Consider the following 56573-nt stretch of genomic DNA (forward strand, 5'->3'; position numbering starts at 1 on the left):
TCGGCGCGGGCATCCCCGTCTTTTTCCACGAACGACAGGCCATAGCCCGGGCTCGCGGCGTTCTCGTTCATCAGGGTGAAGCCGGGCTGGGTGCCCGGAATGGCCAGGGAGGCGATCACCGGCTCGCCGGTGGCCTCGAATTCGAGCTTGGCTTCGATGGACCAGATCTGGCGCTTTTCACCCGGCGTGAGCGGGACGTCCAGCGCGATGTGATGATAGAAGGTCATCCCCAGGCCGACGATGTAGAGCAGGGCGACCAGCAGATAGAACGGCTTACGGGAAACCATGGATTATTTCACATCCTTGAGCTTGGGTTTGGGTTGGATATATTCGCGGGCCACGTCGACCACGGCGATGTCTTTGAGGAATTCACGGCCCAGCAGCACGGGGAAGGTCATGTCGCTGCGGTCCTTCAGGGTAAATTCGGCCTTCTCGGTCATGTCGCCGATGCGCACGGCGAGGCGAACCACGGGGCGACGGTCGAGATCGTCGGCGGAAGCCTGACGGACCCGCACGTGACGCACCAGGGGCGCTTCAATCTGGATCTTGTCGTCCATCTCCTGGTGGCTCAGGAAGAAGCGCACCCAGTTCTTGCCGTTGCGCTCGAAGATGGTGATCTCCTGGGCGCTGATGGAGGAGGTGGTGGCGCCGGTGTCGACCCGGGCCTGGAAGGCGTCGTTGGCGGCGTCAACCCAGATCCACTCCGCTTCACCCACCAGCAGCTTGCCATCGACGGTGTGGCCCTGGCTCGGCGCCGGGCACTTCTCGGTGGGAATGGGCATGGCCTTGGGCGGCTCGGGAGGCAGGGTAGCCAGCTTGCTGTCGACTTTCTTCACGGACTCTTTCATGTTGGTGACATCGGTGTTGAGCTGAACCAGCAGGTGCTGTTGCTGCACATACTGCTTCTGTTGCTGTTCCATGGATGTTTGCAGACGTTGCTCGCTCAACGAGATCTCGTTGCGCAGCTCGGCCAGCGTCAGGGTCGGGGCCGGGGGGGCTTTTTCCATACTGACACACCCGCCGAGACTGAGCAGGGAGAGCAGGGTCATTCCTTTTAATTTGCTTTTCATGTCATTCATTTAACTGTGCTTCCTGGAATTGGGTCAGTGTAACTTCCACAGCCGCCATCGGCTAGTCTTTGGCCTTTCTGGCGATCAGTACGGCACGTTTGGGTGCCGGGTATCCTTCGACCGTGAGTGCAGGATTGTGTGGATCCAGATAGTCACTCAGGGACTCGTTAATCATCCAGTCGGTACGACGCTGTTCGTCGGTGCTGGTCATATTCTCGTCAACGATGCGCACATCGGTGAACCCGCAGCGCTCGACCCAGCGTGTGAGGGCCGCGCTCGAGGGGAGGAACCAGACGTTGCGCATCTTGCCGTAGCGATCGGAGGGCATCAGCACCTGGTTTTCGTCGCCGTCCACCACCAGGGTCTCGAGCACCAGCTCCCCATCGTCTTTGAGCTGGTTGCGCAACTGCTCGATGTGCTCGATGGGGGACTTGCGATGATAGAGCACTCCCATGGAGAAGACGGTGTCAAAGGCCCGCAGATCCGGCAGCTCCTGGATACCGAGCGGCAGCAGGTGGGCGCGCTGGTCGTTGCCTGCGAAGTGGCGAATGGCTTCGAACTGGCAGAGGAACAGCGGGCTCGGGTCGATGCCGACCGCCAGTTTCGCCCCTTCCCCCACCATGCGCCAGAGGTGGTAGCCGCTGCCGCAGCCCACGTCCAGCACGTAGCGGCCCTGGAGCGGGCTGATGTGGGGCAGCACCCGATCCCACTTCCAGTCGGAGCGCCACTCGGTGTCGATGTGGATGCCGTGCACATGGAAGGGGCCCTTGCGCCAGGGCATGAGCTGGCGCAGCAGGCTCTCGGTCTTCTTGCGCTCACCCTCTCCCAGGCTATCGGGGCCGCCGATGGCGACCCGCTCTTTGAGCTCGATCCGGCCGGGGGCCACGACGGGCAGCTTGGCGAGGGCGCGGTTCCAGCGCGGCAGATCCCCGTGCAGGTTGTCGTGCTGCCAGGCGTGCAGCTGGGCGGGCAGGGTGTGCAGCCAGTGGCTCAACCGGTTCTTGGCGATCAGTTGATAAAAATGGGCGAAATCGATCATGGCTTAGTTGGTGTCGCTGGCTTTGATGGCAATCATGGAGCCGAAGTTGAAGCACTGGAACCAGAGGTCCAGGTGGGTGAAGCCGGCGTCCCGCAGGCGTGCCTGATGGACCGCCAGGGTGTCGGTGCGCATCACGTTCTCAAGGGCGGTGCGCTTCTGGCTGATTTCCAGCTCGCTGTAGCCGTTGGCCCGCTTGAAGTCGAGGTGCAAGTCGATGAGCAGCTCGTTGACCTGCTCGTCATCGAAGCGGAACTTCTCGCTCAGGATGAGGATGCCGCCGGGGCGCAGGCCGTCAAAGATGCGCGCGATGAGGGCGGCCCGCTTCTCGGGGGCGACGAACTGCAGGGTGAAGTTGAGCACCACCACGGAGGCGTTCTCGATGGGGATGTCGCAGATGTCCGCCTCGATGAGCGCCACCGGTACCTCGGACTTGAAGCCCGAGAGGTGGGCGCGGGCCCGCTCGATCATGGGGTGGGAGAGATCCACCGCCGTGATCTGGCAGCCGGGCTGGGTGACGTGGCGGCGCATGGCCTGGGTCGCGGCGCCGAGGGAGCAGCCGAGATCGTAGAGGCGGCTCTGGGGCTGGGCGTAGCGGGCGGCCATCATGCCGATGGCGGAGATGATGTTGCTGTAACCGGGCACCGAGCGCTGGATCATGTCGGGGAAGACGTCGACGACCTGCTCGTCAAAGCAGAAGTCTCCCAGACGGGCGATGGGGGCGGCAAAAATCTGATCGTGCATGCTGACGCAACCTGACAGCCGGTGTGGTGGGCGGCTGTTTTATTCAATTGAATCTTGGGTGGACGGGCATCGAAATGGCGTCGTCACCGGTTGACGAACGGGGTGGCTTGCTCCGGGATCCTTCGGGCTGCCCCTGTTCGCAACGGGCCATGGTCCGGGCCCTCAGGGTGCCGGGCTGGGGTGGGCAACGCATTGCCATGCACCCAGGCCCGGGACCTTACTTGGGGCGCTAGTGTAGAGGAAAGGCGGGCGTTTGTCTTGACGCCAACCCCGGTGGGACCACAAAAAAAGCGGCTTTTTTTGGGGACGGAGAAGGGGCGGGGAGGGGGCCGCTCAAAAGGGCAGCACCCCCTGGCGGGCGCGATCGTTTTCTCCCGGCCAGGGGGCCATCTCCTGGCCGAGCAGGCGGCTGATCTGCCGTGCGAGTTCGGGGGCCCGGGCATTGTCGGCGGTGTGAACAAAGAGGTAGAGATCCTTGCCCTCCTGGAGCCATTGTTTCCAATGTGGCAACCATGGTGGCAAAAATGGGTGATTGTCCTCGATTTGAGGCAAACCAATCAGGCGCACCACCGGGGCACCCCCCGTGGCCAGCAGATGGACCGGCAACCTGGGTTTCTTGCCTTGGGCATCGATCATGGCGGCCGTGGTGGCGGGCACCGAGAAGAGCGGGCGGCTGTCGAGCATGATGCGATTGATGCCCCGCGCCATCAGCATCCGGTTGAGGGCCCGTTCCGCCTCCCCCTTGGCGAAGAAATCGGGGTGGCGCACCTCGAGGGCATAGGTAAAATCCTGGGGCAGCCGCGCGAAGAAGGCATCCAGACGGGCCAGCCCCTCTGGCCCGAAGCGGGCGGGCAGTTGCAGCTTGAGCAGCCCCAGCTTGTCATGCAGGGGGGCCAGCAGGCGGATGAAGGCCGTCACCTGTTTGTCCGCGCTCACCAGATCGCTCTGGTGGCTGATCTCCTTGGGAAACTTGAAGCTGAAGCGAAAGTGGTCGGGGACCGCATCGGCCCAGCGCTGCACCGTCTCCGGGGTCGGCGAGGCGTAGAAGGTGGTGTTGCCCTCCACGGAGTTGAACACCCGGGCATAGTCGGCGAGGTGCTCGGCGGGCCTGGCATTCATCCCCAGCAACTGGCCGGGCCAGGCCGGGTGTGACCACTGGGGCAGGCCCAAATAGAGGCTCATGATGGTTCCTGTCGGCAGGTTGGCGCACTTTTGCCCTCCTTTTTGCGCCAGAACAACAAAAAACAGGGTAAAGGGGGCTGCGGGCCATTTTACCCAAATGGAGGTTTTCCTCTATAATGCCAACCCTTTTGTTTGCCACATTGTCGTAATGCGCGCGACCGAGCCCCCGGGTGACGATGATCGCGGCCCGGCAGTGGCCAGACAACGACGCCAGCCGATACCCCGGCGCCCACTCGTCATCCCGGTCGGGAGCGGGGGCCTGCCTGGGGCGGCGGCAAGAATCCGGCTCGGGGAGCCGGATGACCCGAGACAGATTTCAAACCGGGCAAGAAGCAGGATCTGGCCAGCTGTGAGACAGACGGTGCTTGCCAGTCGTGCCCGGCGACCCAGGATGAACCGTCTCTCTACCATTTCGAAGGAAGAAGTCCATGCGCTCTATCTATTGCGGACAGGTCAATGAGGCCCATGCCGGGCAGACCATTACATTGTGCGGTTGGGTCCATCGTCGTCGTGATCTCGGCGGCCTCATCTTTATCGACATGCGCGACCGCGAGGGCATCGTGCAGGTGTTCTTCGATCCGGACAAGCCGGACGCCTTTGCCCTGGCCTCCGAGCTGCGCGGCGAGTTCTGCATCCAGGTGACCGGTGTGGTGCGTACCCGCCCCGACTCCCAGCGCAACAGCGACATGGCCACCGGTGCCATCGAGGTGTTCGCCCACGAGCTGACCATCATCAACCGTGCCGAGCCGCTGCCCCTTGACTTCAACCAGGTCAACAGCGAAGAGGTGAGCCTCAAGTACCGCTACCTGGATCTGCGTCGCCCCGAGATGGCCAAGTATCTGAAGACCCGTGCCAAGGCCAGTGCCTTCGTGCGCCGCTTCATGGACGAGCACGGCTTCCTCGACATCGAGACCCCGATGCTGACCAAGGCGACCCCGGAAGGGGCCCGTGACTACCTGGTGCCGAGCCGCGTGCACAAGGGCAAGTTCTACGCCCTGCCGCAGTCCCCCCAGCTGTTCAAGCAGTTGCTGATGATGTCCGGCTTCGACCGCTACTACCAGATCGTCAAGTGCTTCCGCGACGAAGACCTGCGTGCCGACCGCCAGCCGGAATTCACCCAGATCGACGTCGAGACCTCCTTCATGACCGCACCCCAGGTGCGTGAAATCATGGAAGAGATGATCCGCAAGCTCTGGCTGCACATCCTGAACGTGGACCTGGGTGACTTCCCCATCATGACCTTCGACGAAGCCATGCGCCGCTTCGGCTCCGACAAGCCGGACCTGCGCCTGCCCATGGAGCTGGTCGATGTGGCAGATCTCTTGACCGAGGTGGAGTTCGCCGTGTTCGCCGGCCCCGCCAAGGATCCGAAAGGCCGTGTGGCGGCCCTGAAGGTACCGGGCGGCGCGGAACTGTCTCGCAAGCAGATCGACGAGTACACCAAGTTCGTCGGCATCTACGGTGCCAAGGGCCTGGCCTGGATGAAGGTCAACGAAGCCGGGAGCGGCCTCGAAGGGGTGCAGTCCCCGGTGGCCAAGTTCCTCTCTGACGCCATCGTGCGCGAGATCCTGGCCCGCACCGGCGCGATGGATGGCGACATCATCTTCTTCGGCGCCGACTCCAAGAAAGTGGTGTGCGATGCCATGGGCGCCCTGCGCCTGAAGGTGGGCCGCGATCTGGGCCTGGTGGAGAACGTCTGGAAGCCCCTGTGGGTCATCGACTTCCCCATGTTCGAAGAAGATGGCGAAGGCGGCCTGGCGGCCATGCACCACCCCTTCACCGCGCCGAGCGGCCTGACCCCGGAGCAGCTGAAAGCCAACCCGGTGGGCGCTTACGCCAACGCCTACGACATGGTGATCAACGGTTACGAAGTGGGTGGCGGCTCTGTGCGTATCCACAACAGCGAGATGCAGTCCACCGTGTTCGACATCCTGGGGATCACCCCGGACGAGCAGCGCCTGAAGTTCGGCTTCCTGCTGGATGCCCTGAAATACGGCACCCCGCCCCACGCCGGCCTGGCCTTCGGTCTGGACCGCCTCAGCATGCTGCTGACCGGCACCGACAACATCCGGGATGTCATCGCCTTCCCGAAAACCACGGCGGCCGCCTGTCTGATGACAGACGCCCCGAGCTTTGCCAACCCGGCCCAACTGGGCGAGCTGGCGATTGCGACCACCGTCAAGGGTGACGAATAAGCCGTTATCGGCAACAAAGGCCGCAGCGATGCGGCCTTTCCCGTTTCCCTCTGGGCGCAACCAGTGTTACTGAAATTTCCAACTATAACGGAGAGTCCCTATGGCAGGTCACAGTAAATGGGCCAACATCAAACACCGCAAGGCGGCGCAAGACGCCAAGCGCGGCAAGATCTTCACCAAGCTGATCCGCGAAATCACCACCTCCGCGCGTCTGGGTGATGCCGATCCTGCCAACAACCCCCGCCTGCGTGCGGCGGTGGCGGCAGCCCTGACCAGCAACATGACCCGCGACACCATCAACCGCGCCATCGCCCGTGGGGCCGGCGGCGGTGACGGCGAGCAGCTCGAGACCATCGTGTACGAAGGGTACGGCCCGGCCGGTTCCGCCGTCATGGTGGAGTGCCTGACCGACAACCGCAACCGTACCGTGGCCGAAGTGCGTCACGCCTTCAGCAAGTGCGGCGGCAACCTGGGGACCGACGGCTCCGTGGCCTATCTGTTCACCAAGAAGGGGGTGCTGACCTTCGTGGGCGCCGATGAAGACGCTCTGATGGACGCCGCGCTGGAAGCCGGTGCCGACGACGTGGTGACCGAAGAAGATGGCACCATCGAGGTCTACACCACCCCGAACGACTTCGGCACCGTGCTGGACGGTCTGGAAGCCGCCGGCTTCAAGCCCGAGAGCGCCGAAGTGACCATGATCCCCTCCACCGAGGCGGAACTGGATGCCGAGACCGCGCCCAAGCTGATGCGCCTCATCGACATGCTGGAAGATCTGGACGACGTGCAGGAGGTGTACCACAACGGCTCCATCTCCGACGAGATCGCCGCGACCCTGTAATTGCCTCTCGGGAGCGCTGTGATCCCCCAGGGCAAGGGGAGGGCGACCACAACGGTCCTCTCCCCCGGCTCCGACGAGATCGCCGCGACCCTGTGATCCCCCAGGGCAAGGGGAGGGCGACCACAACGGTCCTCTTCCCCGGCTCCGACGAGATTGCCGCGACCCTGTAATTGCCTCTCGGGAACGCTGTGAGACCCAGGGCAGGGGGGAGGGCGACCACAACGGTCCTCTCCTCCGGCTCCGACGAGATTGCCGCGACCCTGTTCAGGTTCGCGAACACACAGGTGCGACACCTTGTTCACCTTCGCAAAAACGGCAGCCCGGGCTGCCGTTTTTTTATGTGCCAGACCGCGCACCTCCCCTTGTGGTTCGATTTCCTCTCTTAATGTTCGCTTAAGTTTGCCGTCCTAGGATGACCCCGTATCTGGACCTCCCTGGCTCTTGTCCTGTTTTTCAGGGCCGAGTGTCGGGATGGTCACCACGAAGCCTGCTGGCAGGTTGTTAGTTCCACTGGTTTGTCGGAGTCTCTCTATGCGTCTCACTCTGGGAGTGATGAAGGTCAATCTGTTGCTGGTGCTGCTGTTTGCACTGGTCTTCAACTGGCCCATTTTCCTGCACTTTTATCGCATTCTCAGCGCCCTTGAACACGTCAAGGCGGGGTTTGTCCTCTCCATTCCCCTGGTACTGGTGGCGGCCCTCAACGCGGTGTTCCTGCCCTTTACCTTCCGTTATCTGCTCAAGCCCTTTTTCGCCTTGCTCATCCTGACCGGCTCCCTGGTCAGCTACGCCATGCTCAAGTACGGGGTGATCTTCGACATGGGCATGATGCAGAACATCATCGAGACCAACAGCGGGGAGGCGGGCTCCTACCTCAATGGTTCCGTGGTGCTCTGGTTCCTGCTGACCGGCCTGTTGCCGGTGCTGGTCCTGCTGTGGGTGAAGATTGAGTATCTTCGTCCCTGGTACAAGGGGTTGGGTCTGCGCCTCGGTTCCATCGCCCTCTCCTTGCTGTTTCTGATGGGGGCTGCCGCCCTCTATTACCAGGATTACGCCTCGGTCGGGCGCAACAACAAGTCCCTCGGCAAGGAGATAGTGCCCGCCAACTATGTGCACGGGCTCTACAAGTACGCCAGGGATGTGGTCTTCGCCACTCCCATTCCCTACCAGCAGATCGGCACCGATGCCAGGGTGATCGGCCAGCATGAGAAGCCGACCCTGATGTTCCTGGTGGTGGGGGAGACGGCCCGCAGCCAGAACTACTCCCTCAACGGCTACAAGAAGGAGACCAACGGCTTCACCGAGAAGGAGGCCAATGTGGTCTCGTTCAGGAACGTGCGCTCCTGCGGCACCGCCACAGCGCTCTCCGTGCCCTGCATGTTCTCGAACATGACCCGGCGCGGCTATGACGAGGCCAGGGCCCAGTCCCAGGATGGCTTGCTGGACGTGCTGCAACATGCCGGGATCTCGGTGCTCTGGAAGGAGAACGACGGCGGCTGCAAGGGGGTGTGCAAAAACGTCCCCACCATCGAGATTGAGCCCAAGGCATTCCCCGCATACTGCTCCGGCAATGCCTGTCATGACGAGGTGCTGTTGCAGGGGCTGGATCAGCAGATCGCCGACATGCAGGGCAAGCAGGGCAGCAAGCTGGTGGCCTTCCACCTGATGGGCAGCCACGGTCCGACCTACTATCGCCGCTACCCGGCCGCCGATCGTGTCTTCCTGCCGGACTGCCCGCGCAGCGACATCGAGAACTGCAGCAACGAAGAGCTGGTGAACACCTATGACAACACCATCCGCTACACCGACAAGGTGCTGGCCCAGCTCATCGACAAGCTCAAGAGCCTGGAGAGCCAGTACAACGTGGGGCTGGTCTATCTGTCGGATCACGGCGAATCCCTCGGCGCCATGGGGCTCTATCTGCACGGCACCCCCTACAAGTTCGCACCGGACGATCAGACTCGGGTGCCGCTCCTGACCTGGTTCTCTCCCCAGTTGCAGGCGGACCGTCAGCTCAATCTGGATTGCCTGCAACAGGAGGCAGCCAGCAAGCGTTTCTCCCACGACAACCTGTTTCACTCCATGCTCGGTATCATGGACGTGCAGACCCAGGTCTATGACGGCAAGCTGGATCTGTTCAAGCCGTGCCGGGCAGGGTGAATGGGCCAGAACGGTTGAGCGGCACGACAACCTGTTACCCCGCACCATGCTCGGTATCATGGACGTGCAGACCCTGGTCTATGACGGCAAGCTGGATCTCTTCAAGCCGTGCCGGGCGGGGTGAACCGGCGAAAACAGACCATAAAAAAACGGCAGCCACTGGCTGCCGTTTTCGTATCCGAAGGGGTAGGCCTTACTTTTGCTCCATGATGATCTGCAGCAGATCCCCTTCCAGCAGGGAGCGCTTGACCAGGGCGAAGCCGCCGATGGTGGGCTGGTTCTGGAAGCGCGCCTTCACGATGGGCAGGCCGCGATGGAAACTTGGCAGAGACTGGTGCTCGACGCAGCGGCGGATGGCCGGGATCAGGATCTCTTCGGCGGCGGTGATTTCACCGGCGATGAGCACCTTCTGGGGGTTGAACAGGTTGACCGTGATGGCGATGGCGCGCCCCAGGTGCTCCCCCACGTTCTCGATCACGCTGCGGGCCAGCTCGTCACCGGCCACCGCCGCCTTGCACACCTCCTGGATGGTGATGTGCTTCTCCTGCAGCGAACTCAGGTGACCGCGGCTGATGAGCTCCTTCACCTTGTCGACGATGGCCTCGTTGGAGGCGATGGTCTCGAGGCAGCCGAAGTTGCCGCAGTGGCAGCGCTTGCCAAGAGGTTCGACCTGGATGTGGCCTATTTCGCCGACGTTGCGGTTCTGGCCGAGAAACACCTTGCCCTTGGTGATGATGCCCGAGCCCGTCCCCTGGTGGACACTCACCAGGATGGAGTCCATGCAGTCGCGGGACTCGCCGAAGAAGTGTTCGGCCAGCGCCAGCGAACGGGTGTCGTTGCCCACGTAGCAGGGGAGGTTGAAGTGGTGCTCCAGGAGCTTGGCGAGCCCCAGGTTGCGGATCTGGTAGGTGGGGGTGTAGATGACCATGCCGGATTCCGGGTTGACCAGACCCGGCATGGTCAGCGCGATGCTGATGAGGTTGCGGCTGCGATCCTGATTGGTGTCGATGAAGGCGCCAATCTCCCGCAGCAGCATGTCCACCACGGGTTGCTGCTCGATCTCGGTCACCTGGGTGATGTGCTGATCGAGCTCCTTGCCGTCGAGGTCATACAGGGAGAGCTGCAGGTAGCCGCGACCCAGCTTGGCGGACACAAACTGGAAGCGATGCTTGATGGTGGTCAGGGAGATGGCGCGGCGCCCGCCGGTGGAGGCTTGCGGCGAGGTCTCCCTGATGAGACCGTGCTCGATCAGTTGCCGGGTTATCTTGGTCACGCTGGCCGGGGCCAGCTGACTCAACTCGGCAATTTTGACCCGCGAGATGGGCCCCTGCAGGTCAATGAGGCGATAGACGACCGCACTGTTTACCTGCTTGATAAGATCTACGTTTGCTATTTGTCCGCCAGTCATAGTGTCACTGTGTTGTGTAGTGTCCGTTAACCACGGTCCCGCAGACCGCGAAGGCCTGATCAAAGACGGTGAGGTTGGCAATTTTTCCGACCTGGATACTACCGAGACGCGAGTCCCATCCAATGGCGCGAGCGGGGTAAAGGGTGGCCATTCTCAGTGCTTCGTCGAGCGGCAATCCGACCTGTTTGACCAGATTTTCCACCCCTTCGATCATGGTGAGGGCGGAGCCGCCGAGTGTACCATTCTCATCGACGCACTGACCATCGCGGAAATAGACGGTTGCGCCGCAAAAATCAAATTTCTCAAAGCCTTCCGGTGCACCTGCCGCCGCGGTGGCATCGGTGACCAGCACCAGCCGCTCCCCCAGCATCCTGTGCGCCAGGCGCACGTTGGCCCAGTGTACGTGGTGGCCGTCGACGATGATGCCCGCATAGACATCCTTGCGATCGTAGATGGCACCGACCACGCCGGGCTCGCGACCGTTCAGGGTCGGAGTCATGGCGTTGTAGAGGTGGGTGGCAAAGCGCATGCCGTTGTCAAAGCCCGCCATGGCCTGGTCGTAGTTGGCGGCGGTGTGGCCGGCGGAGACCAGGATGCCGGCTTCCACCAGACGGCGGATGTGTTCGGGCTTGTTGCGCTCGGGTGCCAGGGTGATCTTGGCGATGGCGTCCGCGTTGTCGCAGAAGAAGTCGATCATCTCGTCGGCGGGTTGACGGATCTGTTCGGCTGGGTGGATCCCTTTGCGCTTGAGGTTGGTATAGGGCCCTTCCAGATGGACGCCAAGCACCTCGTTGGGGTGGGCGGCCATGTAGTCGCGGGTGACGGCGACGGCCTGCTTCATGTCCGCATCCGGGCTGGTGATCAGGGTCGGCAGGAAGCTGGTGGTCCCGGATTTCAGGTTGGCCGCCTGCATGGTGGCCAGGGTGTCCGTGGTGATGTGACCGTTGAACATGACGCCACCGCAGCCGTTGAGCTGCACGTCGATGAAGCCGGCGCTGAGGTTGGCGCCCTGGAGGTCAATCTGCTCGATGCCGGCGGGCAGTTCTGCCTGGCGTGAGATGGCGACAATCTTGTCGCCATCGATGACCACGCCATAACCGGTCAGCACGCAGCTGCCGGTGTAGAGAGTGCAATTAGTCAGAGCGTACATGGGGGCTCCTCAGAGGTGCTTGATATTGTCGGCTTCCAGTTGCTGGAAGTAGCGCACCGTCTTGACCTTCAACTCCATGGTGGAAGGTTCGTCGCACACCACAATCCCTTTCGGATGCAGCTGCAGGGTGGAGATGGTCCACATGTGGTTGACGCTGCCCTCCACGGTGGCCTGCAGGGCCTGGGCCTTGGCGTGACCGACCACCAGGATCAGGATCTCTTCGGCGTCCATCAGGGTGCCGACACCTACGGTCAGGGCCAGCTTGGGCACCTGCTCCATGTCGCCGCCAAAGAAGCGGGAGTTGGCGATGCGGGTGTCTTCGGTCAGGGTCTTGACCCGGGTACGGGAAGCCAGGGAAGAGGCCGGTTCGTTGAAGGCGATGTGACCGTCGTTGCCGACGCCGCCCATGAACAGGTGGATCTTGCCGTAGGACTTGATCTTGTCTTCGTAGCGCTGGCACTCGGCCACCAGATCCTCGGCGTTGCCATTGAGGATGTTGATGTTTTCCGGGCGAATGTCCACGTGATTGAAGAAGTTGTTGTGCATGAAGCTGTGGTAGCTCTCCGGGTGTTCCTTGGGCAGCCCCACGTACTCGTCCATGTTGAAGGTGACCACGTTCTGGAAGCTCACCTCGCCGGCTTTATGCAGCTCAATCAGGCGCTTGTAGGTGTTGAGCGGGGTGCCGCCAGTGGGCAGACCCAGCACGAAGGGGCGCTCGGCAGTGGGTTTGAACGCATTGATGCGGTCAACGATGTAACGGGCAGACCAGAGACCCACCTGGCTGGCAGACTTCAACGGGATCAGGCGCATTCTATATACCTCAGTACGGTTGCCGCACAGGGAGTGACGGCAAGGGACCAGACACGGATTCAAGTTGTTTTATAGCGTAAATAAAGATTGCGAACTAAGCCACATCTATCGGCTACCTTTATCTCTGTTGAGTGATAATGATCACGAAAGCTGGTTTATTAATTTGCGCAGCGAAATAAAACACATAGACTGCCAATCAAGCCTTGATGGCTTATGCGTCGAACGTGATAAGCACTTAATTTCTAGAAAAACACCAACTAAGGAGAGGAACCGTGAACATTCTCGGTTATTTGCAAAAGATCGGCCGTGCCCTGATGGTGCCGGTAGCGGTATTGCCTGCCGCCGCGATCCTGATGGGGATTGGCTACTGGATTGACCCGAACGGTTGGGGTGGCGGAAGCCCTCTGGCTGCGTTTCTGATCAAGGCGGGCGCCGCCATCATCGACAGTATGCCCATTCTGTTCGCCGTCGGCGTCGCTTACGGCATGTCCAAGGATAAAGACGGTTCCGCCGCGCTGGCCGGTCTGGTCGGCTTCCTGGTGGTCACCACTCTTCTGAGCCCGGGCGCCGTGGCCCAGATCAAGGGTATCCCGGCCGACCAGGTGCCGGCAGCCTTTGCCAAGATCAGCAACCAGTTCGTCGGCATCCTGTGTGGTGTGATCGCCGCCGAGCTGTACAACCGCTTCAGCAGCGTGGAGCTGCACAAGGCGCTGGCTTTCTTCTCCGGTCGTCGTCTGGTGCCGATCGTGACCTCCGTGGTGATGATCGTCGTATCCTTCATCCTGATGGCCGTCTGGCCGGTCATCTACGGTGGCCTGGTGAGCTTCGGTGAATCCATCGTCAGCATGGGTTCCACCGGTGCCGGCATCTATGCCTTCTTCAACCGTCTGCTGATCCCGGTTGGTCTGCACCACGCCCTGAACTCCGTGTTCTGGTTCGACGTGGCCGGCATCAACGACATCCCGAACTTCCTGGGTGGCCAATCCTCCATCGACGCCGGCAAGGCTGTCGTGGGCGTGACCGGCATGTATCAGGCCGGCTTCTTCCCCATCATGATGTTCGGTCTGCCGGGTGCCGCACTGGCCATCTACCACAGCGCGAAGAAAGAGAACAAAGAGAAGGTTGCGTCCATCATGATCGCTGCCGCCTTTGCCGCCTTCTTCACCGGGGTGACCGAGCCGCTCGAGTTCTCCTTCATGTTCGTGGCGCCGGTACTGTACGTCATCCATGCCCTGCTGACCGGTATCTCCGTGTTCATCGCAGCCTCCATGCACTGGATCGCCGGTTTCGGCTTCAGCGCCGGTCTGGTGGATATGGTGCTCTCCAGCCGCAACCCGCTGGCGACCCAGTGGTACATGCTGCTGGTACAGGGTCTGGTCTTCTTCGGCCTCTACTACGTGGTCTTCCGCGCCGTGATCGCCAAGTTCAACCTGAAAACCCCGGGTCGTGAAGATGACGAAGCCGTGCCGGTACAGGCTCAAACCACCGACCGCACCGAGCTGGCCAAGCAGTATCTGGAAGTGCTGGGTGGTCAGGACAACCTGGTGACCATCGACGCCTGCATCACCCGTCTGCGTCTGACCCTGAAAGACCGCAGCATCGTTGACGAGCGCAAGCTCAAAGCTCTGGGCGCGGCCGGTGTGGTCAAGCTCGGTGAGCAGAACCTGCAGGTGATTCTGGGCCCATTGGCCGAGATCATCGCCGGTGAGATGAAAGCCCTGCGTTAATCGAGCGACTCGCTCACCTCAAGTCTAAGTCCATTGTTGACATAACTAAGGGCCCCGCCTCGGGGCCCCATATAAAAAAAGCCAAGAAAATCCAACCTTTACTTCAAATGAGAGCAGCAGTTATGAACTTGAAACATTCTCTGTTAGCCATTGCCATGTCTACCGTTTTCGCCGGTCCCGCACTTGCAGCCGATGCTGCCAGGCAAGCGGTGGTCGACGCCCTCGCCAGCAACCTCGTCGTCAAGTACGAAGTCGTCACCAATGACGGTGCCGGCGCCGGTCTCGACTGCCAGGCGCTGGGCTCCGAGTGGGCAAGCTGCGGCGTTGCCAAGCTGCACCTGACCAATACCGGTGCCGACGTCACCTCCAAGGACTGGAGCATCTATGTCTCCTCCATCCGCCGCATCCAGCGGGTGGACAACGACCAGTTCACCATCACCCACCTGACCGGCGACCTCTATCGTTTGACGCCGACCGAGAAGTTCCAGGGCTTTGCCAAGGACGCCACGGTCGAGGTGCCCCTGGTGGTGGAATACTGGGTATTGTTCGAATCTGACATCATGCCGAACTGGTATGTCGCCAGTGAAGGGGCCGAGCCGAAAGTGCTGGCCAGCATGAGCAACATCGACGATGCCAGCACCTACGAGAAGCCGATGCCGGCCGATGGCTGGAAGCGCACCAAGGATGACAACAACATCCTGATGAACAGCGAGACCCGTTTCGCCGCCAACCAGACCAGTACCCTGCTGCCTGCCGGCAAGATTGACGACCGCATCCTGCCAAGCCCGATGAAGCAGGTGGTCAAGGCCGGCCCGCAAGTCGACTTCTCCACCATCAAGCTCAATGCCCTTGACCTGCCAAGCGATCGCGCCGAGGCCCTGAAGGCGCAACTGACCAAGCTGGGTGTTACCCTCTCCGACACCGGCTACCCGGTCACCATCAAGCTCGGCAGCAAGTTCAAGCAGGCCGAAGGCTACGACATGACCATCGGCAAGAAGGGCACCGTCATTCAGGGGCACGACGTTGACGGCGCCTTCTGGGGCGCCCAGTCCCTGATCTCTCTGCTGGGCGTTGACGACAAGCTGGTGAGTCAGATGAGCGTCGAGGATGCGCCGCGCTTTGAATACCGTGGCATGCAGACCGACGTGGCCCGTCACTTCAGAAGCCCGGAGACCATGAAGAAGCTGGTGGATCAGATGTCCGCCATGAAGCTCAACGTGCTGCACCTGGGGCTGACTAACGATGAAGGCTGGCGTCTGGAGATCCCGGGCCTGCCGGAGCTGACCGACGTCGGCAGCCAGCGTTGCCATGACGAGTCCGAAACCAAGTGCCTGATGCCGCAGCTCGGCTCCGGCCCCACCAGTGACAACCAGGGCTCCGGTTTCTACAGCAAGGCGGACTACATCGACCTGGTACGCTATGCCAAGGCCCGCGGTGTGACCGTGATCCCCGAGATCAACATGCCGGCCCACGCCCGTGCCGCCGTGGTCTCCATGGAGGCACGCTACAAGCGTCTGATGAGCGAGGGCAAAGAAGCCGAGGCCAACCAGTTCCGTCTGACTGACCCGGCCGATACCTCCAACGTCACCTCGGTACAGTTCTACGACAAGATGTCCTTCATCAACCCCTGCCAGCCGGGTGCCGCCACCTTCGTGGCCAAGGTGATGGATGAAGTGGCCCAGATGCACCAGGCCGCCGGCCAGCCGCTGACCGCCTGGCACTACGGTGGTGACGAGGCGAAGAACATCATGCAGGGCGGTGGTTATCAGGATCCGGCCGTCACCAAGAAAGAAGAGCTGGTGGCATGGAAAGGCAACGTCGACTCCAGCAAGCAGGACAAGCCGTTTGGCAAGTCCCCGATGTGCCAGAAGATGATCGACGATGGCAAGATCAAGGACGTTGCTGAACTGCCGGTTTACTTCGCCAAGGAAGTGGGCGAGATGGTCAAGGGCCACGGCTTCTCCACCCTGCAGGCGTGGGAAGACGGTCTGAAGTACGCCAACAGCGCCAAGGACTTCGCCACCGACAACACCCGTGTCAACTTCTGGGAAACCCTCTACTGGGGTGGCTTCAACGAAGCGATGAAGTGGGCGCACAAGGGTTACGAAGTGGTCCTGTCCAACCCGGATTACCTCTACTTCGACTTCCCGAACGAGGTGCACCCGGCTGAGCGTGGCTACTACTGGGCAACCCGTTTCAACGACACCCGCAAGGTGTTCGCCTTTGCCCCGGAAAACCTGCCGCAGAACGCCGAGACCTCGGTTGATCGCGACGGCAACGCCTTCGTGGCCAAGGGTGACCAGGATCCGGTCAAGTTCAAGGGGATCTCCGGTCAGCAGTGGAGCGAAACCGTGCGCACCGATGCCCAGTACGAGTACATGGTCTATCCGCGCATCTTCTCCGTGGCCGAGCGCGCTTGGCACAAGGGCGGCTTCGAGCTCGATTACGTGAAGGGTCGCGAGTTCTCCGGCACTACCAAGCATGTGAACAAGGCAACCCTTAACAAGGAATGGAACCAGTTTGCCAACGTGCTGGGTCAGCGCGTGCTGCCCAAACTGGACCAGGCCGGGGTGGAATATCGCCTCTCCGTACCGGGTGCCAAGGTGGTGAACGGTGTGCTGGAAGCGAATGTGGATCTGCCGGGTCTGCCCATCCAGTACAGCCTGGATGGCAAGAGCTGGAGCGCCTACGACGCTGCCGCCAAGCCGACCGTGGATGGCAAGGTCTGGCTGCGTACCACCAGCTTCGATGGCAAGCGTACCAGCCGCGTCACCGAGCTGAACTGATAGCTCTCAATCCATAACGCAAGGTGGGTCGCAAGACCCGCCTTTCCCAAGGTCGATGGCCATCGGGTTTGGGAAAGGTTGACTCTGCGTGTGAACCTTTGTTGTGTGTGTTTTGTCTGTTTTTCATCACTTGAGACCCCGCCCCGTGCGGGGCTTTTTTTGACCAGGATCTCTGCAATTTCTCCCGTTTCGCCGTTTTTGGTGCGCCAATGACCCGAATTGGCCAAATTCAGGTTGAGGCAGGGCGCGTAATGAGGGATCATACTCGGCTTGACGGCGGGGGTATGAGGGTGCCAGCCGGCACAACGTCCGCCAGTGACGCATTTTTGAGGTGAGCCATGAGTCAGGCGAACAGCCCAACTAACTTTATTCGTCAGATCATTGATGAAGATCTGGCCAGCGGTAAGCACAGCAGCGTGCATACCCGTTTCCCGCCGGAGCCGAACGGTTATCTCCATATCGGCCACGCCAAATCCATCTGCCTGAACTTCGGCATCGCCCGCGACTATCAGGGTCAGTGCAACCTGCGTTTCGATGACACCAACCCGGCGAAGGAAGACATCGAGTTCGTGGAGTCCATCAAGCAGGACGTCCAGTGGCTGGGCTTCCAGTGGAGCGGCGAGATCTGCTACTCCTCCGACTATTTCCACAAGCTGCACGGCTACGCCATCGAGCTCATCGAGAAGGGACTGGCCTATGTGGACGAGCTCTCCCCGGAGCAGATGCGTGAATACCGCGGCACCCTGACCGCCCCTGGCAAGAACAGCCCGTTCCGCGATCGCAGCGTGGAAGAGAACCTGGCCCTGTTCGCCAAGATGAAAAACGGCGAGATGGCCGAAGGGAGCGCCTGCCTGCGCGCCAAGATCGACATGGCATCCCCCTTCATGGTGATGCGCGATCCCGTCATCTATCGCATCAAGTTTGCCCACCACCACCAGACCGGTGACGAGTGGTGCATCTACCCGATGTATGACTTCACCCATTGCATCTCGGACGCCCTGGAGGGGATCACCCACTCCCTGTGTACCCTGGAGTTCCAGGACAACCGTCGCCTGTATGACTGGGTGCTGGACAACATCAGCATCGACTGTCACCCCCGTCAGTACGAGTTCTCCCGTCTGAACCTCGAATACACCGTCATGTCCAAGCGCAAGCTGAACCTGCTGGTGACCGAGGGGCACGTGAACGGCTGGGATGATCCGCGCATGCTGACCGTCTCCGGTCTGCGCCGCCGTGGTTACACCCCGGCCTCCATCCGCGAGTTCTGTAAGCGCATCGGTGTGACCAAGCAGGACAACATCGTCGAGATGAGCATGCTGGAAGCCTGCATCCGCGACGATCTCAACGAGAACGCCCCGCGCGCCATGGCCGTGCTGCACCCGGTAAAGGTGGTGATCGAGAACCTGGCGGCCGACGAGGTGCTGACGGCGCCTGCGCACCCGAACAAGCCGGAGATGGGGACCCGTGAGCTGCATTTCTCCCGCGAAATCTTCATCGACGAAGCGGACTTCAAAGAGGAAGCCAACAAGCAGTTCAAGCGGCTGGTGCTGGGCAAGGAAGTGCGCCTGCGCAACGCCTACGTCATCAAGGCTGAACGGGTCGAGAAGGATGCGAACGGCAAGGTTACCTGCATCTACTGCTCTTACGACCCCGAGACTCTGGGCAAGGATCCGGCGGACGGTCGCAAGGTGAAAGGGGTGATCCACTGGGTCAGCGTCACTCACTCCCTGCCGGCCGAAGTGCGTCTCTATGACCGTCTGTTCAAGGTGCCGAACCCGGGCGCCGAGGATGACTTCGAAGCGGCTCTGAATCCGGAATCCCTGGTGATCATCGAAGGGGCCCGGGTGGAAGCTTCCCTGAAGGATGCCAAGCCGGAGTTTGCCTACCAGTTCGAGCGTGAAGGTTACTTCTGCGCCGACAACAAGCTCTCCAGCGCCGAGCGCCTGGTGTTCAACCGAACCGTGGCCCTGCGTGACGTCTGGGGCAAGGCCGAGGCCTGATAGAAGAGGGCAGGGGAGACCCTGCCGCTTCTGGTCCGGATTGCGGACACAAAAAAGCCAGCATCATGCTGGCTTTTTTATTGCGCCGACCCGGCCGAATCAATCGTCGTGCTTGCAGTCACCGTTGGCGCAGTGGCCATACAGGTAGAGGCTGTGGTTGGTCAGGCGGATGTTGTGCGCCTTGGCGATGTCGCGCTGGCGCTGTTCGATCACCTCGTCGGAGAACTCGATCACCTTGCCGCAGTCGAGGCAGACCAGGTGGTCGTGGTGCTCTTGGGTGGCCAGCTCGAACACCGACTTGCCCCCTTCGAAATGGTGACGGGTGACGATACCGGCATCATCAAACTGGTTGAGAACGCGATAAACGGTAGCGAGACCAATCTCCTCGCCCTGATCGATCAGCCGTTTGTACAGATCTTCCGCACTGGTGTGCTGGCAGTCCGGCTGTTGCAGGATTTCCAGGATCTTGACACGGGGCAAGGTGATCTTGAGCCCGGCCTTTTTTAACGCTTGGTTGTTGTCTGCCATTTCTATTTATTCGCATTCTCGAAGGTGTGGTTATTCTGATTGACTGCCGCTGTAATGGCAACCACGAACTCGCTTGGCCTGTCATTATAGGTCGTAGCCAAGTTAAAAATAAACCCAGCAATTCAAGGGCTTTAGCTCATCAAGCCCGTTATGGGAATATTCAGGCCCGCTTGCTCGACCAGAGAATGTTGATACTATGTGACTTCTTTATAGTCTGGTCGGATGAGATCCATGGATTGGCTTTTCGGCAATGCCGCCTGGGTGCGCTGCGCCCTCAACGCCTGGCCCCCCTTCTGGGGTGCAGGCATCAAGATAGAAATCCTGAGCCCCGATTTCCGCTTCTGCCGGGTCACTCTCAAGTCCCGCTGGTGGAACAAGAATGCCAACCGGACCCAGTTCGGTGGCAGCATGTTCGCCATGACGGATCCCATCTACCCGTTGATGCTGATGGGCTATTTCAAGAACCGCTACTACGTATGGGACAAGGCGGGCAGCATCAATTTCATCAAGCCGGGCAAGGGCAAACTGGTGGCGGAGTTCACCCTGAGCGACGCCAAGCTGGCATCGATCGTGGCGGCGACCGAGGGGGGGGAGAAGCACTTTCCCGAGTTCGAGGTGCAGGTGCAGGATGGCCAGGGCGAGCTGGTGGCCCAGGTGAAGCGCACCCTCTATGTCAGATCCAAGCCCCAGCACAGGGGTGGCTGAATGCCTGCTGCAGATGCAACAAGGGCCCCGTCGGGGCCCTTGTTGCATGAAGAGGGAGGGAGATCAGATCACTCCAGCTCGCCCAGGCACATCTCTTCGTGCAGCTGTTTGCACCAGCCTTTGACGCGCTCGGCTGTCAGCTCGGGTTGGCGATCTTCGTCGATGCCCAGGCCCACGAAGTGCTTGTCATCCACGAGCGCCTTGGAGGCTTCGAACTCGTAGCTCGCGGTCGGCCAGTGGCCGATGATGATGGCGCCCTTGGCTTCGACGATGTCACGCAGGGTGCCCATGGCGTCGAGGAAGTACTCAGCATAGTCTTCCTGATCGCCGCATCCGAAGATGGCCACCAGCTTGTTGTTGAAATCGATCTCTTCGAGTTCGGGGAAGAAGTCGTCCCAATCGGCCTGGGCTTCGCCGTAGTACCAAGTCGGGATGCCGAACATCAGCAGATCGAAGCTGTCGATGTCGGCCTTGCTGCTCTTGGCAATGTCACGGACTTCAATCAGTTGTTTGCCCAGTTCTTTCTGGATCATCTTGGCGACAGCTTCGGTATTACCGGTATCGCTGCCGAAAAACAGACCTACACTAGCCATAGTGTTTCGTTACCCGTATCTGGTGTTGATGCTTGACGGTTCAGATTGCGATGCCTGCTGCATGAGCAGACTCGATCTGTTGCTTCAGGATAGATTGAATCAGCTCGGCTCGGCTGACGTTCTGTTGCAGCGCAAGTTGGTTCAGGCGCTCCAGCAACTCGGCTTCCACCTTTAACTCGACCCGTTTCAGCCCGTTCTCACGATCGCGCTTGAGCTGGTTGCGCTTGTTGATCTTGAGCTGGGTCTCGCGGGGGAGTGGATTGGTCTTTGGCCTGCCGGGGCGCTTCTCAGTTGCGAACAGATCCAGTGTTGTTCGATCAGTTTGCTGTTTGGCCATACATCACAGATGAAAAGTAGTTAGCCGATCCCTGAGCCTTCCCAGCCCATTTCGATCAGCCCCTTGGCGACAAAACCCGCGCAACCCAGAAACAGCACCAGCCAGACGATGAAGCGGCCGAAGCGGGGCACATTGCCCCGTTTGAGCACGTCCTGAATGGCCAGACCAATCAGCAGGAAGATGGCCACGAAGAACAGTTTCAGGCCCAGACTCTCGATGAGATCGATGTGTTCACTCAGCATGGATTGCGCGCACTCCTTAAGACGGGCGCACTATATCACAAAGGATTTGAAACTGTTAACCGCCTGTCGACAGGAAATCCACAACCAGTTTGTTGAACAAAACCGGCTTTTCCGCGTGCAGCCAGTGACCCGTGCCGGCGATGACGCGGGCCTTGGCGGCCGGGAACTGGGCCATCGCGGCCCCGGTGTATTCGGGCAACATATAGTCGGAGTCGCCCCCCTTGATGAAGAGTGTCGCGCCTTCGAAGCGGCGTTCATCGTTGGGCCAGCCCATGATGTTGGTGTAGTTGCGCTCAAGGGCCGGCACGTTGAAACGCCACCCCCATCCAGACTCCCCTTTGGCGAAGGATTTGAGCAGGAACTGGCGCACCCCGGCGATCTCGATGTGCTCGGCCAGCATGGCTTCCGCCTCACTGCGGCTCTGGGGGGGCGTGGCCAGTGTGGCATTGAGCCCGGCAAACACGTTCTTGTGGCGGGCGTGGGGATAGGCCACCGGGGCGATGTCCGCCACTACCAGCTTGCTGACCCTGTGAGGGGCCTGCTTGGCGACCTGCATGGCGACCTTGCCCCCCATGGAGTGGCCCACCAGGGCCACCTGTTCAAGTCCAAGGTGGTCCAGCAGGGCCAGGATGTCCGCCGCCTGAGCCGAGTAGCTCATCTCGTCCGAGTGAAAGGAGGCACCGTGATTGCGCAGATCGACGCTGATGACCCGGTATTGTTCGCTGAGGGGGCGCGCCAGCAGGCCGAGGTTGTCCAGGCTGCCAAAGAGGCCATGGATCAGCACGACAGTCGGGCCTTCGCCCTGTTCCTTGAAGTTCAATCGTGGGTATTGTTGCAAAATGACACCTTATCGGTCGTGGGCTCTATCGCCATAATTTTTAACACACTGAAAGAAAAGGATTTCATTCCTGGTGGGGGGATTTTTTTGTGGTTTTTTTTCAAAAACAACTCCCCGGGATCGGCTATCAGTGCGGGGGATCACACACTTGGCCCGTCATTATGCCGTATTCTCAAGGAGATTCATGCACATCTGTCCGCCCCTTGCTTGGGCTGCCGGGTCTGCCTATGTATAATCGCCGCATCCGAATTTCGACGAGTCCAGCGCATCCCTATGAAAACCATCGAGCTTGATGACGATCTCTACTTCTTTATCGCGAGCCAGACCCGGCACATCGGCGAGAGTGCGTCCGATATCCTGCGTCGCCTGCTGGAGCAACCCGCCCAGGCTGGCACGGCAACCGTGGCGGCCGCGCCTGCGATGCAACCGCAACCCGTGGCCGATGCCATGGGGCTGGAGGCACTGCTGGATTCCGGCGAGCTTCAGAAAGAAGAGAAGTCCATCAACCGCTTCATGCTGGTATTGAGCACCCTCTATCGGGACAACCCGGAAGGCTTCACCCAGGCGACCGAGATAAAAGGGCGCAAGCGCGTCTACTTCTCCCGTGACCCGGAAGCGCTGCGTGCCAGTGGCAGCACCACCAAGCCCAAGCCGGTACCGGAGACCCCGTTCTGGGTGATCACCAATACCAATACCAGCCGCAAGCAGAACATGGTGGCCCAGCTCATGAACAGCATGGGTTATGACGAGGATCTGACGGCTCGGGTGTGCGGCGCCGTTTAACCCATCAATGACTTCAGGCCTTGCCGGGCAAGGCTCAGCTCAAGGAAAACGCCATGGCACAGCATTCCCACGCCGGTCAGCCGGCTCGTCTTTGCGATCTGACCAACATTCCCCGTCTGGTCAGCGCCTACTACCTCAACAAGCCGGACATGAGCCGCCCTGAGCAGCGGGTCGCCTTCGGCACCTCCGGTCACCGCGGCAGCGCCCTGCACAGCGCCTTCACCGAATCCCACATTCTGGCGGTGACCCAGGCGCTGGTGGAGTACCGCCAGCAGGCCGGTATCACGGGGCCGCTGTTCGTCGGCATGGATACCCATGCCCTGTCTGAATCCGCCTTTGCCAGCGCGGTGGAAGTGCTGGCGGCCAACGGTGTCGAGACCCGCATTCAGGCCGGCCTCGGCTTCACGCCGACCCCGGTCATCTCCCATGCCATCCTGCGCCACAACGTAGGCAAACCCGTGGCGCAGGCGGACGGCGTGGTGATCACCCCGTCCCACAACCCGCCGGAAGACGGTGGCTTCAAATACAACCCGCCCCACGGCGGTCCTGCCGAGGGGGAGATCACCAAGTGGGTGGAAGACCGCGCCAACGCTATCCTGGAAGCGAGCCTGGCCGGCGTGAAGCGGATGCCGTTTGCCGAGGCTCTCAAGAGCCCGCTCGTGGTGGAACACGACTATGTCACCCCTTATGTGGATGATCTCGAGAACGTGCTGGATCTGGCCGCCATCAAGCAGGCTGGCATCAAGATCGGCGTGGATCCGCTGGGTGGCTCCGGCGTCGCCTACTGGGACGTCATCGCCAGGCGCTACGGTCTGGACATCGAGGTGGTGAACTACAAGGTCGACCCGACCTTCTCCTTCATGACCCTGGACAAAGACGGCAAGATCCGGATGGACTGTTCCAGCCCGTTCGCGATGGCGAGCCTGATTGCCCTGAAAGACAAGTTCGACATCGCCCTTGGCAATGACCCTGACTACGACCGTCACGGCATCGTCACCAAGGCGGGCCTGATGAATCCGAACCACTATCTGGCGGTGGCCATCCAGTATCTGTTCACCCACAGAACCGGCTGGCCCAAGGGGGCGGCCGTCGGCAAGACGCTGGTCTCCTCTTCCATGATCGACCGGGTGGCCGGCGAGATCGGTCGCACCCTCAAAGAGGTGCCGGTCGGCTTCAAGTGGTTCGTGGACGGTCTCTACAGCGGCGAGTTCGGCTTTGGCGGCGAGGAGAGCGCGGGTGCCTCCTTCCTGCGCAAGGACGGTACCGTCTGGACCACCGACAAGGATGGCTTCATTCTGGCGCTGCTGGCGGCCGAGATCCTGGCGGTGACCGGCAAGGATCCCCAGGCCCACTACGATGCGCTCGAAGCCAGATTCGGCCGCTCCAGCTACCGCCGCATCGATGCTCCGGCCAACAGCGCCCAGAAGGCGGTGCTCTCCAAGCTGGATCCGGCCCTGGTGGAAGCCTCCACCCTGGCTGGTGAGCCCATCCTCGCCAAGCTGACCAAGGCGCCTGGCAACGATGCCGCCATCGGCGGCCTGAAAGTGGTGACCGAGAATGGCTGGTTCGCGGCGCGCCCCTCCGGTACCGAGTCCATCTACAAGATCTATATGGAGAGCTTCAAGGGGGAGGCGCACCTGGACCTCATCCAGCAGGAAGCCCAGCAGATCGTCTCCGCCGCCCTGGCCAAAGCCGGGGTCTGACCCTTACTGCAACAACCCATGTGAAAGAGGAGCCCTGGTGGCTCCTCTTTTTTTGTGTCGGGTTGACTGCGGATCAGCCGTTGTCGACGCTGCCGGTGGCGGCCTTGCGGTTCTGCCAGCGCTTGAGGAAGGAGCGGGCCGGCAGCTTCATCAGGAAGAGAGAGAGCAGAATGATGCCGATGCCGAGCCACTGACGGCCATCCAGGGTTTCTCCCACCATCAGCACACCGCAGGAGACCGCCACCATGGGATTGGTGAGGGCCAGCATCCCCATCACCTCCGGGCCATGGCGTTTGAGTCCCCAGAGCCAGGCCCAGTAGGCCAGGGCCGTATTGAGGATCACCAGCCAGATAAGCCCGGGAGTGGCATCAGCCCGGGGCAGCGGCATGGGGCCGGCCAGCCACCATGCCAGCGGGATCAGCATCAGGCCGCCCAGCAGCAGCTGCCAGGCGGTCAGGGCCAGCAGATCGTCCACCGGCCAGCGTTGCATCCAGCGGCTCGACTGGCCGATGAGCAGGGTGGCGAGCAGGGCGCACGCCACGCCGACGGGATCCAGATTGGCAGAGGGATTGAGCAACAAGAGCACCCCGACGAGCCCCATCACCCCCAGCAACAGCCACTTGATCGTCGGTCTGACACCGTCTTGCAGCCAGGCCAGCCCCATCAAGATGAGGGGCAGCGTCGCTCCCAACGTACCCGCCACGGCGCCGGGCAGGCGGAACGCCGCCACGAACAGCAGGGCGAAGAAGGCGGTGATGTTGCAAAACGCCAGCAGGAACTGCCTGCTCCAGACGAGAGGCGGTCTGCGGGGATGGAGCAACAGCAGCAGCACCCCGGCGGGGAGGGCGCGCCACACGGCCACCCAGTAGGGGGAGTAGTCGGTCAGGTAGAGACTGACGACGGCATAGGTGCTGCCCCAGAGCAGGGGGGCGAGCAGGGCGATCAGCAGCGGCATGGTTATCTCGTAACAAAGTATCTTTAAGTAAAGATACATTAGCCGCGAGTTGGTTTATTATCAAGTATCTTCATGTAAATATAATGGAGCCCGAATGGAGAGTGATCATGTAGATCAGCTGCTGGCCCAGTGGGCCCGGCAGCGCCCGGACCTCGACTGCTCCCCCATGGGGGTGCTGGGGCGGGTGGCGCGCATGGCGGCGATCGCCGGGCGCGAAGTGAGCGAGACCCTCAAGGAGTGCGGTCTGCTGGGGTCTGATTTCGATATCCTGGCGACCCTGCGTCGGGCCGGTGAGCCGCTGACTCCGACCGCGCTCTACCAGTCCGCCATGCTGAGTTCAGGGGCCATGACAGCCCGGCTCGACAAGCTGGAGCAGCGTGGCCTGATAAGACGTGAAGCCTCCCCCGATGACAGGCGCAGCCTGCTGGTCTGCCTGACGGAGCCGGGGCGGGAGCTGGTTGACCATGCGGTGGAGCAGCACGTGGCAAACGAGCGCCGCCTGCTGGCCCCATTGAGCCTGGTCGAACAGGAGCAGCTGGCCGCCCTGCTCAAGCGCTGGTTGCTGGAGAACGAATAGCAAAACGGGCCCATCTGGCCCGTTTTTGTTGGCATTGAGGCTGACTCAGTAGCCGCCTCTGGCATCCCTGACGGCAAGGCCAAGCTGCCATACCGCCATGGCGTAGTGGGTGCTGTGGTTGTAGCGGGTGATGGCGTAGAAGTTCGGCAAGCCGTACCAGTACTGGTAACCGGTGCCGACATCCAGACGCAGCAGGCTCGCCTCCTTGTGATTGCCAAGGGAGCCGGTGGGAGCCAGCCCGGCTCCGCGCAGGGTGACCACCGGGTAGCGGGTCTGGAAGCCGTGCTCATAGCCCGGCAGCTGTCCCTGGCCGCGTACTGCCACCGGCTGCCCTTTCTCCCAGCCGTGGGCCTTGAAGTAGTTGGCCACGCTGCCGATGGCATCCACCGGATCCCACAGGTTGGTGTGGCCGTTGCCGTTGAAGTCCACCGCGTAGTTGCGAAAACTCGACGGCATGAACTGGCCGTAGCCCATGGCCCCGGCATAGGAGCCCTTGGGTTCGGTGGGATCCATCCCTTCATCCCGGGTCATCACCAGGAAGGCTTCCAGCTCGCCGGTGAAGAAGTCGGCGCGGCGCGGGTAGTCAAATGCCAGGGTCGCCAGGGCGTCGAGAATGCGGGTCTTGCCCATCACCCGACCCCAGCGGGTCTCCACCCCGATGATGCCGACGATGATCTCGGGTGGCACCCCGTAGATCTGCTGCGCCCGGTTGAGTTCACTCTCGTATTCGCGCCAGAAGTTGACGCCGTTCTGTACGTTGTCCGGGGTGATGAATTTGGCGCGGTAGCGGTTCCAGGCGCCGGTCGGGCCGGTGGGCGGTCTGGTGGTGGGGGCCTGGGCGTCCATCAGCTTGATGATCCAGTCATAACGCTCGGCCTGGGCCAGTACCCGGTGCAGCTCGGCGCTGTCGAAGCCGTGCTTTTGCACCATCCGCTGCACGAAGTTGTCCACGTTGGAACGATTGGCGAAGTCCCCCTTGCTGACCCCGGGCTGGCTCACCTGTCCGTAGAAGGGTTTGCTCGGCGGCGTCTGGTTGATGAAGGCGCTGTTGGGTTGGGGTTTGACCACGGGCTTGGGCGCCGGCGTGCTGCTGCAGCCGTAGATCAGGGGAAACAGGGAGAGGACACAGACAAGGCGACGCATAGGGTTCTCGTGAGCCTGAAAAAGAGTGCCGTCATGGTAAAACATTGGCGTGCAGGCGCAAGTGCTCCGTGCCGGCGCGCCCCCCGGGATCCCGTCAGCGCAGGGTGTGGTAGCCGCTCCAGATCCGGGTCAGGGTCGTGATGGCACAGAGCAGGGCGAAACCGTAGGCCAGTGGCACGAAGGCGGCGGGCCAGAGGCCCATGAGCACGAAGAGGGTGATGGTTTCGCTCCCCTCGGTGAGCCCGCCCAGATAGTAGAGGGATTTGTGGTGGTAGACGGGGCTCTCGATGCCCCGTTTGCCCGCCATGATGGCAAAGGCCAGAAAGCTCGATCCCGTGCCCATGAAGGCGAACAGCAGGGTGGCGGCGGCCAGGGCGTTGGCCGGGTCGGCGAGGGCAAAGCCCAGCACCACGGCGGCGTAGAAGATGAAATCCAGCGTGATGTCGAGAAACCCGCCGCAGTCGGTGATGCCCGTTTCCCGCGCCACGGCGCCATCCAGCCCGTCCAGCAGCCGGTTGAGCAGAATCGCCGCCAACGCCCACTGATAGCAGCCAAAGGCCAGCAGCGGCAGCGCCAGCATGCCGATGAGAAAGCCGGCGAGGCTCACCTGGTTGGCGCTCACCCCGGCCCGGCACAGGGGGCGGGCAAGCGCGGCGAGGGGGCGGCGGATAACCGGGATCAGGTGGCGATCAAACAAGGTGGTGCTCCTCTTCTGGGATGGCTGGGGGGATCAGCTGCAAGATAGTGCCCGGCGCATCCTCTTCGTCGTGGGTCACCAGCAGCGCGGGGATGGCCTGCGTGCGCAGGGGCTCGAACACCAGGGTTCTGAATGCCGCCCGCAGCGGCTTGTCGAGGCGGGAGAAGGGTTCGTCCAGCAGCAATGCCCTGGGCTCGGCCAGCAGGGCACGCAGCAGGCTGACGCGGGCTTTCTGGCCGCCGGAGAGCGCCCCGGGCAGCTTGTCCGCCTGAGCCTCCAGCCCGACCTCGGCCAGCGCCTCGCGGGCCCGGGTCTGCCTTGCCGCTATCCCCTTGAGATGCGCCGGCATGCCGAACATCAGATTTTCTGCCACCGTCAGGTGGGCAAACAGCAGGTCATCCTGAAACAGGATGCCGACCCCCCTCTCCTGGGGGGGCAGCGGGGTGAGGCGATGTGTGCCGAGCAGGATGTCCCCGGTCAGCCAGATGGGCCCCCCGGGTGGCAGCACTCCCGCCAGGGCCGCCAGCAGGGAGCTCTTGCCACAGCCGCTCGGTCCCATCAGGGTGAGCACCTCGCCCGGGGCCACCCTGAGGGGAGGGAGCGTCAGCAGGGGGGCGCCGTCGAGGAAGAGGGTGAGTGCGGAGGTATGCAGCATCGGGTCAGGGCCTCAGGGCGGGGTTGATGCGCCGCGGCAGCCAGAGCGCCAGGGCATAGATGAAAAGGGGCAGCAGCAGTTGCAGCAGGCCGTAGAGCCCCGCCAGCCGCCGGTTGAGGCCGCTGCCGATGGCCACCGCCTCCGTGGTGATGGTGACGACCCGCCCGCCCCCGAACAGCAGGGTCGGCAGGTATTGAGCCAGGCTCACTGCCGCCCCGACACCGAAGGCGAACAGCAGGGGACGGGCGAGCAGGGGACCCTTGACTCGCCACCAGGCCCCCCAGGGGCTGGCCCCGAGCGTGAGGGCCACCCGGGTGAGGCGCTCGTCGAACTGGCGATAGGGGCCGTGCAGGCAGAGATAGACGTATGGAAAGACGAAGATCAACTGGCTCCAGAGTACCCAGCCTGGGCCTATGCCAGTGAATCCCAGCCCGTCGGTCTGAAGGCGCAATCCAAACAGCAGGCTGGCCTGGGGCAGCAGCAGAGGCAGGCAGACAAGCCAGAGGGTGCGTGTGGCGCGGCGCGCAGGCAACGCCTCGAGGCAGAGCACCGCCAGCAGCAGGGAGAGCGCGGCGCAGAGCAGGGCCAGCCACAGACTCTGCCAGAGCAGCGGGCCCAGGCTCGGCAGCAGAGCCAGCCAGTGGTGGCTGCTCCATTCGCTCGGCCAGAGGGTGGGAAAGGACCAGCGCCGGGTCAGGGACCAGAGCAGCAGGGCGGCGAGCACCAGCAGATTGGTCAGGAGCAGCCCCCACACGCCGATGCGGGCAATGAGTTCGGGCCAGGGCGAGGCGGGGGCGCGTCGCCCATCCAGCCAGCGTGCCTTGCCGAGGGTGAGGTGGGCCCGCTCCAGCAGCCTGAGGGCGCCAAGCAGCAGCAGGTTGAGGGCGAGCAGCAAGAGGGCGCCGCTGGCACTGGCGCCGCGCCAGGCGGGGTCGGCATCCTGATACCAGAGCCAGAGTCGCACCGCCAGGGGCGGCGGGGCATCCGGCCCCAGCAGCAGGGCGAGATCCACCACCGCCAGACCATAGGCGGCCACCGCGTAGAGGGGCAGTCGCAGGGCGGGCCAGAGGGCGGGCAGCAGCAGGCGCCACCAGATCCGGGGGGCGCTGAAGCCGAGGCTGGCCCCCAGCCACTGCTGGCGCGCCACCTTGGCGGGATCCAGTGCCGCCAGCGCCATCAGCAGCAGGAAGGGGGTCTCCTTGAGGATGAGCACCACGATGAGGCCAAGCCCCCAGGGATCTCTCAGGGTCTGCCAGTCCGGGGGCTGATGGGTGAGGTCAAGCAGGGGGGCGACGAGGCGCAGCAGCCAGCCGGAGGGAGCGATCAGAAAGGCGATGCCGATGGCAAAGGCGACGTGGGGAAGCGCCAGCAGGGGGGAGAGCAGGCGGCGCAGCCAGCGCATCCAGGGACGCCCGTCCCCCTGGGCGAGTAGCAGGGCGGTGGCGCCGAGGGCCCCCAGGGTGGAGGTGCCCGCTACCCAGAGGCTCAACCCTGCGGAGTGCCAGAGTCCGGGCTGGGGGAGCAAGAGGGATAGATTGGCGGGGGAGAGCCCCTCGATGACCAGCAACAGCAGGCCCCCGGCGAGCGGGATCCCCAGCATCAAAAAGGGCAGCAGGAGGAGAAGAGGGGCGCGCGCCTGCATGATGGATCAGTGGCCGTAGCGCTCGGCCCAGGCCGCTTCCAGCCGCGTCTGCCAGCTGGGGTGGGGCTCTGCCACTCCCTTGAAGCGCAATGCCGGACGGGTCTGGCCTGGCAGCGCCTCCTGGCGCAGCACGCTGGGATCCCCCCAGAAGGCGGGGTCGCTCTTGCGCGCCTGGGCGGCGGGGCTCAGCAGGAAGTTGACCACCACCTTGGCCCCGGCCCGGGCGGAGGCATTGAAGGGGATGGCGAGGAAATGGCTGTTGGTGAGCGCCCCTTTCTCCATGGCGATGGCCTGGACGGTGGGGGGCAGGGTGCCGTTTTGCACCGAACTCTGGGCTTCCCCCGGGTTGAAGCTGATGGCCATGGCCAGCTCGCCGTCATCGAGCAACTGCCTGGTCTCGGCGGCGCCGGTGGGGAAGAGCCTGCCCTTGCGCCAGAGCGCGGGGTGAAGCTGGTCGAGCCAGGCCCAGAGAGGGGCGGTGACGCGGAGGAAGTCGGCATCGGTCGCCTCCCGGTAGAGGGGCGCCGGATCCGGTGTCAGCTCCAGCAGGATCTGCTTGAGAAAGCTCGAGCCGTGAAACTGGGGAGGCTTGGGGTAGGTGAAGCGGCCGGGGTGAGACTTGGCCCAGGCCAGCAGGGCGGCCGCCGAGGTGGGAGGTGCGTCTACCTGGTCGCCATCCACCATCAGATTGAGCTGGCCTATGCCCCAGGGGGCCTCCAGCCCCTCGACCGGCACGGTGAAGTCTTCACTCACCGGCAGGGCGGTGTCCACCAGGGCCATGTTGGGCAGCTCGTCGGTAAAGGGGGCCCCCAGCAGCCCCTGCTCCTTGAGCGCCTTGAAGTTCTCGCCGTTGACCCAGAGCAGGTCGATGGGGCCGTTCGACGTCTTGCCAGCCTGCTTGTTGGCCAGCAACTGGCTCACGCTCTGGGCGATGTCATCCACCTTCACCTGCACCAGCTCGACCTGGTACTGGCGAGCGATCTCCTGCCTGGCCCACACCAGGTAGGCGTTGATCTCGGGGCTGCCCCCCCAGGCGTTGAAGTAGACGGTCTGCCCCCTGGCGGCCAGCAGGGTCTGCTGCCACGATGCGTCATTGGCGTGGAGCGGGGAGGCCAGCAGCAGGGGGACGGCGGCCATCAGGGGACGGAGCAGGGCGCGAAGTCGGGTCGTGAACATGATGGTTGCCTCGTCAGAGTCAGGCGCCGCGGCGCCAGCGGTGATAACGGGCCAGCAGCGCCAGCAGGCGCCCGGGCTGGCGGGCACGGCGCCAGGCGCCAGCCACGTACTTGTTCCCCTCCATCAGGGTGGGGTAGGGGTGAACGGTGGCGAGGATCTTGCCAAGTCCCAGGCGGTGGCGCATGGCGAGGGCAAACTCGGCGATCCGCTCGCCGGCGTGAGCACCCACTATGGTGGCCCCGAGTATCCTGTCACGGCCCGGCACAGTCAGCACCTCGACGAAGCCCCCTGACTCGCCGTCGGCGATGGATCTGTCCAGCTCGGCCATCTCGAAGCGGGTCGACTCGAAGGGGATGCCTCGGGCCCGAGCCTCTTTCTGGTTGAGGCCGACCCGGGCTATCTCCGGACTGGTATAGGTGGCCGCCGGCATGACCCTGTAGTCTGCCCGAAAGCGCCTGAACTGGCCAAAGAGGGCGTTGATGGCGGCATACCAGGCCTGATGGGCGGCAAAATGGGTGAACTGGTAGGGGCCGGCAACGTCCCCCACCGCCAGGATGCTGGGGTAGTTGGTGGCGAGGAAGCCGTCGATGGCCAGGGTGCCGCTGGGGGCCAGTTCAACCCCCAGCGCCTCCAGCCCGAAACCGCCCACGTTGGCCTCCCGGCCAAGGGCCAGCAGCAGCTGGTCCCCCTCAACCACCAGCGTCTCGTCCCCCCGGCGCAGGTGCAGCCGGATGGGCAGGTTGGTGCCTTTACCGTCCATATACTCGGCCGAGGTAGCCTGCCAGCCGAGGTGCAGGGTGACGCCGTCGTGCTCCAGCTGCGCGGCCAGGGCCCCGGCGACGTCCCTATCTTCCCGGGGCAGCAGCTGAGGGCCTTGCTCCACCAGGGTGACGGGGATATCGAGCAGGGCCAGGCTCTGGGCCAGCTCGCAGCCGATGGGGCCCCCTCCCAGCACCAGCAGATGGCGGGGGGGCTCACGCAGTCGCTGCCAGAGGGTGTCGGAGGTGAGGTAGGGAACCCTGTCCAGCCCCGGCAGTGCGGGCACCCGGGGGCGGGCGCCGGTGGCGATCACGATATGACGGCTGGTCAGGCGCTTGCCGTTGACCTCCACCTCCCAGGGGGAGGTGACCCGCGCCCGCCCCTGGATGCACTCCACCCCGAGTCCTTCATAGCGCGCCACCGAGTCGTGGGGTTCGACCTCCTCGATGACCCGGGCGACCCGCGCCATCACGGCGGCGAAGTCGGCGCGGCTCTGGCTCGGGGTAAAACCAAGCTCCCCGGCCTTGCGCTGTTCAATGGCGAAGCGGGCGCTTCGGATCAGCGCCTTGGAGGGGACGCAGCCGGTATGGAGGCAATCTCCCCCCATCCTGTGCTGCTCGATGAGGGCCACTCTGGCTTTCACCGCGGCGGCGATGTAGCTGGTGACCAGACCTCCGGCGCCGGCACCTATCACCAGCAGGTTGTAGTCAAAGCGCGCCGGCTTGCGGTAGGGGGCGTGCAACCGGTAGAGGGCGAGACGGCGCTGAAAGGCACGCATCAGCCAGGGCATCAGGCCGAGCAGGGTCAGGGCGGCCAGCAGGCCGGGGGAAAAGAGGTTGCCTGTGCTGGTGAGGGTAGCCAGCTCGCTTCCCGCCAGCACGTAGACGAGGGTGCCCGGCAGCATGCCGAGCTGGCTGACCCAGTAGTAGGTGCTGACTCTGATGGGGGTGAGCCCCATCACCAGGTTGACCAGAAAGAAGGGGAAGAGGGGGATGAGGCGCAGGCTCAGCAGATAGAAGGCCCCCTCCTTTTGCATGCCGGCCTGAACGCTCGCCAGCTTGTCGCCAAAGCGTGTCTCGACCCAGTCCCGCAGCAGGAAGCGGGCGCTGAGAAAGGCCAGGGTGGCGCCGAGGGAGCTGGCAAAGGAGACCAGCAAGAGCCCCCACAGGATGCCGAAGACGGCGCTGCCCGCCAGGGTGAGCAGGGCCGCCCCCGGCAGGGAGAGGGCGGTGGTGAGCACATAGATCACCAGAAACAGCAGGCTGGCTGCGACAACATGGCGGTCGACCCAAAGGGCCAGGCGCTCCTGATGAGCCTGCAACTGGGTGAGGCTCAGATAGTGGTCAAGGTCGAGGGCAAAGAAGGTGCCGACCAGGGCCCCCATCGCCAGCAACAGCAGCAGGCGTGCCCTGTTCATCCCTGCCCCTTGTCGAGGGGGCTCTCGGGTTGCACCGGCAACTGGCAGAACCCCTGGGGAGCGATGTCGAGAGCGGCATTGAACTTGGCGGACATGTTCTGGAAGGCGATGAGGCCGGTGAGCTCCACCAGGGCGTCGTCATCGAACCAGGGCTTGAGGCGGGCGGCCTGCTCGTCGCTCACGCCATCCAGCCCGGTCATGGCCTCGGCATAGTCCAGCACGGCCCGCTCCCGCTCGTCGAACAAGGGGCTGTCGCGCCACCGGGCCAGCGCCTCCACCTTGTCGCTGGAGCCTGCCCGCTTGACGAGGGTCATGGCGTTGATGTCGACACAGAAACGACACCAGTTGAGCTGGGAGACCCGCACCGTCACCAGGGAGCGCAGCACGGGGTCGATGGGGGAGCGCTTGCGGTTGATGACGCCGTAGAGGGTGGCGACCGCGGCGAACAGCCTGGGGGAGCGCCCCCAGCACTTGCCCGGGATCAGCACCTGACCGTAGTTGCGTTTCTGCAGCCAGAAGAAGGGGCGGATGAACCAGGCGTAGGCCCGGTCCGGTTTGACCTCAATGCGCATCTTGTTCCTCTTTGAGCTTCTCCATCTTGGGCTTGTAGGCCCCGCCCAGGCGCTCGTTCAACCGATTCAGGAAATCGATGATCCGTGCCCGGTTGACCCCCAGATCGCTGCGCCCCTGGCGCGAGGCGGAGCGCATGTCGATACGGGTCTCTTTGGGCCCGGCAAAGACCCGCAGGGCCACGTCATCCTGAAACCCGAACCAGCCGGTGGTGACGACGGCATCGATACCCTCGCTGCCCGGGCGAACCTGCCAGCCCAGCTCCGTCATCAGTTCCTCGGCTTCCGCGAGTACTTCGACCGGGGATGCCCGGGTATAGAGAGGGCCGGGGTTGCCTGGAAATACTTGCAGGGGCGGGGGGGAGACCGGGAGATCCTCCGGGCTTCTGAGCTGCTCGGCCCACTGGAGCCGTGGCGGATGGTAGGGATCCGTGCTGACGTCGTTGGTGAGGGGGGAGCGCAGCGCCTGGACGAGAAACAGCAGGGGCAACAGCAGGGGAGTTATGCCCCAGATATCCGGCCAGAGGTTGGTGGTGCGGCGATAGCGCCAGGGCAGGCGCAGCAGCAGCACGAGGCTGAGGAGGGCGCTGGCGAGACAGAGGATGAAGCCGAGCCACCAGGGCCAGAGATGGGCGCGGCTGCCAAGGGCCCCGCAAAGGGGCAATAGCCAGGTCAGCAGCGGCCACCACAAAGAGCTGTGCATATGAGGGATCCACGGGTCAGGATGGAACTATGCCCAGAAGGATAAACTTAATTGCCTGATAACGTTAGTAAATGATCATCAATCCCAGGCGTGCGGCTCAGAGAACCGATGGCCTCGTCGCCCTGGATCAGCTGCGATAGAGCACCTTGATGAGGTGGAAGCCGAACTTGGTGCGCACCGGCCCCAGCACGGTCAGCAACTCCCCCTTGAACACGGCATCGTCGAAGGACTTGACCATGTCCCCCTTGGAGAACTCTCCCAGATCGCCGCCACGCTTGCCGGAAGGGCAGGTGGAGAAACGCTTGGCCATCTGGCTGAAATCGGCGCCCTTGGCGAGCTTCTCCTTGATTTCCAGACACTGTTTCTCGGTCTTGACCAGGATGTGCTGGGCACAGGCTTTTTTCATCGGAATGCTCCTCGGCGAGGGGAAAGGGGGCGCAAGATTACTGCAATTGCGCCTCCGCGTCAGCCCCTCGGGCGCGAGACCCGGCTCCGGGGGCCGGCGGCCAGGGGGACCCTGGCCCGGGATTGCCAGAGGATCTCCAGCCCCAGCAGGGCATAGAGGCTCCAGATGGCCAGGGGGTTGAGCCAGTTGCCTCCCATCTGCAGGGTGGCCAGAGCTGCGCTCACCAGCAGCAGGACTATGCCGGGCAGGCGCCAGTGGGCAGACAGGGGGGCGAGCAGGGCCATGCCCAGCAGCAGGGCCAGGCCAAAGGGCAGATTGAGCGCGGTGAAGGCGAGGGCCTGCTGGCCGTTCATGCCGGTCAGCAAGGCCAGCAGGGCGCTGCAGCAGGCCAGGAAGGTGATGAACTCGAGTCGGTCGGCGATGTAGTCAGCCAGTTGTTCGCTACGTAGGTGCATGGGGTCTCTCCTGCGATGATTGGGATCAGTGTGGGACAGGCAGGAGCGCAGGGGCAGCGGGATAAATCGATTGAATTGAACGAAGCTTTAGTGCCATCTATTCAAGTGATTGATTTAAACTTATTTTCCTGTTCAATAGCAGGCAGGGCGGGGAAGAGGGCACGGAGCAAGTCGAGGGGGACGGGTTGACGAAACCCGCCGGATGCGGGGTGTCCGACAAGGGTTGTCGCGACGAGCCGGACCCTGCTGCCAGCCCAAGGCCGCCAGGGGAGATCCGGCGTGGCGGGGTCGGTGGTGGCGTTTTGTTCGCCCCTTGCCCGGATTGTGCGCAGTTTGGCTCCTCACACCCGGCTGGCTCCTTGCTGGGCCGAAGCGATCCCCGCACCGGGGGCGGCAGAGCGGCACGCAAAGGGGCCCCGAGCGTGGGATTTCGCCGTCGCGATTATGCTAGGATGAGCGGCACTCGCCCGGGATGAGTCTCGGTATCGTACTAAATAACACAATCTTTAAATCATGTTATTCGGGGAAAATGACGTTTGACAGGATGCTATCCTACTTTTCTCACCGGGAGCACTTCATCCGGGCGATCCCGTCGCCCCGGGCCCGGTCTCTTGCTGCTCGCTCTCTGGCTGATGGCGATGCCCGCCATGGCGGCCAAGTTGACCTACCAGATCAAGGGGGTCAGGGGAGAGCAGAAAGACAACGTCGAGGCCTACCTCAACGCCCTGCCCGTCTACCAGGAACGCCAGTACCGCCCCGCCCGCGCCAAGATCACCGAGAGCGTACAGAAGGCGCTGCAGGTCTATGGCTACTACCAGCCCAAGATCACTCTGAACCGCGACAAGAAGACGCCCGCCAAGGTGGTGATCGAGATTGAGCGGGGGGAACCCGTGATCATCTCGCGCCTCGACATCCTGCTGGAAGGGGATGCGGGGAGCGACGAGGTGTACAGCGAGCTGCTGGACAAGCTGCCCCTCAAGGAGGGAGATCCCCTCAACCACGGCAAATATGAATCCATCAAGGCGGATCTCGGCAGTCTGGGGCTGGCCCGCGGCTATTTTGACGCCAAGATCAGCAAGAGCCAGGTCAAGGTTTTCCCGGAACAGGGCAAGGCGGAGATCTACATCCTGTTTCGCTCTGGTCCGCGCTACCATTTTGGCGAGATCCGCTATGACGCGACGCCGGAGGCTCTGCACCTTATTCGCCCGCTCATCAACATCAAGAGCGGCGACCCCTATCTGGCGATCCGTCTGGCGGAGATGTCCCAGGATGTCTCCTCCACCAAGCTGTTCAAGCAGGTGGACATCAAACCCCTGATCAGCCAGGCCGAGGGCAACCGGGTGCCGGTGCAGGTGACCCTCTCCAACCGGGTCGATCACGAGATTGAGACCGGTATCGGTTATGCCACGGACGTGGGGCCGCGCCTGAGTGCCACCTGGGAGAAACCCTGGGTGAACCGCTATGGTCACCGCCTCTCCAGCACCGCCAAGATCTCGGCGCCGGAAGCGGAGCTCAGCTTCGACTACCAGATCCCGGTGGGCAACCCGCTGCGGGATTACTACTCCCTGCAGGCGGGCTATCAATACACCGACAACAACGACACCCGCTCCGATCTGGCCACCTTCGGGGTGCACCGCTGGACACGCCGACCGGAGAGCTGGGACAGAGACGTCTTTGTGCGCCTGGAGAACGAGCGCTACGTCCAGGGTCAGGACGAGGGGAACAGCCTGCTGCTGATCCCCGGCGTCTCCTGGTCACGGCTGCGGGTGCGCGGCGGTCTGGTGCCGGATTGGGGGGATCGCCAGCAACTGACGATGGAGTTCTCGAGCCCCTACTGGGGGTCCGACATCAGCTTCATGCGGGTGTGGGGGCGCAGCAAGTGGCTGCGCACCCTGGGCGAAGATCACCGTTTCCTGATGCGGGCCGAACAGGGGGCCATCGTCGGGGATGATTTCTCCCTGGTCCCCCCCTCCCTGCGCTTCTTCACCGGCGGCGATCAGACGGTCCGGGGCTACGGTTACGAGACCATTTCGCCACGGGGGGACGATGGCAAGCTGACCGGCGGACGCTACGCCAGCGTCGGCAGCCTGGAGTACAACTACCGCTTCAGCGAGAAGTGGCTCGGTGCCTTGTTCGTGGACGCCGGGACCGCCACCGTCGACTACAGCGAGGCCTGGAAGATAGGCACCGGGGTCGGGGTGCGCTGGGTCACCCCCATCGGTCAGGTCAGGCTCGATCTGGCGGTGGGCATCTCCGAGGAGGACAAGCCGCTGCGGCTGCACTTCGCACTGGGGCCGGAACTATGACCCGGCAACCAGGCGCATATCCTCTTCTTTCTCTTTTCTGGCCGCTGCGGCTGCTTTCCTTGCAGGGGTCTGCATCGTGATCTGGGTAAAACGCATTTTCTTGTGGCTCATGGGCCTCTTCTTCCTGCTGCTCATCGGCGTCAGCCTGCTGGGCTTCACCCATCAGGGCAACAAGTGGCTGTGGCAACAGGCCAGAGCCGCGCTGCCCTCCCTCAAGGGGGAGCTGGTGGCGGGGCAACTCGGGTATGGCTGGACCTTCGAAGGGGTTGGCTGGCAGGACGAGCTGGTGGATGTCACCGTGGAGCGGGCCGTGCTGGACTGGGATCTGGGCAAGCTCCTGCAGGGCAAGCTCTGGATCAAGTCTCTGGCGGTGACTCGCCCCGTGGTCCGGGTGGCGGAGTCCGAGCCGGTGCCGGAAGAGCCGTCGGAGCCCTTCGTCTGGCATCCGTTGCCGCTCAAAATCCAGGTCGACAGCCTCAAGGTTGCCGATCTCGATGTGGCGGTGCCCGGCGTGACGATCACCCTCAAGGATCTGGACATTGGCGCCGCCCTGGATCGCGCCGGGCTCATCGTGCGCGGCCCCGTGCTCGATGGCCTGAACGTGGTGGTGGCACCGTCCCCGGTGGAGGCGGCCAGTGACAAGGGCGCCAAACCGGCGGATGAGAAAAGCGCCACCCTGGCGGCCGGCGAGCGCAAGGCTGTCCCCGGTGACAAGACGCAGGCCGCAAGCAAGCCCGAGCCCATGGTGCTGCCGGCGGTGCGACTGCCTTTCCCCATCCAGCTGGAGGGGCTGAAAGCCACGGCGTTCCGTTATCAGCAAGGTGAGCTGGTGGAGGGGCTAGACAACCTGTTGCTGTCGGCCACCGCCGAGGAGGAGCGCATCGATATCCGGGAGCTCTCCTTGCGCCATGCCATGGCGGATCTGGCCTTGAGTGGTCAGGTGCGCCTGCACGAGGATTACCCCCTCACCCTGACTCTGGATGCCAAGGCGCGTCAAGGGCTGCTGGACGGGGAGCTCAAGGGGGAGCAGGTCAATCTCGTCCTGGACGGTTCTGTGGGCAAGCTTGGGCTGGCACTCAAGGCCAAGGGGCCGGTGGGCGCCAATCTCAAAGGATCCCTTGCGGCCCTCGACCCGGACCTGCCCTTCGATCTGGCGCTGGACTGGAAGAGCCTCTCCTGGCCCCTGCACAAGCCTGCCAAGGATGAGCCCAGCTATCGGTTGGACAAGGGCACCCTGAGCGCCAAGGGCAAGCTCTCCGGTTATCAGTTTGCGCTCAACACCGCCGGCAAGGGGACCGATGTGCCCCCCTTCAAGGTGGCGCTCTCGGGCAAGGGGGATCTCAACCAGCTGAGCCGTATCGAGCTGCTGCTGGGGGCCCTCAAGGGGGAGCTCAAGCTCGACGGCAAGCTGGCCTGGAGCAAGGGGGTCCAGTGGCAAGGGACGACCGAATTCAAGGGGATCAACCCGGCGGAGCTGGTGCCCGAGATCAAGGGGGCATTGGCGGGCAAGATCACCAGTCGCTTCGATCTGGATGAGGCGGGCCACTGGCAGCTGGCCCTGCCCGAGCTCAAGGTGGATGGCAAGCTCAACCAGTATCCTCTGGCCTTGCAGGGCAGGCTCAGCGGCAACGACAAGATGGAATGGACCATCCCGGCCCTGGCGCTGCAAAGCGGCCCCAACCGGCTGCAGGCCAAAGGCTCGCTCACGACCCAGGCCTGGAAGCTGGATGCGGATCTGGATGCGCCCAAGCTTGGGGGTATCTACCCGGGTCTGGGAGGGGACATCAAGGGCCAGGTGCGCGTCACCGGCAACCAGCAGGCGCCGCGCGTGAATGCCGATCTGGTGTCGGGCCGACTCGCCTACGCGGGCACCGTCCTCAAGGAGACCGTCATCAAGGCCAACGCCCTGGTCGGGGAGAAGCCCGCCGGTGAGGTGGCGGTGACGGTGGCGAGCCTGGCGCAGGGGGAGACCAAGCTCTCGCAAATCGCCCTGAACCTGAGCGGCGATCTCGAGCGCCACGGGCTCACCTTGACCATGAAGGGGGATCCGCTGGCGGCAGACCTCAGCCTGAATGGCAGCCTGCGCGGTGACCACTGGCGTGGCACCCTTGCCGAGCTGAAGCTCAAGACCCCCCTCAAGCGCTGGACGCTGACCGCCCCCTGGTCTCTGGACCTGGATCTGCCGAAACAGCAGCTGACCATGGGGGATCTCTGCCTCGCGTCCCAGAAGGCCAGTCTCTGCGTCAAGGGGAGCCGGATAGCCCAGTCCCAGGGCAATCTGGAATTTGCCCTGAACGAATTTGATCTCAAGCGGCTGCGCCCCTGGTTGCCGGACAATTTCCGCTGGCAGGCGGTGCTGTCGGCCGACGGGCGCGCCAGCTGGCGCGGCAACCAGCCGACCCTGCACGCCACCGTGCGCACCACGCCTGGGACCTTCGTCGCCGACGAACTCAAGACCGACTACCAGCGCCTCGAGCTCGGGATCGACTTCGAGCGCCAGCAGGCTGCCATCCGGGTCGATTTCGCCTCCGAGCAGATAGGCAACATCGACACCGATCTGCTGATCCGGGATCCCGCCGGCCGCGGCAACCTCGGCGGTCAACTCAGGTTTGACGATCTGAAGCTGGCGACCTTTGCGCCGCTCATACCCGAAGTGCGCTCCCTGCAAGGGGTCATCTCGGCGGATGCCCGCTTCGACGGTACCCTGGCTGCCCCCCTGCTGTATGGCGAGCTGAACCTGAAGGAGGGGGAGGTTCAGACCCACTCCGACATGGTGACCCTCTCCAAGCTGGTGACCCGCCTCAAGATAGAAGGCAACCGGGCCGAACTCGACGGCTCCATGATGGTGGGCAAGGGCCCCCTGGTGCTGGGGGGCTGGCTGAGCTGGGCCCAGCAGCCGGTGACCGGCAGCCTCACCATTCAGGGCAAGGAGCTGGAGGCCCAGTACCCGGGCATGGGCCGGGTCAGGGTGACACCTGACATCGCCATCTCTCTCGGGGAGGAGACCAGGGTGACCGGTCAGGTGGACATCCCCTGGTCGCGCATCCTGGTCAAGAGCCTGCCAGACAGCGCGGTAGCGGTCTCCGATGACGTCACCGTCATCTACGACGATCTGCCGCCGGTCCCCAAGGCGGCACCGCTGCCCATGGAGATCAGGCTCGCCATCCGGCTCGGGGACGACGTCCGCCTTGAAGCCATGGGACTCAAGACCAAGGTGGGAGGGGCCCTCAACATTCGCCAGGATCCCTCCAAGCCGCTCTCGGGCAACGGGCAACTGGAGCTCAGGGACGGGCGCTTCAAGGCCTATGGCCAGAACCTCATCATCAAGGAGGGGCGGATCCTCTTCTCCGGCCCCATCGATCAGCCCTATCTCAACATCGAGACCTATCGGGATCCGGACACCATCGAGGACAACGTGACCGTCGGGGTGCGGGTGACGGGGCCGGCCGCCAAGCCGAAGATCACCGTCTATTCCGAGCCGCAGATGGCGCAGTCCGAACAGCTCTCCTATCTGTTGCGGGGCAAGGGATTGCAGACCAGCGGCGAGGATGGCGGCTTCAACGGCCTGCTGGTGGCGGGGGCCGTGAGCCAGGCGAGCGGCGTGGTCTCCAGCATCGGGGAGTCCCTCGGCATGAGCGACGTGGCCCTCGATACCGCAGGCAGTGGTGATGACACCCAGGTGACCCTGTCGGCCTACCTGCTGCCCGGCTTGCAGTTCCAGTACGGGGTCGGGGTGTTCAGCCCCATCGCCGAATTCAAGCTGCGCTACGAGCTGATGCCAAGGCTCTATCTGCAGGCCATGAGCGGGGTGGCCCAGGCGGTGGATATCTTCTATCGCTTCACCCTGTAAGGGGGGCGGATGACAAGACAGGTGCCTGGGGGGACGCTTATCCCCCCCTGCCCGACCTGCTGATGACAGCTGTCGCCAGCAGGTTCGGGGTGAGAGCGTGCATATATTGACGGGAGGCCTGTCCTCCCGTTTTTTTGTAGAAGAAGGGGATTTGTGGAAGGCAGAAAAGCGAAAACCCGGCACAAGGCCGGGTTCTCTGAAAGATGGTGGAGGGAGAAGGATTCGAACCTTCGAAGGCAGAGCCGTCAGATTTACAGTCTGATCCCTTTGGCCGCTCGGGAACCCCTCCACGGGGCATGACCTGATTGTGCGCACTTGAATGGTGGAGGGAGAAGGATTCGAACCTTCGAAGGCAGAGCCGTCAGATTTACAGTCTGATCCCTTTGGCCGCTCGGGAACCCCTCCCCAAGTGCGAGGCGCATACTAACAGATCTGTCGCGCTTGTGAACCCCTCTGCCGGGATTTTTAATGCTTAAAGGATCGGGTTGATGGCCGATAAGCAATGAAACCTTCATTTCCAAGATTTATCTCATGCTGCCCAGTGCGATTCGTGACCGCTTGCTCGTGGATGAGGCCCAGTTGGGCCAACGGCTCAACCAGGATCTCCGTGCGGGGGACCGTGCCGACTTCAGGCTGCATCTGGCGCTGCTGACTGATGCAGTGGAAGAGCAGCCCTGGTTTGATGCCCCGCCCAAGCCTGCGTCGGGTGAGATGGATTGGCGCTCCCGTTTCGGTCTGATGCCCCGGGCGTCCCTGCAAGGCGGGGTGGAAGAGAGCGATGCCACCAGCCTCAACGAGCGTCTGCAACAGGGCGGGTGCATGACGGATGTGAGACTCTGGCTGGCGCTGCGCTCCCCGCCACTGGTGAGCCGAACGCCCGCGCTGGATCCCGCGGTGTATGACAACCTCTCGGCACTGGGTCGCGAGCGATGGCAGGCCCGCCCTATGGGCGCTGACCCCAGGGAGGAGGCTCCGCTGATGATGCTGCCGCTGCTCGATGAGCTTGCGCAAGGGGTGGATGCCAGGCTGCGCTGGCTGGGGTGACGGCACGGTAGAATGCAAAAAGGCGGGATAACCCGCCTTTTGCTTTATGAGTGGTGAACCTTGTCAGGCGTCTGCTTCGTCCGGTTGGGGCACTTCCTTGCCGGCGGCACGACGGGCGATGGGTTTTTCCGTGTGACGGTTGAGCTGGCGTTCCAGCTTCTGGCCCAGGTCCGTGATGGCAGCATAGAGATCCTCGTGCTCTGCCTGCGCAAACAGTTTGCCGTTGGGAATGCCGATAGTGGCTTCGACGATATACATCAAACGCTCTTTGGAGATGATCACATGGGGTGTGATAAGAGGCACCTGAAGACGCTCGAGCTTTTCAAAACGGGATTCAATGCGCTCGCGGATGGCTGGGGTGATGTCGATGATTTTACTGGTCATTTCGATTTTCATAATGGCCCCCTTCGGGTCGTCTTGCTTGTGTCTTCACCTCCAGATTACCCATGTTGCCAAATCAAAATGTGATCTGCGTCACGAAAAATCCCCTTAGGAATCCCGCTGTCCATAAATTGTGAGCTTTTCCCGTTTCATGCCAAAAACCGCTTGAGCTCAGTGAAACAGGCAGGCAGTATCAGCAAATAGGATCGTTTCTGTCCCCCCTCGGCAGCGCCTTGTGTCGACCCGATGTTTGGTTTTTGCCGCATAGTCTCGAATTTTCTCCACCCACATCGCCTCATCGCATCGCAAAATCATTGCCATGCGCCGGTGGAGATATGCGCGCAAACGGATATGCTTTTCTGCAGGAGTCGGGGTGGATAACGTGGTTGTAGTGGTTGGAGTCGTAGATGAAGCAGCAAGCCACCCAGATGATGTGGTTTTATGATCGGCAGCATGGGCAATGGAGCCTGTCTGATCATGTCTCTTGTGAACCCTGGGCAGGGGAGGGAGCCCACCCCTGGGCCACCCAACTTGAGCGGGAAGATGAAGCGGGTTTCGCCGATTTTCTTGCAAGACTCCACGATTCCGGCCAGCCTGGCCAGTTCATCGGTCACCTGCGCGATGAGGACGGCAAGGTACACCATGCGCTCTGGTACGGTCAGTATGTGCCTGCACAGGGGCTCTGTTGTGGCTGGCTTGCCCCCCTCGAAATGATGCATCGCGAGATGGATCGCGCCAACTCCCCCGCAGGCGTGACACCGCCGCTTCCCATGTTGCAGGCCCCCTTGCTGGCCAAGCTGGCGCAGGCGCTCTCCGCCAAGACGGGGCTCGATTTTTGCCAGACCCTGGTCAACGAGCTGGCCCATATCCTGGGAGCCACTGCCGTCTGGCTGACGGAGCGGGTCGGTCTCGACAGGCTCAGGGTGCTGGCGAGCCACGGCATCGACGTCAAGGAGTATGCTCTCTGTGACATGCCCTGCCAGCAGCTCTATCGCCAGGGGGCCTCCTGCGCTGTCCCCGTGAGTGAACCCCTGACCGGGTATCCTGACCTGCCCCCGTGCCAGCACTATTACGCCCAGCCGCTGCTCGATCGTAACGGTCAGATCCTGGGCCATCTCGCCCTGCTGTTCCCAAGCCAGACCCGGACCACGGATCTGGACTCTGTCCTGACCATCTTCTCGGTGCGCATGGTGGCCGAGTTGGAGCGCCTGCAAAGCGATGCCCTGATGCGGCTGTCTGCGGTGGCCTTTGAAACTCACGAAGGGATCATCATCACGGATCCCGAGTTCAAGATCCTGCGGGTCAATTACGCCTTCAGCCAGATCACCGGCTTTGACAACCAGGGGGTGATTGGTCTGCATCTTGGCAACGATCTCTGGTCGGGGTTGGGAGGGCTGGGTTACGAGCTCAACGCCCTGGATCGATGGCAGGGGGAAACCCTGCGCCTGCACGCCGACGGTCACGCCTATCCCCAGTGGGAGATCGTCACGCCGGTGCAGGATGAAAAGGGGGGGATCAGCCACTATGTCATCTTCTTCGAGGATATTTCAGAGCGCAAGGCGGCGGAGCGCCGCATCCAGGATCTCGCCTTCTATGACGAGCTGACCGGCCTGCCCAATCGCCGTCAGCTGCACGAAACCCTGGCCCAGGCGTTCACCGATGCAAATCGCAGTCACCTCATCGGGGCCCTGCTGTTCATCGATCTCGACCACTTCAAGACCATCAATGATTCCCTGGGTCACGCCACCGGCGACTGGCTGCTCAAGGAGGTGGCCAGCCGTCTCAAGCGGCTGGTGCGCCAGGGGGATTGTCTGGCCCGTCTCGGCGGCGACGAGTTCGTGTTGTTGCTGCCAGCGCTCTCCATCAGCCCGCCCCAGGCGGAGATGCAGGCCGACCTCATCGCGGAGCGGCTGATCGGGGAGATCGCCGCCCCCTATGATTTCAGAGGCCAGGTGCTGCACATCGGCGCCAGTGTCGGCATCACCCTCTTCCCCGGTCGGGAGCAGGAGGCGGGGGATCTGCTCAAGCAGGCTGACACCGCCATGTATCAGGCGAAATCGGCGGGCCGCAAGACCCGGCGCTTCTTCGATGCCTCCATGCAGTTGCAGGCCGACCGGCGTCTGCACATTCACAACGAGCTGCGCAGTGCCCTCGACAATGGGGAACTGACTCTCCACTACCAGCCCCAGCACATGGTGGCGGGGGGGGAGATCATCGGTGTCGAGGCGCTGATCCGCTGGCAACCCCCCGGGCGTGCCCTGGTGTCGCCTGCCGAGTTCATCCCCATTGCCGAGGAGACGGATCTCATTGTCGACATCGGCAACTGGGTATTGCACGAAGCCTGTACCCAGTACGTCTCCTGGGAGGAGAACGGGATCCACGTCCCCCAGCTCTCGGTCAACGTGAGCGCCAAACAGTTCCATGCTCCCGACTTCGTCGATCGCATTCACGATGTGCTGGCGGCCACCGGCATGGATCCCGCCTGCCTCAACCTGGAGATCACCGAGTCGGTGGTGCTGGGTCATGCGGAAGACACCATCAGCAAGATGGCGGAACTCAAGACCCTGGGCATCAGCTTTGCCATCGACGACTTCGGGGCGGGGTACTCTTCCCTGAGCTACCTCAAGCGGTTGCCGGCGGACGAGCTCAAGATCGACCGCTCTTTCATCCAGGACATTCCCAAGGATGGTGACAACATGGCTATCGTCGAGGCCGTGATCGCCATGGCCCGCCACATGGGGTTCAACGTGACGGCGGAGGGGGTGGAGTCCCGCCAGCAACTGGAGTTTCTGCAGGCGCAGGGCTGCCATTTCTTCCAGGGATACCTCGCCTCCAAGCCGCTCCCTGTTCCCTACCTTGAACGCTATGTCAGCCGCCAGGTACGCGGTGATCGCCCCGTCTGCACCGATAAAAATAGTGTGGCGTAGCCCCCGTGCTTAGCGGGTAGAATGAAGGTATGTCACCACCGCACTTTGGCGGTGGTTATGCCTTCAAGGGGAGAATGCCATTCGTGAAAGTCGTGCAGGGAATCATCTTGTCTGCGCTCTGGATGCCGGGGCTGTTGGCTCCTGCCTTCGCGCAGACCATGGAGCAGTCTCTCTATCGCCAGGCCCATGAGGCCGTGCGTGCCAATGATCAGGTCAAATTCAGCCAGCTTCGGGCACGCCTGATCCACTATCCGCTGCTGCCCTATCTGGATTACTACCAGCTTGCGTTCCGTCCCGGGGCGGCAGACTACAACGATGTGACCCGCTTCATCCGCCAGCACGGGGACACCCCCCAGTCCAACCGGCTCGAGCGCAGCTATCTCACCTATCTTGCCCAGAGCCAGCAGTGGTCCCAGTTCCTGCGTTTCTATCCGGCCAAGCCAAGCTCCACCGACCTGCTCTGTCAGCACTATCAGGCCCGCTACTACACGGGGCACAAGAGTGAAGCCCTGCAGGAGGCAGGCAAGCTCTGGTTGAGCGGTCAATCCAGGCCCGATGCCTGCGATCCCCTGTTCCAGCTCTGGCAGCAGGCAGGTCTGCGCACTCAGGAGAAGATCTGGGAGCGCATGAACCTGGCTTTCGAGGCCCAGAACCCCAACCTCATTCGCCACCTCGGGGCCCAGCTCGGCAGCGGCATGAAGGGGTATGGCGATCAGATGATCGCCCTGTATGACCAACCCGTGCGGGCGATGAATCCGGCCAACTTCACGGCGGCGCCCCCGTCGCGGCATCTGCTCTCACTGGGGCTGGCTCGCTACGCCAACCAGGAGCCCGACGCGGTTCTGCGCCAGCTGGGGGAGATGACCCGTCGCTTCGGCCTGAACCATGCTGAGGTGAGTCGGGTGGAGAAGGCGGCAGCCCGCCGCCTGTTGCTGGACCGCTCTTCTGACCAGCGCGCCTGGCTGGATACGGCTCTGGTGCGGCTCAAGGATCCGGAGCTGGTGGAGCTGCGGGCCCGTCTTGCCATCTGGGAGCAGGATTGGCGCGGCCTCGAAGGCTGGGTCAAGCGGATGCCCATGGGGCTGCAAAAAGAGGATCGCTGGCGTTACTGGATGGCGCGTTCGCTGGAGAAACAGGGGCGGCAGAAACCGGCGCGGGATCTCTATCTCGAGACTGCAAACCTGCGCGGCTTCTACGGCTTCATGGCGGCCCAGCGCACCGGTGTGCCCTATCGCATGAAGAACCAGAGCGTGGCGCACAAGGTGCCGGACTGGCAAAGTGCCAGCCGCCGCTGGCCCTTCCTGCTGCGGGTGCGTGAACTGCTGGCGATGAACGAGATCACGGCGGCCCGCTCTGAGTGGATCCACAACATGGATCGCAACAGCGTGGCCCAGCGCCTGGAGTTTGGCCACATCGCCCTCAACCAGGGCTGGCACGAGCTGGCGATTCTCTCCAGCATCCGTGCCGAGGCCTGGGATGCGCTGGACCTGCGCTTCCCACTGCCCCTCAAGCGCACCTTCTCCCAGATGGCACAAGAGCGCACCATGAACACCAGTCTGCTCTACGCCATCTCCCGTCAGGAGAGCGCACTCTATCCCCTGGCCCAGTCACCGGTCGGGGCGAGGGGGTTGATGCAGCTGATGCCTGCCACCGCGAAAGAGACGGCCGGCAAGCTTGGGGTGCCCTATCGCAACGAACAGCAACTGTTCGACCCGGCCATGAACATTCGTCTTGGCAGCGCCTACCTCAAGCGCCTGCTGGATGTGTATGACGGCAACCGGATCCTGGCGGCGGCGGCCTACAATGCGGGTCCTGGTCGGGTCAAGCGCTGGCGCGAGCAGAGCGACAACAAGCCGATGGATGTCTGGGTGGAAAGCATCCCCTATCGGGAGACGCGCAACTATGTCCAGAACGTGCTCTCTTTCGATCTCATCTATCAACACAAGCTGCAGCAGCCCTTGCGTTTCATGTCGGAACGCGAGCTGAATCACGCCTATTGAGTTCGGGGGCAGTCGTTGTCGCGGCTGCCTCCCATTCTTGCCCCAGAATGGTTATCATCCCTTAAGCTTTGTTACAAAAGGAAACCTGCCAGGTGATCGGGCGCCGCGTCTTGGTCTGTCAGGTTCGATACAATGCCCGATCATCACTGACAGGCTTTTCCAACAAAGGAATCGAGAGTGGCAACGATCAAAGATGTGTCTCAGCTGGCGAATGTCTCCATTTCGACAGTGTCTCGAGTGATCAACAACACGGCGCAGGTGGCGCCCGAGAAGCGCGAGGCTGTCCTCGCGGCCATGAAGGAACTCAGCTTTCGTCCAAACAGCTTCGCCCAGGCCCTGGTGAGCAAACGCTCCAACTGTATCGGTGTGCTGGTGGGGGATCTGTGTGGCGGCCCCTTCTTCGCCCAGATGATGCGCGGCATCGAAAGCATGGTCGACAAGGCGAACAAGTTCACCATCGTGGTGTCCGGCAACCACGACGCGACCCGTGAGCGGCACGCCATCCAGGCGCTGCTGCAGCGCCAGTGCGATGCCCTGATCCTGCACAGCAAGGCGCTGCCTGACGAAGAGCTCAGCGAGCTGGCGTCGGGCACGACCCCCATCGTATTCATCAACCGTCAGGTGCCAGGCTGCGAGGATCGCTGCGTCTGGCTGGACAACCAGGCCGGCATCACCACGGCTTGCCAGCATCTGCTGGACGCGGGACATCGCAAGATTGCCTTCGTCACCTCCGATGACGAGGAGTTTGTGGATGGTCAGCAGCGGATGGCCGGCTATCGCTTCGCCCTGCAACGGGCAGGTATCGAGCTGGATCCTGCCCTCATCGGCCGTGCCTATGCCGATGAAAAAGGTGGCTATGTGGCCATGAGCGAGCTGCTGGCGCGCGGCGTCGAGTTCAGCGCTGTGCTTGGTTTCAACGATGCCATGGTGGCGGGGGCCATCTCCTGTCTGCTGGAGCGGGGTTACAAAATACCCCAGCAGGTCTCTGTGGTCGGTTTTGATGACATCCCCTATGCCCGATACATCTATCCCAAGCTCACCACGGTACGTTACCCCATCGAGGAGATGGGAGAGCGGGCCGCTGAGCTGGCCCTGAGGCTGCTGGATCACAAGCCGGTAGAGGGGCTGGCGCTCAAATTCGAAGCCGAACTGGTACGGCGGGAATCTGTGGCCTGAGTCATGAAGTTGGCCCCGTGCGGGTCGACTTTTTTGTAAAACAGTGAAAGCGCTTTCAGAAATCCTTTTCAACTGTGATCCGCTTCAAAGCTTTTTGACCGCGCTGCCACTAGGATAGGCCCACGAATTAGGAGCGTGCGCTCCCGATTTTCCCGCTGTGGGAGGTAACCGGTTAATCCGGCTATTTCCTTCGTTACTTTCGACGGTCATCATTGGATGGCCGTTTTTTTTTGTCAGGATCCGGGTATGACGAACGAATTTGAGTATCAGACGGGTATCGTGGGCGCCGGCTGGCTAGGGTTGCCCCTGGCCAGGGTATTGCAAGAGCAGGGGCAATCTGTCGCGGTGACGGTCAGTACGGCCGAAAAGGCTGAACGGCTGCGGGGGGAGAGTATTGCCGCCTGGCCGCTGTTGCTCACCCCTGACATGGGGCCACTGCCTTTTCGTTGTCATGACCTAGTGATCTGCGTGCCCCCCAGCAAGACCGGTGATTACCCGGCGTCCGTGGCCAGTCTGTGCCGACAGGCGAGGGAGGCGGGAGTCCACAGGGTTCTGTTTATCAGCGCGACTTCGGTCTGGGGGGCCGGGCAGGGGGAGGAGGATACGCCCGCTCCAGCTCATGACAGAGGGACGCGGATGCGGGCGGCCGAGCTGGCCGTACTGGAAGGGCATGTTGACTGCGCCATGATCTTGCGCCCGGCCGGACTCTATGGTCCTGACCGTCACCCCGGCCGTTTTCTGGCGGGCAAGACGCTGGCCGGGGGAGGCCAGGCTGTGAACCTGGTGCATCTGGACGACGTGGTGGCCGCCTGTGAGCTGATGCTGGCCCGGGGGCAGGATGGGGATGCCTACAATCTGAGTGCCCCCGTCCACCCGCGCCGGGAGCAGCTCTACCCCTTCGCGAGCCGCCTGCTCGGGCTGGTGCCGCCGCAGTTCGTCGAGCCGGCGGGGGAGTTTGCTCCCATCGAAGGTCAGCGCATCTGCCAGCAGCTTGGTTTCGTCTATCGCTGGCCGGATCCTGCCCACTGGTTTGCGGACGGGGCGGCCTTGAAGGGTTGAACGGGTCGTCGCCATCCGGGCCCCGGAGTCGGTCATCTGGCGTGCAAACCAGATACGGCGCGCGCTCCGGGACAATTGAGGTTTGCCAAGGGGGGGATCGCCCCCTATCATGCCGCCATCCATGATAAAGAGAGCGGTAATGATGGAAGAGACCAAGCGCCACCCCGATGGGGAGCTGTTGCTGAGAACCCTGGCAATGCCAGCCGATACCAACCCCAATGGCGATATCTTCGGCGGGTGGATCATGTCCCAGATGGATATAGGTGGGGGCATCATGGCCAAGGAGCTGGCAAAAGGGCGCATCTGTACCGTCTCGGTGGAGGGGATGACCTTCCACAGCCCGGTCAAGGTGGGTGACGTGGTGTGCTGTTACGGTCGCTGCCTCAAGATTGGTCGCAGCTCCATGCGACTCAAGCTGGAGGTCTGGGTCAAGCCGGTATTGCGGGAGAACGAAGCCCAGCGGTACTGCGTGACCGAGGGCGTCTTCACCTATGTGGCCATCGACGATCAGGGCAAATCCCGCCCCGTCCCGGTCTGAGTCTGCTCAGATGAGCCGGGCATTGATGATGGATATTTCCTGCTCAAGCCCGGTTTTTTGCCGTATCATGCGCTCCAGCATCTCTTCCGACCCCACGCACTGCCGGGTGTCGAACAGACAGAGATCACATTGGGGATCCCGCCTGATTTGATAGACGGTGGAAAGCTCCACTTGATGACAGGTTCCCTGTTGATCGTAAAATGTCACGCGGTACTGGTGCTGTCTCGCCATCGTTGAATTCCTTCTGGATGAGTCGGGCCGGACACGAATAATGAGACTAGTCGGCGACCGTGGCCTGTGTGAGGGCCATGTCGTCTTGCAGAGGCAGGTGATTGTTAGCCAATGAAAAATAGTTATCGGATTCTGGGAACGTCCCTGCTGACGTTGGGGCTGGTCGGTTGCTTCGAGGTACCGGATCAAGATCATCTGGTGACTGCGGCAGGTATCATACCTGGCGCAAGCTGTGACAGACCACCTCTGGTGGCGCTCGCCTCCACGGCCTTGCCGAGGGAGTTTGGCATCACCGTCTGGAACCTCTACAAGGGACAACGCAAGAACTGGCGGGAAGGGCTGGATGAGTATGCCAAGTCCCAGGATCTGGTGTTGCTGCAAGAGTCGGCGACCCGGCCCGAGATGCTGGACTGGCTGAAGAGAGGCGATTTCCAGTGGCAGCAGTTGCAGGCCTTCACCCAGGGAGGTGTCTCCTTTGGCGTGATGACGGTGGCGAAAACGCCGCAGGCGTTTGTCTGTGGCGTCCGTTCCCCCGAACCCCTGCTGCGCATCCCCAAGTCAGGTCTGGTCAGTCTCTATCCCTTGCAAGGGGATCCTGACGGCGTGCTGGTGGTGAATCTCCATGCGGTCAATTTCGAGCTGGGCATGGCGACCTTTCGCGAGCAGCTCAACGATCTGACTGCGTTGATCCATCGCCACCAGGGGCCGGTCATCCTGGGTGGCGATTTCAACACCTGGAGCGACAAGCGCGCGTTCTGGTTGAACAAGCTGGTGGGCGAGCTTGGCCTGCAGGAGGCCATACCTGTGCCTGATCTACGTCGCACCGCTTTTGGCCGCCCGCTGGATCACCTCTACTATCGCAATCTGGATCTGGTGGAGGTGAGTTCACCGGCTACCGATGCCTCTGACCACAACCCCATTCTGGCGCGCTTTGCGGCCCAGGCTATCACTCCCTGAGTCATCCCCTCAGGGGAGAGCGGCGTCGCCGCTGGTTCATGCAGACAAAAAAATACCCCGCATCAAGCGGGGTATTTTTTGGATTGCGACGAGCGATCAGCTGTTGTTCTTCACGAACAGGGTCAACTCCTGACCCGGCTTGAGATAGTCACTCTTGCCGAGCTGGTTCCAGCGCATCACATCGTTGACGGCGACCTGGAAGCGGGCTGCGATGGAGGAGAGGGAATCACCGCGGCGCACCTGATAGACCATGGACTTGTTGCTGCTCTTGCCCTGCTTGGGCCAGACCACCAGCTTCATGCCAGGCTTGAGGGCCGACTTGGCGTTCAGGCCGTTCCACTTGGCCAGGTCGGCGTGGGTGACCCCGTGTGCCTGGCTGATGCTCCACAGGTTGTCACCGGAGCGCACCTGATAGTTCACCTTGCCACCACTGCGGCTGGCGAGCTGCTGTGGCTTGCTCTGGGCAACCTGGGTTGCGCGCCCGCCATTGGGGATGATCAGGCTCTGGCCACGGCGCAGGTTGTTGCCGCGCATGTTGTTGGCCAGCTTGAGCTGTTGCACGGTCACCCCGTGATTCTGGGCGATCCGTGACAGCGTATCACCACTGGTGACCTGATAGGAGCGCACACCACGGGTACGTTCACGCTGGGGCAGATCGGCCAGGGCCAGCTCCAGGGTGTCGGCGTACTCGACGGGGACCAGCAGGTTGTAAGGGCCCTGTGGCGAGGTCATGCCACGCTTGAGCGCAGGATTGAGCGCCTTGAGCTGGGAGGCGGAAACGCCAGCCAGCTGGGCGGCCACGTTCAAATCAATCTGGCCACCGGTATTGATGGTTCTCAATTGCGGCTTGTTGGCCAGCACCGGCAGGGTGACATTGTATTTGTCCGCATTGCGGATCATGTCGGCCATGGCCAGGATCTTGGGCACATACATCCGGGTTTCGCGGGGCAGGTCCAGCGACCAGTAGTCGGTCGGACGACCAGCCCGCTCGTTGCGGGTGATGGCGTTGCGCACCCGACCTTCACCGGCATTGTAAGCGGCCAGGGTCTGCAGCCAGTCACCGTCGAAGAACCGGTTCAGGTACTCCAGGTAATCCAGTGCGGCATTGGTGGATGCCAGGACATCGCGTCGACCGTCGTACCAGTTGTCGTGGCGCAGGCCGAAATTCTTGCCGGTTGCAGGAACGAACTGCCAAAGACCGACCGCATTGCTGCGGGAGCGGGCATTGGGATCGAACATGCTCTCGATCATGGGGATGGTAATAAGCTCCATTGGCAGCTCACGCCGTTCGATTTCCTCTACCATCAGATACAGGTAGGGCTCAGCCCGGCTGGCAATGGTCGCCATATGCTTATCATTGCGCAACAACCAATCACGCTGTTGGCGAACCCGGGCATTATCGTGCGAGTCCAGCTGCATATCATCGCTGATACGCACCCACAGGTTATCAGTGTCATCCAGCTCTTCTATCTGTTCGTCGCCGAACAGCATCCGCGAAGAGTGTTTTTTGTACGTTTTCTTGCTGACTTGGGGGGATTTGATCGGCTCGATTGCCGTTACCGCCCGGTCATCCTGATGGCTCAGGTTTTGACAGCCGCTGAGAAACAGCGCTGCCAATAAGGCCGTTCGTAGCTTCATCTCGCTCAGGTCATCTGTGGAAAAACAGCTCGCATCATAAGGGGCAATGCCCCCCTGATCAAGGTTTGTTCAAAAAACGTCCTTCCAGGCCCGCAGAACAGCGAAGGTATCCTCTGGATTTTCCAAGCATTTAAGGGCGTATTTCTCAGCAGAAAATTTTACCGAGTCCTGCTCGCAGCGCAGAAAAACATTGAAATTCCGCTCATCTCCCAGCCGGGAGGGGAGACTCGGGAGGCCCTGCTGACGCAGTTTGCTGATCACGCCGATCTGCCGCTGGATCGCCAGGTTGTCGGGCTCGACCGCATGGGCGAAACGCAGGTTGGAGAGCGTGTATTCATGGGCACAATAAAGGAGGGTCTCATCGGGCAGTGCCGCGAGCCGTTGCAGGGAAGTGTGCATCTGTGCCGGGGTCCCTTCGAACAGACGGCCGCAACCGGCGCTGAAGAGGGTATCGCCACAAAACAGCATGCCCTGGCCGTAATAGGCGATATGCCCCAGGGTGTGACCGGGCACATGGAGGACATCCAGACTCAGGCCATGCCAGTTGATCTGATCCCCGTCGTCGAGCCATTGGCCGTGATGGTCCGGCATGGGGTCATGCTTGGGGCCATAGAGACGAGCGTGGGGGAAGTGTTGCAGCAACTCGGATACGCCCCCGACGTGATCGCGGTGGTGATGGGTCAGGAGGATGGCATCCAGCACCAGATCCAGCGCAGCCAGCCGTTCCAGCACGGGAGCGGCCTCTCCCGGATCGACGACCAGGCAGTGATTTTCATGACGGATCAACCAGATGTAGTTGTCGCTGAAGGCGGGAACTGTGATGACGGTATACATGGGTCGAGGTCTCTTGTGTTCTCTTTAAGGAAGGGATCTTATATAACTGGATGGCATTCGCCCCCGAGTTGGTCCCATTATGCAACTGGCACGTACCGAACAACAGATCGCGCTTCCGACCAGTTGGTCCGCACTGCCCATGGGGGACTGGGTGGCCGCCGAGCTTCAGGAGCGCCTCGACAACTGGTGCCCCCACCTCTTTGGCTATCACTTGCTCAAGATAGGTGCCCTGAGCGCCGAACTCTCCTGCGGCTGTTCCACCATTCGTCATCAAATCGGTGTCGCCCCCGGCGGACGGCTGCTGGACATCCAGGGGGATCCGCTCGCCTTGCCGGTGCGATCGGGGAGCGTGGATGCCTGCCTGCTGGCTCACTGCCTCGATTTCTCGCCGGATCCTCATCAGGTGCTGCGGGAGGCAGAACGGGTGCTGACCGACGATGGCTGGCTCATTGTCAGCGGTTACAACCCGCTCAGCCTGGTGGGGCTGGGTCACTATCTGCCCTTCATGCGGCGGCATCTGCCCTGGTCTGCCCGCATGTTCACGCCCGCACGGGTGACCGACTGGCTGCAATTGCTCGGCTGCGAGGTGATGTTCGACGAGCGGTTCGGTTTCTCCTTCATGGGCAGGCAGAGCAAGATCGGCTGGTGGCGGGAGAGTCTGGGGCGGGACTATTGCCGCTCCCTGGCGTCTGTTTACGTGATTGCCGCCCGCAAGCGGCGTTTCCCCGTCACACCGGTGCGTCGCCGCTGGCGGCTGCCGGAGTCGATGGCCGCGCCAGGAATGGCGCGCCAGGGCGGCTAGCGGGCATCAGGGCTGGTAGCCGCTGTCTTCGGCAAGCTGCTTGCCGCTGGCGGCCTCACGGGCCAGCTCGTCACAGCGTTCGTTTTCCGGGTGGCCCGAGTGTCCTTTCACCCAGAGCCATTCGATCTGGTGACGGGCCACTTCCGCATCGAGGGCCTGCCAGAGATCGACGTTCTTGACCGGCTGACGGTTGGCGGTCATCCAGCCCTTCTTCTTCCAGCCGATGATCCATTGGGTGATCCCCTGGCGCACATACTGGCTGTCGGTGGTGAGCCGCACCTGGCAGGGTTCGTTCAGGGTCCGCAGCCCCATGATGGCAGCCATCAGCTCCATCCGGTTATTGGTGGTCAATCGAAAACCGGCGGAGATCTCCTTGCGATGCTTGCCATAGACCATGACGGCACCATAGCCGCCGGGGCCCGGGTTGCCTAAGCAGGAGCCATCCGTGAATAAATCAATCTGTTTCAACATGAGCAATCAATCTGTTTTAGCGAGAGGCTTGGGGTAAACTAGCGAGTAAAACCGAAGTTTGACATGGATTTGATCATGAGCACACCCCAACTGAATCGCCAGATCATTCTGGATACCGAAACCACCGGCATGAACACCGCGGGCGGCCCTGTCTATCTTGGGCACCGCATCATCGAGATCGGCTGTGTGGAGGTGATCAACCGCAAACTCACCGGCAACCATTTCCACGTCTACATCAAGCCGGATCGGCTGGTGGACCCCGAGGCCATCGCCGTGCACGGCATCACGGATGCCTTCCTGGCGGACAAGCCCTCTTTTAGCCAGATAGTGGACGATTTCATCGAGTTCATTCGCGGCGCCGAGCTCATCG

General features: G+C 62.4%; 52 protein-coding genes and 2 tRNA genes (2 of these 54 only partly in view). 23 read left to right on the plus strand and 31 right to left on the minus strand.

All coding sequences use genetic code 11. The annotated features are described in order from the left end of the window. The 5 genes from AB7E19_RS10355 to AB7E19_RS10375 form a co-directional block, all read right to left on the minus strand. Positions 1-287, minus strand: partial view of an inactive transglutaminase family protein gene (locus AB7E19_RS10355; RefSeq protein WP_010674088.1) — the beginning only. Its footprint begins 1252 nt before the window's first position; 287 of the gene's 1539 nt are visible here — the first part of the coding sequence; the start codon lies at positions 285-287; its stop codon lies off the left edge, out of view. Between the two features lie 3 nt (positions 288-290). Next, the gene (locus AB7E19_RS10360; protein WP_010674089.1) at positions 291-1049 is read right to left on the minus strand and encodes an ATP-dependent zinc protease family protein; all 759 of its coding nucleotides are present in this window, start codon (positions 1047-1049) and stop codon (positions 291-293) included. Between the two features lie 82 nt (positions 1050-1131). Continuing rightward, a complete protein-coding gene (gene cmoB / locus AB7E19_RS10365; RefSeq protein ID WP_104452671.1) occupies positions 1132-2109 on the minus strand; it encodes a tRNA 5-methoxyuridine(34)/uridine 5-oxyacetic acid(34) synthase CmoB in 978 nt (325 codons plus the stop codon). A gap of 3 nt (positions 2110-2112) precedes the next feature. Further along, positions 2113-2850, minus strand: coding sequence for a carboxy-S-adenosyl-L-methionine synthase CmoA (gene cmoA / locus AB7E19_RS10370; RefSeq protein WP_128345594.1), 738 nt, complete (start codon positions 2848-2850; stop codon positions 2113-2115). 333 nt (positions 2851-3183) lie between these two features. Further along, positions 3184-4032 carry a DUF72 domain-containing protein gene (locus AB7E19_RS10375; protein ID WP_010674092.1) on the minus strand — a complete coding sequence of 283 codons (849 nt, stop codon included), beginning with the start codon at positions 4030-4032 and terminating at the stop codon, positions 3184-3186. A 428-nt stretch (positions 4033-4460) separates the two neighbouring features. Here AB7E19_RS10375 and aspS point away from each other — a divergent pair, with 428 nt between their 5' ends. From aspS to AB7E19_RS10395, 4 genes are all read left to right on the plus strand, one after another. After that, positions 4461-6227 carry an aspartate--tRNA ligase gene (aspS, locus tag AB7E19_RS10380; protein WP_427935168.1) on the plus strand — a complete coding sequence of 589 codons (1767 nt, stop codon included), beginning with the start codon at positions 4461-4463 and terminating at the stop codon, positions 6225-6227. 100 nt (positions 6228-6327) lie between these two features. Next, on the plus strand, positions 6328-7068 hold the full coding sequence (locus AB7E19_RS10385; RefSeq protein ID WP_010674094.1) for a YebC/PmpR family DNA-binding transcriptional regulator: 741 nt from the start codon (positions 6328-6330) through the stop codon (positions 7066-7068). A 531-nt stretch (positions 7069-7599) separates the two neighbouring features. Then, a complete protein-coding gene (locus AB7E19_RS10390; protein ID WP_427935170.1) occupies positions 7600-9225 on the plus strand; it encodes a phosphoethanolamine transferase in 1626 nt (541 codons plus the stop codon). Beyond that, on the plus strand, positions 9182-9349 hold the full coding sequence (locus tag AB7E19_RS10395; protein WP_319862346.1) for a hypothetical protein: 168 nt from the start codon (positions 9182-9184) through the stop codon (positions 9347-9349). Before AB7E19_RS10390 ends, AB7E19_RS10395 begins: the two co-directional genes overlap by 44 nt. A 69-nt stretch (positions 9350-9418) precedes the next feature. Here AB7E19_RS10395 and nagC read toward each other — a convergent pair whose 3' ends face one another. From nagC to nagB, 3 genes are read right to left on the minus strand one after another with little or no spacing between them, the layout of a single operon-like run. Continuing rightward, positions 9419-10633: a DNA-binding transcriptional regulator NagC gene (gene nagC, locus AB7E19_RS10400; RefSeq protein ID WP_427935172.1), complete on the minus strand. Its 1215-nt coding sequence runs from the start codon at positions 10631-10633 to the stop codon at positions 9419-9421. A gap of 4 nt (positions 10634-10637) precedes the next feature. Beyond that, the gene (gene nagA, locus AB7E19_RS10405) at positions 10638-11783 is read right to left on the minus strand and encodes an N-acetylglucosamine-6-phosphate deacetylase (RefSeq protein WP_039039842.1); all 1146 of its coding nucleotides are present in this window, start codon (positions 11781-11783) and stop codon (positions 10638-10640) included. Positions 11784-11792: 9 nt separating this feature from the next. After that, entirely contained in the window at positions 11793-12593 is an 801-nt protein-coding gene (gene nagB, locus AB7E19_RS10410) for a glucosamine-6-phosphate deaminase (RefSeq protein WP_010674098.1), read from the minus strand. Between the two features lie 272 nt (positions 12594-12865). Between nagB and nagE the strand changes: the two genes are divergently transcribed. From nagE to glnS, 3 genes are all read left to right on the plus strand, one after another. Beyond that, a complete protein-coding gene (gene nagE, locus AB7E19_RS10415; protein ID WP_010674099.1) occupies positions 12866-14320 on the plus strand; it encodes an N-acetylglucosamine-specific PTS transporter subunit IIBC in 1455 nt (484 codons plus the stop codon). 122 nt (positions 14321-14442) lie between these two features. Further along, positions 14443-17106: a beta-N-acetylhexosaminidase gene (locus AB7E19_RS10420; protein ID WP_427935175.1), complete on the plus strand. Its 2664-nt coding sequence runs from the start codon at positions 14443-14445 to the stop codon at positions 17104-17106. A 338-nt stretch (positions 17107-17444) separates the two neighbouring features. Next, positions 17445-19106 (plus strand): glutamine--tRNA ligase, encoded by a 1662-nt coding sequence (gene glnS, locus AB7E19_RS10425; protein WP_427935177.1) that lies wholly within the window; start codon positions 17445-17447, stop codon positions 19104-19106. A 99-nt stretch (positions 19107-19205) separates the two neighbouring features. On the opposite strand, the gene fur is transcribed toward glnS, so the two are convergent. Further along, positions 19206-19634 (minus strand): ferric iron uptake transcriptional regulator, encoded by a 429-nt coding sequence (gene fur, locus AB7E19_RS10430; protein WP_010674102.1) that lies wholly within the window; start codon positions 19632-19634, stop codon positions 19206-19208. A gap of 231 nt (positions 19635-19865) precedes the next feature. On the opposite strand from fur, the gene AB7E19_RS10435 reads away from it, so the two are divergent. Continuing rightward, positions 19866-20339 carry a DUF4442 domain-containing protein gene (locus AB7E19_RS10435; protein ID WP_427935180.1) on the plus strand — a complete coding sequence of 158 codons (474 nt, stop codon included), beginning with the start codon at positions 19866-19868 and terminating at the stop codon, positions 20337-20339. A 68-nt stretch (positions 20340-20407) separates the two neighbouring features. On the opposite strand, the gene fldA is transcribed toward AB7E19_RS10435, so the two are convergent. Genes fldA through AB7E19_RS10455 form a run of 4 tightly spaced genes read right to left on the minus strand, consistent with a single transcriptional unit; the run spans position 20408 to position 22331 of the window. Beyond that, positions 20408-20932 (minus strand): flavodoxin FldA, encoded by a 525-nt coding sequence (gene fldA / locus AB7E19_RS10440; RefSeq protein ID WP_010674104.1) that lies wholly within the window; start codon positions 20930-20932, stop codon positions 20408-20410. A gap of 40 nt (positions 20933-20972) precedes the next feature. Next, complete coding sequence (gene ybfE, locus AB7E19_RS10445) at positions 20973-21269, minus strand: LexA regulated protein (RefSeq protein ID WP_005325670.1); 297 nt, start codon at positions 21267-21269, stop codon at positions 20973-20975. 20 nt (positions 21270-21289) lie between these two features. Continuing rightward, positions 21290-21511: a DUF2788 domain-containing protein gene (locus AB7E19_RS10450; RefSeq protein ID WP_010674106.1), complete on the minus strand. Its 222-nt coding sequence runs from the start codon at positions 21509-21511 to the stop codon at positions 21290-21292. A 55-nt stretch (positions 21512-21566) separates the two neighbouring features. After that, the gene (locus tag AB7E19_RS10455; protein ID WP_427935395.1) at positions 21567-22331 is read right to left on the minus strand and encodes an alpha/beta fold hydrolase; all 765 of its coding nucleotides are present in this window, start codon (positions 22329-22331) and stop codon (positions 21567-21569) included. Positions 22332-22622: 291 nt separating this feature from the next. Between AB7E19_RS10455 and seqA the strand changes: the two genes are divergently transcribed. Both seqA and pgm read left to right on the plus strand, forming a co-directional pair. After that, entirely contained in the window at positions 22623-23132 is a 510-nt protein-coding gene (gene seqA, locus AB7E19_RS10460; RefSeq protein ID WP_010674108.1) for a replication initiation negative regulator SeqA, read from the plus strand. Positions 23133-23185: 53 nt separating this feature from the next. After that, positions 23186-24835 carry a phosphoglucomutase (alpha-D-glucose-1,6-bisphosphate-dependent) gene (gene pgm / locus AB7E19_RS10465; RefSeq protein ID WP_427935184.1) on the plus strand — a complete coding sequence of 550 codons (1650 nt, stop codon included), beginning with the start codon at positions 23186-23188 and terminating at the stop codon, positions 24833-24835. 73 nt (positions 24836-24908) lie between these two features. Here the strand turns inward: pgm and AB7E19_RS10470 are convergent, their stop codons facing one another. After that, on the minus strand, positions 24909-25790 hold the full coding sequence (locus AB7E19_RS10470) for a DMT family transporter (RefSeq protein WP_042017343.1): 882 nt from the start codon (positions 25788-25790) through the stop codon (positions 24909-24911). 94 nt (positions 25791-25884) lie between these two features. On the opposite strand from AB7E19_RS10470, the gene AB7E19_RS10475 reads away from it, so the two are divergent. Continuing rightward, a complete protein-coding gene (locus tag AB7E19_RS10475; RefSeq protein ID WP_010674111.1) occupies positions 25885-26367 on the plus strand; it encodes a MarR family winged helix-turn-helix transcriptional regulator in 483 nt (160 codons plus the stop codon). 45 nt (positions 26368-26412) lie between these two features. Here the strand turns inward: AB7E19_RS10475 and mltB are convergent, their stop codons facing one another. From mltB to AB7E19_RS10525, 10 genes are all read right to left on the minus strand, one after another. Next, complete coding sequence (gene mltB / locus AB7E19_RS10480; protein WP_213319549.1) at positions 26413-27510, minus strand: lytic murein transglycosylase B; 1098 nt, start codon at positions 27508-27510, stop codon at positions 26413-26415. A gap of 94 nt (positions 27511-27604) precedes the next feature. Further along, positions 27605-28207, minus strand: a complete 603-nt coding sequence (locus tag AB7E19_RS10485) for a CDP-alcohol phosphatidyltransferase family protein (RefSeq protein WP_427935187.1) — start codon at positions 28205-28207, stop codon at positions 27605-27607. Further along, positions 28200-28862: an ATP-binding cassette domain-containing protein gene (locus AB7E19_RS10490; RefSeq protein ID WP_427935189.1), complete on the minus strand. Its 663-nt coding sequence runs from the start codon at positions 28860-28862 to the stop codon at positions 28200-28202. Before AB7E19_RS10490 ends, AB7E19_RS10485 begins: the two co-directional genes overlap by 8 nt. 4 nt (positions 28863-28866) lie before the next feature. Then, complete coding sequence (locus AB7E19_RS10495; protein ID WP_427935191.1) at positions 28867-30504, minus strand: ABC transporter permease; 1638 nt, start codon at positions 30502-30504, stop codon at positions 28867-28869. A 6-nt stretch (positions 30505-30510) separates the two neighbouring features. Further along, positions 30511-31680 (minus strand): ABC transporter substrate-binding protein, encoded by a 1170-nt coding sequence (locus AB7E19_RS10500; RefSeq protein ID WP_202043970.1) that lies wholly within the window; start codon positions 31678-31680, stop codon positions 30511-30513. Between the two features lie 19 nt (positions 31681-31699). Further along, a complete protein-coding gene (locus AB7E19_RS10505) occupies positions 31700-33856 on the minus strand; it encodes an FAD-dependent oxidoreductase (RefSeq protein ID WP_427935193.1) in 2157 nt (718 codons plus the stop codon). Then, positions 33853-34428, minus strand: a complete 576-nt coding sequence (locus AB7E19_RS10510; RefSeq protein ID WP_161469597.1) for a carboxymuconolactone decarboxylase family protein — start codon at positions 34426-34428, stop codon at positions 33853-33855. The genes AB7E19_RS10505 and AB7E19_RS10510 overlap by 4 nt, the downstream gene beginning before the upstream one ends. Beyond that, positions 34418-35128, minus strand: coding sequence for a DUF1499 domain-containing protein (locus tag AB7E19_RS10515; protein WP_102948200.1), 711 nt, complete (start codon positions 35126-35128; stop codon positions 34418-34420). The genes AB7E19_RS10510 and AB7E19_RS10515 overlap by 11 nt, the downstream gene beginning before the upstream one ends. 127 nt (positions 35129-35255) lie before the next feature. Next, positions 35256-35534 (minus strand): peptidylprolyl isomerase, encoded by a 279-nt coding sequence (locus AB7E19_RS10520; protein WP_010674120.1) that lies wholly within the window; start codon positions 35532-35534, stop codon positions 35256-35258. A 59-nt stretch (positions 35535-35593) separates the two neighbouring features. Beyond that, positions 35594-35989 (minus strand): hypothetical protein, encoded by a 396-nt coding sequence (locus AB7E19_RS10525; protein WP_043154193.1) that lies wholly within the window; start codon positions 35987-35989, stop codon positions 35594-35596. Positions 35990-36525: 536 nt separating this feature from the next. Between AB7E19_RS10525 and tamA the strand changes: the two genes are divergently transcribed. Further along, positions 36526-38295: an autotransporter assembly complex protein TamA gene (tamA, locus tag AB7E19_RS10530; protein ID WP_427935196.1), complete on the plus strand. Its 1770-nt coding sequence runs from the start codon at positions 36526-36528 to the stop codon at positions 38293-38295. Positions 38296-38371: 76 nt separating this feature from the next. Further along, positions 38372-42145 carry an autotransporter assembly complex protein TamB gene (tamB, locus tag AB7E19_RS10535; RefSeq protein WP_427935198.1) on the plus strand — a complete coding sequence of 1258 codons (3774 nt, stop codon included), beginning with the start codon at positions 38372-38374 and terminating at the stop codon, positions 42143-42145. A 204-nt stretch (positions 42146-42349) separates the two neighbouring features. Here tamB and AB7E19_RS10540 read toward each other — a convergent pair. Beyond that, positions 42350-42434: transfer RNA gene (locus AB7E19_RS10540), tRNA-Tyr, on the minus strand. Positions 42435-42465: 31 nt separating this feature from the next. Continuing rightward, positions 42466-42550: transfer RNA gene (locus AB7E19_RS10545), tRNA-Tyr, on the minus strand. 126 nt (positions 42551-42676) lie between these two features. Here AB7E19_RS10545 and AB7E19_RS10550 point away from each other — a divergent pair. Further along, complete coding sequence (locus AB7E19_RS10550) at positions 42677-43189, plus strand: VC2046/SO_2500 family protein (RefSeq protein WP_039038826.1); 513 nt, start codon at positions 42677-42679, stop codon at positions 43187-43189. Between the two features lie 63 nt (positions 43190-43252). On the opposite strand, the gene hpf is transcribed toward AB7E19_RS10550, so the two are convergent. After that, the gene (gene hpf, locus AB7E19_RS10555) at positions 43253-43585 is read right to left on the minus strand and encodes a ribosome hibernation-promoting factor, HPF/YfiA family (protein WP_010674126.1); all 333 of its coding nucleotides are present in this window, start codon (positions 43583-43585) and stop codon (positions 43253-43255) included. A gap of 392 nt (positions 43586-43977) precedes the next feature. Here hpf and AB7E19_RS10560 point away from each other — a divergent pair, with 392 nt between their 5' ends. The 5 genes from AB7E19_RS10560 to yciA all read left to right on the plus strand — a co-directional run bounded on the left by AB7E19_RS10560 (position 43978) and on the right by yciA (position 51270). Continuing rightward, a complete protein-coding gene (locus tag AB7E19_RS10560; RefSeq protein WP_322131753.1) occupies positions 43978-46497 on the plus strand; it encodes a bifunctional diguanylate cyclase/phosphodiesterase in 2520 nt (839 codons plus the stop codon). An 83-nt stretch (positions 46498-46580) separates the two neighbouring features. Further along, positions 46581-48497, plus strand: a complete 1917-nt coding sequence (locus AB7E19_RS10565; protein WP_219597001.1) for a transglycosylase SLT domain-containing protein — start codon at positions 46581-46583, stop codon at positions 48495-48497. 177 nt (positions 48498-48674) lie between these two features. Beyond that, on the plus strand, positions 48675-49673 hold the full coding sequence (locus AB7E19_RS10570; RefSeq protein WP_039038828.1) for a LacI family DNA-binding transcriptional regulator: 999 nt from the start codon (positions 48675-48677) through the stop codon (positions 49671-49673). 246 nt (positions 49674-49919) lie between these two features. Further along, complete coding sequence (locus AB7E19_RS10575) at positions 49920-50732, plus strand: NAD-dependent epimerase/dehydratase family protein (RefSeq protein ID WP_322131754.1); 813 nt, start codon at positions 49920-49922, stop codon at positions 50730-50732. Between the two features lie 139 nt (positions 50733-50871). Next, positions 50872-51270 (plus strand): acyl-CoA thioester hydrolase YciA, encoded by a 399-nt coding sequence (gene yciA, locus AB7E19_RS10580; protein ID WP_029314261.1) that lies wholly within the window; start codon positions 50872-50874, stop codon positions 51268-51270. A gap of 6 nt (positions 51271-51276) precedes the next feature. Here the strand turns inward: yciA and AB7E19_RS10585 are convergent, their stop codons facing one another. Further along, complete coding sequence (locus AB7E19_RS10585; RefSeq protein WP_010674132.1) at positions 51277-51501, minus strand: hypothetical protein; 225 nt, start codon at positions 51499-51501, stop codon at positions 51277-51279. A gap of 111 nt (positions 51502-51612) precedes the next feature. Here AB7E19_RS10585 and AB7E19_RS10590 point away from each other — a divergent pair, with 111 nt between their 5' ends. Further along, positions 51613-52458 (plus strand): endonuclease/exonuclease/phosphatase family protein, encoded by an 846-nt coding sequence (locus AB7E19_RS10590; protein WP_029314263.1) that lies wholly within the window; start codon positions 51613-51615, stop codon positions 52456-52458. A gap of 96 nt (positions 52459-52554) precedes the next feature. Here AB7E19_RS10590 and AB7E19_RS10595 read toward each other — a convergent pair whose 3' ends face one another. Further along, positions 52555-53805, minus strand: a complete 1251-nt coding sequence (locus AB7E19_RS10595; protein WP_010674134.1) for a LysM peptidoglycan-binding domain-containing protein — start codon at positions 53803-53805, stop codon at positions 52555-52557. Between AB7E19_RS10595 and AB7E19_RS10600 the strand changes: the two genes are divergently transcribed. Then, on the plus strand, positions 53806-54078 hold the full coding sequence (locus AB7E19_RS10600; RefSeq protein WP_010674135.1) for a hypothetical protein: 273 nt from the start codon (positions 53806-53808) through the stop codon (positions 54076-54078). An 87-nt stretch (positions 54079-54165) separates the two neighbouring features. Here the strand turns inward: AB7E19_RS10600 and gloB are convergent, their stop codons facing one another. Then, a complete protein-coding gene (gene gloB, locus AB7E19_RS10605) occupies positions 54166-54930 on the minus strand; it encodes a hydroxyacylglutathione hydrolase (RefSeq protein ID WP_039038832.1) in 765 nt (254 codons plus the stop codon). A 79-nt stretch (positions 54931-55009) separates the two neighbouring features. Here gloB and AB7E19_RS10610 point away from each other — a divergent pair, with 79 nt between their 5' ends. Continuing rightward, the gene (locus AB7E19_RS10610; protein WP_010674137.1) at positions 55010-55732 is read left to right on the plus strand and encodes a class I SAM-dependent methyltransferase; all 723 of its coding nucleotides are present in this window, start codon (positions 55010-55012) and stop codon (positions 55730-55732) included. Positions 55733-55738: 6 nt separating this feature from the next. On the opposite strand, the gene rnhA is transcribed toward AB7E19_RS10610, so the two are convergent. Then, on the minus strand, positions 55739-56203 hold the full coding sequence (rnhA, locus tag AB7E19_RS10615) for a ribonuclease HI (RefSeq protein ID WP_010674138.1): 465 nt from the start codon (positions 56201-56203) through the stop codon (positions 55739-55741). A 75-nt stretch (positions 56204-56278) separates the two neighbouring features. Between rnhA and dnaQ the strand changes: the two genes are divergently transcribed. Continuing rightward, positions 56279-56573, plus strand: the beginning of a protein-coding gene (gene dnaQ / locus AB7E19_RS10620) for a DNA polymerase III subunit epsilon (RefSeq protein WP_128296902.1). Its footprint extends 440 nt past the window's final position; the window shows 295 of its 735 coding nt (coding positions 1-295); the start codon lies at positions 56279-56281; its stop codon lies off the right edge, out of view.

The organism is Aeromonas sp. (assembly GCF_050252055.1).
Classification (GTDB): Bacteria; Pseudomonadota; Gammaproteobacteria; order Enterobacterales; family Aeromonadaceae; genus Aeromonas; species Aeromonas caviae.

Bases quoted from the DNA above. Each gene is read 5' to 3' on its own strand.
- AB7E19_RS10360 (WP_010674089.1), bottom strand. From the start codon at position 1,049: ATGACCCTGCTCTCCCTGCTCAGTCTCGGCGGGTGTGTCAGTATGGAA.
- cmoB (WP_104452671.1), bottom strand. From the start codon at position 2,109: ATGATCGATTTCGCCCATTTTTATCAACTGATCGCCAAGAACCGGTTG.
- cmoA (WP_128345594.1), bottom strand. From the start codon at position 2,850: ATGCACGATCAGATTTTTGCCGCCCCCATCGCCCGTCTGGGAGACTTC.
- AB7E19_RS10375 (WP_010674092.1), bottom strand. From the start codon at position 4,032: ATGAGCCTCTATTTGGGCCTGCCCCAGTGGTCACACCCGGCCTGGCCC.
- aspS (WP_427935168.1), top strand. From the start codon at position 4,461: ATGCGCTCTATCTATTGCGGACAGGTCAATGAGGCCCATGCCGGGCAG.
- AB7E19_RS10385 (WP_010674094.1), top strand. From the start codon at position 6,328: ATGGCAGGTCACAGTAAATGGGCCAACATCAAACACCGCAAGGCGGCG.
- AB7E19_RS10390 (WP_427935170.1), top strand. From the start codon at position 7,600: ATGCGTCTCACTCTGGGAGTGATGAAGGTCAATCTGTTGCTGGTGCTG.
- AB7E19_RS10395 (WP_319862346.1), top strand. From the start codon at position 9,182: ATGACGGCAAGCTGGATCTGTTCAAGCCGTGCCGGGCAGGGTGAATGG.
- nagC (WP_427935172.1), bottom strand. From the start codon at position 10,633: ATGACTGGCGGACAAATAGCAAACGTAGATCTTATCAAGCAGGTAAAC.
- nagA (WP_039039842.1), bottom strand. From the start codon at position 11,783: ATGTACGCTCTGACTAATTGCACTCTCTACACCGGCAGCTGCGTGCTG.
- nagB (WP_010674098.1), bottom strand. From the start codon at position 12,593: ATGCGCCTGATCCCGTTGAAGTCTGCCAGCCAGGTGGGTCTCTGGTCT.
- AB7E19_RS10420 (WP_427935175.1), top strand. From the start codon at position 14,443: ATGAACTTGAAACATTCTCTGTTAGCCATTGCCATGTCTACCGTTTTC.
- glnS (WP_427935177.1), top strand. From the start codon at position 17,445: ATGAGTCAGGCGAACAGCCCAACTAACTTTATTCGTCAGATCATTGAT.
- fur (WP_010674102.1), bottom strand. From the start codon at position 19,634: ATGGCAGACAACAACCAAGCGTTAAAAAAGGCCGGGCTCAAGATCACC.
- AB7E19_RS10435 (WP_427935180.1), top strand. From the start codon at position 19,866: ATGGATTGGCTTTTCGGCAATGCCGCCTGGGTGCGCTGCGCCCTCAAC.
- fldA (WP_010674104.1), bottom strand. From the start codon at position 20,932: ATGGCTAGTGTAGGTCTGTTTTTCGGCAGCGATACCGGTAATACCGAA.
- ybfE (WP_005325670.1), bottom strand. From the start codon at position 21,269: ATGGCCAAACAGCAAACTGATCGAACAACACTGGATCTGTTCGCAACT.
- AB7E19_RS10450 (WP_010674106.1), bottom strand. From the start codon at position 21,511: ATGCTGAGTGAACACATCGATCTCATCGAGAGTCTGGGCCTGAAACTG.
- seqA (WP_010674108.1), top strand. From the start codon at position 22,623: ATGAAAACCATCGAGCTTGATGACGATCTCTACTTCTTTATCGCGAGC.
- pgm (WP_427935184.1), top strand. From the start codon at position 23,186: ATGGCACAGCATTCCCACGCCGGTCAGCCGGCTCGTCTTTGCGATCTG.
- AB7E19_RS10470 (WP_042017343.1), bottom strand. From the start codon at position 25,790: ATGCCGCTGCTGATCGCCCTGCTCGCCCCCCTGCTCTGGGGCAGCACC.
- AB7E19_RS10475 (WP_010674111.1), top strand. From the start codon at position 25,885: ATGGAGAGTGATCATGTAGATCAGCTGCTGGCCCAGTGGGCCCGGCAG.
- mltB (WP_213319549.1), bottom strand. From the start codon at position 27,510: ATGCGTCGCCTTGTCTGTGTCCTCTCCCTGTTTCCCCTGATCTACGGC.
- AB7E19_RS10490 (WP_427935189.1), bottom strand. From the start codon at position 28,862: ATGCTGCATACCTCCGCACTCACCCTCTTCCTCGACGGCGCCCCCCTG.
- AB7E19_RS10495 (WP_427935191.1), bottom strand. From the start codon at position 30,504: ATGCAGGCGCGCGCCCCTCTTCTCCTCCTGCTGCCCTTTTTGATGCTG.
- AB7E19_RS10500 (WP_202043970.1), bottom strand. From the start codon at position 31,680: ATGTTCACGACCCGACTTCGCGCCCTGCTCCGTCCCCTGATGGCCGCC.
- AB7E19_RS10505 (WP_427935193.1), bottom strand. From the start codon at position 33,856: ATGAACAGGGCACGCCTGCTGCTGTTGCTGGCGATGGGGGCCCTGGTC.
- AB7E19_RS10510 (WP_161469597.1), bottom strand. From the start codon at position 34,428: ATGCGCATTGAGGTCAAACCGGACCGGGCCTACGCCTGGTTCATCCGC.
- AB7E19_RS10515 (WP_102948200.1), bottom strand. From the start codon at position 35,128: ATGCACAGCTCTTTGTGGTGGCCGCTGCTGACCTGGCTATTGCCCCTT.
- AB7E19_RS10520 (WP_010674120.1), bottom strand. From the start codon at position 35,534: ATGAAAAAAGCCTGTGCCCAGCACATCCTGGTCAAGACCGAGAAACAG.
- AB7E19_RS10525 (WP_043154193.1), bottom strand. From the start codon at position 35,989: ATGCACCTACGTAGCGAACAACTGGCTGACTACATCGCCGACCGACTC.
- AB7E19_RS10550 (WP_039038826.1), top strand. From the start codon at position 42,677: ATGCTGCCCAGTGCGATTCGTGACCGCTTGCTCGTGGATGAGGCCCAG.
- hpf (WP_010674126.1), bottom strand. From the start codon at position 43,585: ATGAAAATCGAAATGACCAGTAAAATCATCGACATCACCCCAGCCATC.
- AB7E19_RS10560 (WP_322131753.1), top strand. From the start codon at position 43,978: ATGAAGCAGCAAGCCACCCAGATGATGTGGTTTTATGATCGGCAGCAT.
- AB7E19_RS10575 (WP_322131754.1), top strand. From the start codon at position 49,920: ATGACGAACGAATTTGAGTATCAGACGGGTATCGTGGGCGCCGGCTGG.
- yciA (WP_029314261.1), top strand. From the start codon at position 50,872: ATGATGGAAGAGACCAAGCGCCACCCCGATGGGGAGCTGTTGCTGAGA.
- AB7E19_RS10585 (WP_010674132.1), bottom strand. From the start codon at position 51,501: ATGGCGAGACAGCACCAGTACCGCGTGACATTTTACGATCAACAGGGA.
- AB7E19_RS10590 (WP_029314263.1), top strand. From the start codon at position 51,613: ATGAAAAATAGTTATCGGATTCTGGGAACGTCCCTGCTGACGTTGGGG.
- AB7E19_RS10595 (WP_010674134.1), bottom strand. From the start codon at position 53,805: ATGGCGACCATTGCCAGCCGGGCTGAGCCCTACCTGTATCTGATGGTA.
- AB7E19_RS10600 (WP_010674135.1), top strand. From the start codon at position 53,806: ATGCTTATCATTGCGCAACAACCAATCACGCTGTTGGCGAACCCGGGC.
- gloB (WP_039038832.1), bottom strand. From the start codon at position 54,930: ATGTATACCGTCATCACAGTTCCCGCCTTCAGCGACAACTACATCTGG.
- AB7E19_RS10610 (WP_010674137.1), top strand. From the start codon at position 55,010: ATGCAACTGGCACGTACCGAACAACAGATCGCGCTTCCGACCAGTTGG.
- rnhA (WP_010674138.1), bottom strand. From the start codon at position 56,203: ATGTTGAAACAGATTGATTTATTCACGGATGGCTCCTGCTTAGGCAAC.